This window comes from Pseudomonas sp. JQ36 (genome assembly GCF_053851495.1).
On the sequence record NZ_CM132642.1, the window covers coordinates 4,142,501 to 4,200,171 of the forward strand.

Below are 57,671 nucleotides of genomic sequence, written 5' to 3' on the forward strand. Positions count from 1 at the left end.
AGCCAACAGATCACGCGCCGCCGCCGAGTTCTTCACCAAGCCTGCCTTATTAAGGACGGCGGCAATCGGCATATCCTCAGCAGAAGCCAACTCGATCTCCGGCAGATCATCCGGCAGCTCGCCATCCTTCATACGGTTACCGGCAGCGCGATGAGCATTGGCCGCAGCCTCCTCACCATGAAAGCGCGCAACAATCTCTTCCGCCAACTTGATCTTGATGTCGCGCGGGTTAGCTCCAGCCTCAACATCTGCACGGAAGGCATTGATCTCATCCATCGAACGGAAGCTGAGCAGCTCAAAGTAACGCCACATCAGCGCATCCGGAATAGAAACCAACTTGCCGTACATGACACCCGGTGCTTCCTGGATACCAACGTAATTGCCCAACGACTTGGACATCTTCTTCACGCCATCCAGACCTTCGAGCAACGGCATGGTCAGAATGCATTGAGCTTCCTGGCCATACCCACGCTGCAGCTCACGCCCCATCAGCAGGTTGAACTTCTGATCGGTACCGCCCAACTCAACATCCGCGCGCAGAGCAACCGAGTCATATCCCTGAACCAGCGGATAGAGAAACTCGTGAATTGCGATCGGCTGGTTGGTGGTGTAACGCTTGTCGAAGTCATCACGCTCAAGCATGCGAGCGACAGTGTATTGCGAAGTCAGCCGAATGAAGTCCGCCGGCCCCATCTGATCCATCCAGGTGGAGTTGAACGCAACTTCGGTCTTCGCCGGATCAAGAATCTTGAACACTTGAGTCTTGTACGTCTCGGCGTTTTCCAGAACCTGCTCGCGAGTCAAAGGAGGACGAGTTGCACTCTTGCCGCTTGGATCACCGATCATCCCGGTGAAGTCACCAATAAGGAAGATCACCTGATGCCCCAATTCCTGGAACTGGCGCAGCTTATTAATAAGCACGGTGTGACCCAAGTGCAGATCCGGGGCAGTTGGATCGAAACCAGCCTTGATACGCAGCGGCTGGCCGCGCTTGAGCTTCTCGATCAGCTCGGACTCGACCAATAGTTCTTCCGCACCACGTTTAATCAGCGCTAGCTGCTCTTCAACCGACTTCATAACAGACCCGCAAGGCTCAGATTCAAAGGGAACCAACCATACAAGATCGTGCACCAATTACAAGTTTTGCCCGGCGCACGGACACCAATCTGCAGACAGGGTGTCTGTAGACTTGCTTCGGGGATGATTTGGTTATATTTTATACAGTTATTTCATCTTCATCATGTCATTCATCTTTTCCAATTCATCTTTTTTCAAAGTCAAAATTACTTATGACCACTGAACCGTCTAAAGCGCCACCGCTTTACCCGAAGACCCACCTGCTCGCCGCAAGTGGAATCGCCGCCCTTCTCAGCCTGGCGCTCCTGGTATTTCCTTCCAGTGATGTTGAAGCCAAAAAGACAACCCTGAGCCTTGAACTGGAAAGTCCTGCTGAACAACTGACACAAGATCAAGACGCTGCTGACGCGGTTCAAGCCACAAATGAGCCAGTAGCCTCACCTTTCGCCCAGATCGAAAACAGCACCGAAGACACTCCGAAAACCGCTGAGGCCGAACCTGCGCCAGCCCCGATCGCCGAGAAACCAAAAGCGCCAGGACACCGCGAAGTTGTCGTCTCCAAGGGCGATACGCTCTCTACACTGTTCGAGAAAGTCGGTCTGCCAGCCGCTGCCGTGCACGAAGTTCTGGCCAGCGACAAACAGGCCAAACAGTTCAGCCAGCTCAAGCACGGCCAGAAGCTGGAGTTCGAATTGAACCCGGAAGGCCAACTGACCAGCCTGCACAGCAAGGTCAGCGACGTCGAAACCATTACCCTGACCAAGAACGACAAGGGCTACGCATTCAACCGCGTAACAGCCAAGCCGACCGTTCGCACTGCTTACGTGCACGGCGTGATCAATAGCTCCCTGTCACAATCCGCTGCCCGCGCAGGACTGTCTCATAGCCTGACCATGGATATGGCCAGCGTCTTCGGCTACGACGTCGACTTCGCTCAGGACATCCGTCAGGGCGATGAATTCGACGTGATCTATGAGCAGAAAGTGGTCAACGGCAAAGCCGTCGGTACCGGCCCGATTCTGTCTGCGCGCTTCACCAACCGCGGCAAGACCTACACCGCCGTGCGTTACACCAACAAACAAGGCAACAGCAGCTATTACACCGCTGATGGCAACAGCATGCGTAAGGCGTTCATCCGCACCCCGGTGGACTTCGCCCGCATCAGCTCGAAATTCTCCATGGGCCGCAAACACCCGATCCTCAACAAGATCCGCGCCCACAAAGGTGTCGATTACGCAGCACCACGCGGCACGCCGATCAAGGCTGCCGGCGACGGTAAAGTGCTGCTGGCCGGTCGCCGCGGTGGCTACGGCAACACGGTGATCATCCAGCACGGCAACACCTACCGCACGCTGTATGGCCACATGCAAGGCTTTGCCAAAGGCGTGAAAACCGGCGGCAGCGTCAAGCAGGGCCAGGTGATCGGCTACATTGGTACCACCGGCCTGTCCACTGGACCGCACTTGCACTATGAGTTCCAGGTCAACGGTGTTCACGTCGACCCACTGGGTCAGAAGCTACCGATGGCGGATCCGATCGCCAAGTCCGAGCGCGCACGCTTCCTTGCGCAGAGCCAGCCGTTGATGGCGCGCATGGATCAAGAGAAGGCCACCATGCTGGCTTCGAGCAAGCGCTAAGCCATGGCTCTTTATATCGGCGTGATGTCCGGCACCAGTCTCGATGGGCTGGACATCGCCCTGATCGAGCAGACCTCGGCGATCAAACTGATCGCCACGCACTACATCCCCATGCCTGAATCCCTGCGCGCCGAGCTGCTTGGCTTGTGCGCCAGTGGCCCCGACGAGATCGCCCGCTCGGCGATCGCCCAGCAGCACTGGGTAAAACTAGCGGCCCAGGGCATCCATACCCTCCTCGATCAGCAGCAGCTGAAGCCTGAAGCCATTCGAGCAATCGGCAGTCATGGCCAGACCATTCGTCATGAGCCCGCTCGCGGCTTCACCGTGCAGATCGGCAATCCCGCGCTCCTGACAGAGCTGACCGGCATCACCGTGATCAGCGATTTCCGCAGCCGCGATGTGGCAGCTGGCGGCCAAGGCGCCCCACTGGTGCCAGCCTTCCATGAAGCTTTGTTCGAAGAGCGTAGCGGCAACCGTGCAGTCTTGAATGTCGGCGGTTTCAGCAATCTGAGTCTGATAGAGCCGACCCGGCCTGTAGCCGGTTTCGACTGCGGCCCTGGGAATGTGCTGATGGATGCCTGGATTCATCAGCAACGCGGCGAGAACTACGATCGCAACGGCCAGTGGGCAGCCACCGGCACGGTCGAGCCAGTCTTGCTGAAAGCTCTGCTGGGCGACCCGTTCTTCGTGACCAAAGGCCCGAAGAGCACAGGCCGGGAAGTGTTCAACCTGCCGTGGCTGGAGCGCCACATCTCAAGTTTGCCGAGCTTCGCTGCTGAAAACGTTCAGGCAACGCTGCTCGAACTGACGGCGCTGACCATCGTCGAGTCGCTGCAAAGCGCTCAATCCGATACTCGGGAAATGCTGGTCTGCGGCGGCGGCGCTCACAACGCTACGCTGATGAAACGTCTTGCCGAGCTGCTGCCAAACGCTACCGTCGCCAGCACCGCGACTCACGGTGTCGATCCGGACTGGGTCGAGGCAATGGCCTTCGCCTGGCTTGCTCATTGCTGCCTAGAAGGCATTGCCGCCAATCGCCCGAGCGTCACCGGCGCCAAAGGCCTGCGGGTACTCGGCGCCATCTATCCCAACTGAATAAAACGCCCGCAACAAAAAACGCCGCAGAACCGTAAGGCTCTGCGGCGTTTTGTTGTGTGCAGCGAGGTGCGATCAGATCGAGAACGAAGAGCCGCAACCACAGGTCGTGGTGGCGTTCGGGTTCTTGATCACGAAGCGCGAACCTTCCAGACCTTCCTGATAGTCCACTTCGGCACCCGCCAGGTACTGGAAACTCATCGGATCAACCACCAGACTCACGCCTTCGCGTTCGACGATGGTATCGTCCTCGGCCACATCCTCATCGAAGGTGAAGCCGTACTGAAACCCCGAACAACCGCCGCCCGTAACGAATACGCGCAGCTTCAAGCGATCATTCCCCTCTTCATCGACCAGGCTCTTCACCTTGTGCGCAGCACCCTGAGTGAATTGCAAAGCCGTGGGGGTGAAGGATTCGACGCTCATGCTGACTATCTCCCGGCGTTACGCCGCCATAATGCGTGATGACGCGCATTATCCGCTTGTCCTAGAAAATCGGTCAACTATTGTTACGGTATATCAATAAACCCGACCAACTGCCCAGAATGCAAAAAGGCCCGTTTGACGGGCCTTTTTGCTGTGTTGCCGAAAGTGTTACGGCAGCATGCCGGCGTGGGACAGACCGAAGCGCTCATCCAGCCCGAACAGGATATTCATGTTCTGCACCGCCTGACCCGACGCGCCTTTGACCAGGTTGTCGATCACCGACAGCACCACCACCAGATCACCATCCTGCGGACGATGCACAGCGATGCGGCAGACGTTGGCGCCACGCACGCTGCGAGTTTCCGGATGGCTGCCGGCCGGCATCACGTCGACGAACGGCTCGTTGGCATAACGCTTTTCGAACAGTGCCTGCAGATCCACCGAACGATCGACCACGGTCGCGTAGAGCGTGGAGTGAATACCACGGATCATAGGCGTCAGGTGCGGCACGAACGTCAAACCGACATCCTTACCGGCAGCGCGACGCAGACCCTGGCGAATTTCCGGCAGATGACGGTGACCTTTCACCGCGTAAGCCTTCATGCTTTCCGACGTTTCGGAGTACAGCGAGCCTACAGCCGCTCCACGACCGGCACCGCTGACGCCGGATTTGCAGTCGGCGATCAGACGCGAAGTGTCAGCCAGACCCGCTTCAAGCAGCGGCAGGAAACCCAATTGTGTGGCGGTTGGATAGCAACCCGGTACGGCTATCAGACGCGCCTTCTTGATCTGCTCGCGATTGACTTCCGGCAGACCATAGACCGCTTCGTCCAGCAACTCCGGCGCACCGTGTGGCTGGCCATACCACTTGGCCCATTCTTCAGCGTCCTGCAGACGGAAGTCCGCGGACAGGTCGATGACCTTGGTGCCCGCAGCCAGCAGTTCACCGGCCAACGCATGGGCAACGCCGTGCGGGGTGGCGAAGAACACAACGTCGCAAGCACCCAGGGTTTTGATGTCCGGCACGCTGAACGCCAGACCGTCGTAGTGACCGCGCAGGTTCGGGTACATGTCAGCCACGGCCAGACCGGCCTCGGATCGGGAAGTAATCACCACCACTTCTGCCTGCGGATGCTGTGCCAACAGACGCAGCAGTTCGACACCGGTGTAACCCGTGCCGCCGACGATACCGACCTTGACCATAAACCTGCCCTCAACGAACCCACTGGAAAGCCGTCGATAATAGGGGCCACGCGCCCCTGCGACAACCATCAAGGTGACGTGCGGACGCTCAAGCCTCTACTATCCCGGCTACCGTGAACCTGGGAATAACTAAAAATGCTCTATCTATGGATCAAAGCGTTTCACATCGTCAGCGTCGTCTGCTGGTTTGCCGGGCTGTTCTACTTGCCGCGGCTGTTCGTTTATCACGCGCAAAGTGAAGACGCGATCAGCAAAGAACGCTTCAGCCTCATGGAGCGCAAACTGTATCGCGGCATCATGGGCCCGGCGATGATCGCCACGCTGATTTTCGGCGGCTGGCTGATCTACCTCAATCCGGGCATCTTCAGCATGGGCGGCTGGATTCACGCCAAGCTGACCCTGGTGGTCTTGCTGATCGGCTACCACCACATGTGCGGTGCGCAGGTAAAACGCTTCGCCCGTGGCGAGAACACCCGCAGCCATGTCTTTTATCGCTGGTTCAATGAAGTGCCGGTTCTGATATTGCTGGCTATCGTAATTCTGGTCGTGGTCAAGCCGTTCTAATTTCATAACAGGCATCACACCTCGGGGGATTTCCAATGTCGCTGCCCGCTTTGCTCGAACAACGTCTGCGCTTGCCGGTAGTGGCGGCGCCGATGTTCCTGATCTCCAACCCGGAGCTGGTGCTCGCCTGCTGCCGTAACGGCGTGGTTGGCAGTTTTCCGGCGCTGAACCAGCGTGAAAGCAGCGGCTTCAAGGCCTGGCTGGAGCAGATTGAAGCGGGCCTGGCGACATTGGACGACCCCGCGCCGTATGCGGTGAACCTGATCGTGCATAACAGCAATCCGCGCTTGCAGGCGGATCTGAATATCTGCGTCGAGCACAAGGTGCCGATTGTCATCACCAGCCTCGGCGCAGTGAAGGAACTGGTCGATGCCGTGCACAGCTATGGCGGCCTGGTATTCCACGATGTGACCACGCGCCGGCATGCCGAGAAAGCCGCCGAAGCCGGAGTCGACGGCTTGATCGCGGTCGCGGCGGGCGCCGGGGGTCATGCCGGCACCTGGAGCCCATTTGCCCTGATCGCCGAGATCCGCGAGTTCTTCGATAAAACCCTGCTGCTTGCCGGATGTCTTAACCACGGCCATGAGATTTTGGCCGCGCAGCTGCTCGGCGCGGATCTGGCCTACTTCGGTACGCGATTTATCGGCACCACCGAAAGTCATGCGCCTGACGCCTATAAGGACATGCTGCTGACGGCCAAGGCGGCGGACATCATTCATACTCCTGCAGTCTCCGGAGTACCGGCCAGCTTCATGCGCCAAAGCCTGGAGGCGGCGGGTTTTGACATGGTCGCGCTGCAGGGCAAGGGCGAAGTCAATTTCGGTGACAAACTCAAACCGATCAACGACGAAGCCAAGGCCTGGAAGACCGTGTGGTCAGCCGGCCAGGGCGTAGGCCAGATTGGCGACCTGCCGAGTGTGGATCAGTTGATCGCCCGGCTCGATGCGGAATATCGTCAGGCGCTGGAACGCGCGGCGCAATTGCCGAAACGCTGGCCGCGCTGAGAAAAATCAGGCCAGTCATCCACCGACTGGCCTTACACTTGCTGACCTACAATTCACTCGCGACAAGGATGCCTCGGCCATGAGCGAACCTCGTTACAAGATCGTTTTCGACGGTGCTCTACAGCCCGGTGTCGATCTCACCACCGCCAAGCTCAATCTGGCGGCCCTGTTCAAAAGCGATGTTGCCGCCATTGAACGCCTGTTCAACGGCAGCACCGTCGCCCTCAAACGCGACCTGCCCCACAGCGATGCGCAGACCTATCTGCAAGCACTGAGCAAGACCGGGATCGATGCGCGGATCGAGGCGGAGACGGCAATCGAGCTGAATCTGGCGGACGTGCACGAACATCAACCCGCTCTTGCCGAACCAGTCTCGCCCTACGCACCACCGCGCGCCAACGTTGGCGAGAACCTACCAGCCTTTGCCGAGCTCAAACCCTTTAGCGTCGAGGGCCGGATCGGACGCCTGCGGTTTCTGGCCTGGACCATGGTGCTGAGCCTGGTGACCCTGCCGATCGTGGCGATATTTGCATTTATCGGTCTGGGGCTGGTCAGTGGCGACTCCACCACCGGCCTGATCATCGGCGGGCTATTCGCGTTCTTCCTGTTCCTCGGCTTCATCATTGTCAGCATTCTGTTCAGCGTGCAGCGCCTGCACGACATCGGCTGGTCTGGCTGGCTCTGGCTGCTGAACCTGGTGCCGTTCGTGGGCAGCTTCTTCCCGCTGGTGATCATGGTCGTGCCGGGCAACACCGGGGCCAATCGCTACGGCCCGCCGCCACCGCCTAACAGCACTGCGGTCAAAGTGCTGTGCTCGTTGTGGATCGTGTTCTTCGCCCTGGTATTTGCCGGCGGCATGCTCGGCGGTATCTCGGCGATTCAGCAGGAATACGAAAGCAACCTTGAGAGCAGCTACGAAAGCGGCTCGGTCACCACCGATGAAGTCGAGGTCGAGACTGAACCGGCGAATTCCGTGGACGATGCAGCCGAAGCGGCCCCGGCCCCTGTAGACTCTGCGAAAGAATGAACAACGCTCCCCGCCGTGACACCTGCGTCGCTGGCGCGGAGCTGTTGCGATGGAGAATTGCATGACCCGTTACGCTCTGATCACCGGCGCCTCCAGCGGCATCGGCCTGGCCATGGCTGAAGCTTTGGCCCGGCGCGGCCGCAGCCTGATTCTGGTGGCCCGCCAGCGTGATCAGCTGGAAAGTATCGCGATCGAACTGACCCAGCGCTTTGGCGTGGAGGTGTTGTTCCGCGCCTGCGATCTGGGCGAGCCATTGCGCTTGTCCGGCTTCCTGCTGGAACTGGAAGAAGGCGACCGGCAGATTGATCTGCTGGTCAATTGCGCCGGCATCGGCACCTGCGGCCCGTTCCTCGCCCAAGACTGGATGACCGAGCAGGATCTGATTGAAGTCAACATCCTCGCTCTCACCCGCCTGTGCCACGCCATCGGCAACAGCATGGCGCTGCAGGGCGGCGGGCAGATCCTCAACGTCGCCTCGGTGGCGGCGTTCAATCCCGGCCCGTGGATGAGCACTTACTACGCCAGCAAGGCTTACGTTCTGCACTTCTCCGAAGCGCTGAGAGTTGAACTGAAACAGAGCGCGGTCAAAGTCTCGGTACTTTGCCCCGGCCCGACCCGCACCGCTTTTTTCCGCACCGCGCAGCTCAATAGCGACAAACTCAAGGACAGCAAACTGCTGATGAGTCCCGAGGAAGTCGCGCTGTACACCGTGCGTGCGCTGGAGAAAAACCGCGCCATCATCATTCCGGGACGGCGCAACCGCTGGCTGGCCTTCCTGCCACGCCTCGGCTCGCGCTGGCTCAATCGCACCATCGTCGGCATGGTCAACAAGGCTTACTGCCCGCGCTGAACTGTCCTACGGCAAAACACTGGGCGGGGTCATTTCCCATGAGTACACTCAGGCCAGCCCCCACAACGGAGAAAACAGCAGTGGATACTCTGTTCACCAAGATCATCAACCGGGATATCCCGGCCAATATCATTTACGAGGACGACCAGGTTCTGGCGTTCCACGACATCGCACCTCAGGCACCGGTGCATTTTCTGGTGATCCCGAAGAAACCGGTACGCACCCTCAACGACCTGACCGAAGACGACAAGGCATTAGCCGGGCACATTCTGTTCACTGCCCAGCGTCTGGCGCTGGAGCTGGGCTGCGAGGAAGGCTTCCGGGTGGTGATGAACTGCAATGAAAAAGGTGGGCAGACCGTCTATCACATTCATATGCATGTACTCGGTCAGCGTCAGATGAACTGGCCGCCGGGCTGATTCACTGCATCCGTCCCTGTGGGAGCGAGCTTGCTCGCGAAAGCGGATTGTCTGGCACTGATACTCTGAAGGTGCCGACGTCTTCGCGAGCAAGCCCGCTCCCACAAAAAGCATGACCGCGTGGCAAATGACCCAGCGCAAACCTTCCCCGGCCGATTCAGTTAAACTGGCGGTCGAGATTTTTCCCGGAGGTCAGCATGACTACCCAACGTCACTACTCGCCGATTGACCGTCTTCTGCTGCAAGCCGACGCCGCGATGCGCACGCTGCTGCCTTTCAGCGGCCAGCCGTACCGTCCGTCGCCAGCCATTGTGCAGCCGGATGTGCAAATGAGCGACGAAGACACCCGCCACGTCGCCGGCCTGATGCGCATCAACCACACCGGTGAGGTCTGCGCCCAGGCGCTGTACCAGGGGCAGGCGCTGACCGCCAAGTTGCCGCAGGTGCGTGCAGCCATGGAGCACGCCGCCGAAGAGGAAATCGACCATCTGGTGTGGTGCGAACAGCGCATCCATCAACTGGGCAGCCATACCAGTGTGCTCAATCCACTGTTCTACGGCATGTCGTTCGGTATTGGTGCCGTGGCCGGCCTGATCAGTGACAAGGTCAGCCTTGGCTTCGTCGCGGCCACCGAGCATCAGGTGTGCAAGCACCTGAACGAGCACCTGGAACAATTGCCGGCCGAGGACGAGAAGTCCCGGGCGATTCTGGAGCAGATGCGCATTGATGAAGAGCATCATGCAGAGAGCGCACTGGATGCGGGCGGTTTCCGTTTTCCGGCGCCGGTGAAGTTCGGGATGAGTCTGTTGGCGAAGGTGATGACCAAGAGTACTTATCGGATCTGAGATCTGTATTGCCACAAAGGGCCTCTTCGCGAGCAAGCCCGCTCCCACAGGGTTCTGTTTTTCGGTAATAAAAAAGGCGACTACCGCACGGTAGTCGCCTTTTTTGTGTCCGGGAATCTTACGCGGGCATGTTGCGCGCGTAGAAGATTTCCAGCATTTCGTGTTTCACACGCTCGGTCACCTGAGCACGCTGCTCGGAAGACAGGTTGCTGGTGGCGTCGCCGAACAGGTAGTTATCCAGTTCGAAGTTCTTCAGCAGCATTTTGGTGTGGAACAGATTTTCCTGGTACACGTTCACGTCGGTCATCTGGTACGCGTCGCGAGTGTCTTCGGAAAGGTAGTTCTGGATCGAGTTGATCTCGTGGTCGATGAAGTGCTTGTTGCCTTCAACGTCACGGGTGAAGCCGCGCACACGGTAATCCACAGTCACGATGTCCGAATCGAACTGGTGAATGAGGAAGTTGAGCGCTTTAAGCGGTGAAATGACACCACAGGTCGACACGTCGATGTCCACACGGAACGTCGCAATACCGGCGTCCGGATGGATTTCCGGATAGGTATGCACCGTGATGTGACTCTTGTCGAGGTGGGCAAGGATGATTTCGGGCAATGGACCCGGGGACTCTTCGATCTGGCTGTCTGTCGGGGTCACCGGCTCTTCCGAGATCAGAATCGTGACGCTGGCACCCTGAGGCTCATAGTTCTGACTCGCGATGTTCAGAATGTTGGCACCAATGATTTCGACAACTTCCGTGAGGATCTGCGTCAGGCGTTCGGCGTTGTACTCTTGATTGATGTACTCGACGTAAGCCTGCTGGTCTTGCGGGGTTTCCGCGTAGCAGATGTCATAGATGTTGAAGCTCAAGGTCTTTGTCAGGTTATTGAACCCGTGGAGCTTGAGTTTGCTTTTCACCGTTAAAAACTCTCTATGTATGCGGCGCAGCCGCGTGATCAAGCATGCCCGTCAAGTGCGAACAACGCACCTGCGTAGGACGGTTAACACCTCTTCGCGATGGCGATTTTGGTTATCTGTTCAGGCGGACGATCCGTCAGTTGACCGATCACTGCCCTGAAAAAAGTGGCGCATTATGCAGACGTCAGCGAGGGATCGCCAGAGTCTGCACTGCTTTTATGATAGTTGAATGTCGGTTCAACCGAGTTCGACGATTTCATAATCGTGAGTGATCGCCACACCGGCCGCGCCGAGCATGATCGAAGCCGAGCAATACTTCTCGGCAGACAGTTCGATGGCGCGCTTGACCTGGGCTTCTTTCAGGCCCCGGCCCTTGACCACGAAATGCATGTGGATCTTGGTGAACACCTTCGGATCTTCGGTCGCCCGCTCGGCTTCGAGGAACGCTTCGCAGCTTTCAACCGCCTGACGCGACTTCTTCAGGATGCTGACCACGTCGAAGTTGCTGCAACCGCCAACGCCCAGCAGGAGCATTTCCATCGGGCGGACACCCAGATTACGACCACCAGCGTCAGGCGGACCGTCCATGACCACAACATGACCGCTACCGGATTCGCCGAGGAACATGGCTTCGCCAGCCCATTGGATGCGTGCCTTCATCGCCAAGACTCCACTGTAGAAAAAAGGGTCGCCAGCTTAGCACAGGCCTTTGTTCTGACAGCGCCCGGCGTTCCTAGGACGGATGCCTTTGCTGCGTAGGTAATTTCTCGAATTTTCGACGAAGTGTCTGGTAAGCTGGCGCCAATTCGCTGGCGCCAATTGTCAGCCTGTGTAGCGACCGCCTTCAGCGCCTCATAAAAAAATCAAACATCACCGTGCAGTCTTTTCGGGATACAACCATGGTTGCTATTACCCCCACACCCAAAATCAAGAACCTCGACAAGCTGTTGATGCACTGCCAGCGTCGTCGCCATGCGGCCAAGAGCAACATCATCTGCGCCGGCGATCGCTCGGACACGCTGTACTTCATCATCAAAGGTTCGGTCACCATCCTGATCGAAGATGACGACGGCCGCGAAATGATCATCGCCTACCTCAATGCCGGGGACTTCTTCGGCGAGCTGGGTTTGTTCGAGCAGGCAGGCCAGGAACAGCAGCGCAGCGCCTGGGTGCGGGCCAAGGTTGAATGTGAAATCGCCGAAATCAGCTACGTGAAGTTCCGCGAACTGTCGCAGCAGGATCCCGACATTCTTTACGTCCTCAGCGGACAAATCGCCCAACGTCTGCGCAATACCACGCGCAAGGTCGGCGATCTGGCGTTTTTCGACGTCACCGGTCGTGTGGCCCGCTGCCTGCTGGAGCTGTGCAAGCAGCCCGACGCTATGACTCACCCGGACGGCATGCAGATCAAGGTAACCCGTCAGGAAATCGGCCGAATTGTCGGTTGTTCGCGGGAGATGGTCGGTCGCGTGCTCAAGGATCTTGAAGAACGCAACCTGGTCGATGTGAAAGGCAAGACCATGGTGGTCTTCGGCACGCGCTAAGCGCGCAAAATCAGGTGCTGTAGACCTGCGCCAGCATCAGACGAAACAGCTCATCCAGACGCGCCAATGCCGTTGGCGCGGCGAACTTCTCATGCAGGGCGATGTGGCTTTCGGCCCGCACTCGCTGCTCCAGACCGCAAGCCTCGTTGAAGCGATTGACCGCTGCAACCATCGACTCGCGCTCGTTATCCATCAGCATCGCCCCGTGCACCAGCCCCACCGGACGCTGACCGCCCTGACTCTGGCGCCAGCGCTGAGCGGTGCCGACCATCTTGCGGCCGTCGAGATTGACGTTGAAACGACCGTCGCAGAACGCGCCGTCGATTTCGCCCAACGACGACACACCGCCCAGTTCATCCAGCAACTCACAGATCGGATCGCACAGACGCCGGTAACCGGTTTCGATGCGATTCAGATCACCTTCACTGCGGGGCGGGGCGTAGACCAACGCGATGTTGATGGTTGAAGCAGATTGCGGGACCGGTTCACCGCCGGTTTCCCGCAGCAAGACTGGCCAACCAGCGGCGGCGGAGACTTCGCAGGCGTGATCAAAACCGGGCAGACGATTGAGCCGGCGTGGCATGACCAGAGCGCGATCGCTGGGTTGCCAGAACAGCAGACCGAATTCGGCGTCGCCGGCGCAGACAGAGGCCAGCAAGTCTTGCTCGGCCATGAGGCCAGCTTCGATGGTCAGGGGGCTTGGCAGCGACATGGAGAACTCCGGCAGATCGTAAATCTTCGGGAAATTTGAAGGCCCTTTCGCGAGCAAGCCCGCTCCCACAGGGGGAAATGCATTCCAAATGTGGGAGCGGGCTTGCTCGCGAAGGGGGCGACTCGGTCTAACGGCAATCAGTCGAGGGTCGAACCGCTGACCGGAACGCCACGCTCCGGGAAGAACAGGCGCTGCAGTTCGGTGCCCGGGCTTTCCGCGCGCATGAACGCTTCGCCCACCAGGAACGCATAAACGTCGCTGATTTCCATCAGCTCGACATCGGCACGGTTGAGGATGCCGCTCTCGGTGATGACCAGACGATCGCGCGGGATGCGCGGCAGCAGGTCAAGGGTGGTTTCCAGGCTGACGTCGAAGGTGTGCAGGTTGCGGTTGTTCACCCCGACCAGTGGCGTGTCGAGAGTTTTCAGCGCGCGTTCCAGCTCATCGCCGTCATGCACTTCCACCAGCACGTCGAGACCGACGTCTTTGGCGACCGAGGCCAGCTCAGCCATTTTCACGTCGTCCAGTGCGGAAACGATCAACAGCACGCAGTCGGCGCCCAGAGCGCGGGCTTCGACGATCTGGTACGGATCGATCATGAAGTCCTTGCGGATCACCGGCAATTTGCACGCGGCGCGGGCCTGTTGCAGGTAGGCATCGGCGCCCTGGAAGTAGTCGATATCGGTCAACACGGAAAGACAGGTCGCACCGCCCTTCTCGTAGCTCTTGGCGATATCGGCAGGCACGAAATTCTCGCGAATCACACCTTTGCTCGGCGAAGCCTTCTTGATTTCAGCAATCACCGCCGGTTGTTTCTTCTTGGCCTGAGCCAGCAGTGCCTGGGCAAAACCACGGGGTGCATCGGCCGCCTTGGCCAGACTCTCCAGCTCGTTCAGGCTGACGCGAGCGCTGCGCTCGGCGACTTCCTGAACTTTGCGCGCCAGAATGTTTTCCAGAACCGTCGGTACACTCATCCCTCATTCTCCACTTTGAATACCGCGGTAAAGGCACCCAACTCCTCGAGTTTTTCCCGAGCAAGACCGGTGTGCAGAGCATCATGCGCAAGCGCCACGCCTTCTTTGAGACTGGTCGCCAGGTCGGCGGCGTAGAGCGCTGCACCGGCATTGAGCACAATCATTTCAGCGGCTTTCTGGCCGTTTTCGGTCTTGCGCTTGCCCAGTGCATCGCGGATCAGCGCCAGCGACGCTTCCGGGCCTTCGACCGAGAGACCGTGCAGGCTCTGACTCTTCATGCCCAGGTCTTCCGGCTCGACCCAATACTCAGTGATCTCGTCGTTCTTCAGCTCAGCGACGAAGGTCGGCGCGGCAAGACTGAACTCGTCCAGACCGTCCTTCGAATGCACCACCAGCACATGTTTGCTGCCCAGGCGCTGCAAGACTTCGGCCAATGGCCGGCACAGCGCAGGGGTAAACACGCCCACCACCTGATGTTTGACACCGGCCGGATTCGTAAGCGGGCCGAGCATGTTGAACAGCGTACGCAAGCCGAGATCGCGGCGCGGGCCGGCGGCGTACTTCATGGCTTTGTGGTGGGTCTGGGCAAACATGAAACCGATGCCGACGTTGTCGATGCAACGGGCCACCTGCACCGGCGTCAGGTTCAGATAGATACCGGCGGCTTCCAGCAAGTCGGCGCTGCCGCTCTTGCCCGACACCGCACGGTTGCCGTGCTTGGCCACGGTGCAACCGGCTGCCGCGACGACAAACGCGGATGCCGTCGACACGTTGAAAATGTTCGCACCGTCACCGCCGGTACCGACCACGTCGACCACGCCGTCGAGGGTCTTGAGTTCGACCTGATCGGCCAGCTCACGCATCACCGAAACGGCACCGACGATTTCGTCGATGCTCTCGCTCTTCATGCGCATGGCCATCATGAACGCGCCGATCTGCGCTTCGGTGCATTGACCGGTCATGATTTCGCGCATCACGTCGCGCATTTCTTCGGTGCTGAGGTCGAGGTGTTCGACGATACGGCTCAGGGCTGTCTTGATATTCATGGGAGTCCTTAGCGCGTGCCGCCGGTTTGTTTGAGGAAGTTGGCAAACAGTTCATGGCCCTGTTCGGTCAGGATCGACTCAGGGTGGAACTGTACGCCCTCAATGTTCAGGGTCTTGTGCCGCAGGCCCATGATTTCGTCGACCGAGCCGTCGTCGTGCTGGGTCCATGCGGTCAGCTCCAGGCACTCGGGCAAAGTATCGTGCTTGACGATCAGCGAGTGGTAGCGGGTAACCGTCAGCGGATGATTCAGACCGGCGAAAACGCCCTTGTCCTCATGGAATACCGGGCTAGTCTTACCGTGCATCACCTGACGGGCACGCACTACATCGCCGCCAAAGGCCTGACCGATGGACTGATGGCCCAGGCACACGCCGAGGATCGGCAGTTTGCCGGCGAAGTGTTTGATGGCTTCGATGGAGATGCCGGCTTCAGTCGGCGTACACGGGCCTGGGGAAACCACGATGCGTTCCGGGTTGAGCGCTTCGATTTCGGCGATGGTCAGTTCGTCGTTGCGCACGACTTTGACCTCGGCACCCAGCTCGCCGAGGTACTGCACAACGTTGTAAGTAAAGGAGTCGTAGTTGTCGATCATCAGCAACATGGCGTTTCGAACCTCTTGAATTCTGACTTGAAGACAGCCTTCAGATGACTTGCCCGCAGGGCGCTGCACGATGTCGGACGCGCAGAGGGCGTCGGCACAGCGGCATTTCAAACGGGCAAGGAAGGCAAAGCGATACAGATCCGGCGGGGCCGGCAGAAAAGATTCAGGCGCGCCAACGCCAACGGGCGTGTGCCTTGATGACTTGATCCAGAAGTTTGCTGACGATCAACACGGGGAAGGTCTCGTTCATACGTTCCGGCACAGTAACTTAGCTGGGCAGAGCGTGCAATATGGTGGGGCTGAAGGGGGACAAAACTAAGGGAGGCTTCGCGACCGATGGCAAAACGCCGGGAGTTTTTGGTACTGTCGTTTCGTTCACCTACAACAATAAATAAACGGACTTGCTCATGATCAAACAGACGTTGTTTGTACCGCTTGCCGGTTGCCTGCTCGCCATGGCTTGCGCCCAGGCGTACGCAGCACCCGCGCCCTATTCCAAATTCATCGTCTTCGGTGACAGCCTGAACGATGCCGGGACCTTCAGGGACAGCGGCGGTCCGGCCGGCGCCACGCAGCGCTACACCAACCGCACCGGCCCGCTGTACAAAGATGGCACCGGGGAAAACCGCGACCTCAACGCCACCCAGATCATCGGCGGCAAACTGGGCTTCAGCCCGGATCAGACCGCCTCCTCGTCATCGGCCGTGCGTGCCGGTGAAGGTCTGGCCGATGGCAACAACTGGGCGGTGGGCGGCTACCGGACCGACCAGATTCTCGACTCGATCACCACGCAGTCCGCCACCGGTGAACGCACCCGCAGCGGTTATCTGCCGTCGAATGGCTTCCGTGCCGACCCGAACGCGCTGTATTACCTGTCCGGGGGCGGCAACGATTTCCTTCAAGGCCGCGTGCTCAGTCTCGATCAGGCCAGCGCCGCAGCCGATCGCCTGGCCGACAGCGCCCGCACGCTGCAAGGCGCCGGCGCCAAATACATCATGGTCTGGCTGCTGCCGGACATCGGCCTGACCCCGGCCATCAACGGCTCGCCGCTGCAGGGTTTCACCTCGCAGCTCAGCGCCCAGTTCAACACCGAACTGGTCAGCCAACTGCAGGGCATCAACGCCGAAATCATCCCGCTGAACATTCCGGTGCTGCTCAAAGAAGCCTTCGCCAACCCGGCGCAGTTCGGCCTCGCGACCGACCAGAACCTGACGGCCACCTGTTTCAGCGGCAACAGCTGTACCGAGAACGCCCGATATGGCATCAACAGCGCCACACCGGATCCGACCAAGTTGATCTACAACGACTCGGTGCACCCCACCGAGGCCGGCCAGCGCTTGATTGCCGACTACGCCTATTCGCTGCTGGCCGCTCCTTGGGAACTGACCCTGCTGCCGGAAATGGCCCAAGGTTCGCTGCGCGCGCATCAGGATGAACTGCGTAACCAATGGCTGGCCGATTGGGAAAACTGGCAAGCCGTGGGCCAATGGCGCGCCATCGTTGCCGGTGGCGGGCAACATCAGGACTTCGACGGCCAGCACAGCGCCGCCAGTGCCGATGGCAACGGCTACAACCTGAACATCGGCGGCAGCTATCGCGTCAACGAAGCCTGGCGCGTCGGTCTGGCCGCAGGTTTCTATAACCAGAAACTCGAAGCCGGCGACGCCGATTCGGAATACAAACTCAACTCCTACATGGGCACCGCATTCGCCCAGTATCAGCAAAACCGCTGGTGGGGCGATCTGGCGATGACCGCGGGCAAACTCGACTACGACAGCCTCAAGCGTAAATTCCAGCTCGGGGTCAACGAGCGAGGAGAGAAAGGCGATACCGACGGTTACGTGCTGGCGATCAGTGGCCGTATCGGTTACGACATCGCGCAACAGGCCAGCAGCCCGTGGCACCTGTCGCCGTTCGTCAGCGCCGATTTTGGCAAGGTCGAGGTCGACGGTTACTCGGAAAAAGGCGCGGACTCCACAGCGCTGACCTTCGATGACCAGTCGCGCAACTCGCGGCGTCTGGGCGTGGGGATCCAGGGCAAGTACCAGATCACCGCACAAACCGAAGTGTTCGGCGAATTCGCCCACGAGCGTGAGTACAACGACGACCGCCAGGATCTGACCATCAACCTCAATAGCCTGCCGGGCAACCGATTCACCCTCGAAGGCTACGAGCCGCAGACCAACCTCAATCGCCTGAACCTGGGTGTGAGCCACAAGCTCACGCAGGATTTGGCGTTGCGCGCCAGCTACAACGTGCGCAAGGATGATGACTTTACCCAGCAGGGGGTGAACGTCGGGGTCAGTCTCGATTTCTGATCTGTAGGCATAAAAACGCGGCGCCCTCACAGGCGCCGCGTTTTTTTATGCCAGACCACAATCCAATGTGGGAGCGGCCTTGCTCGCGAAAGCGGTGTATCAGCCGACATCAATTTTGAATGCCAGTCCGTATTCGCGAGCAAGCCCGCTCCCACTGGGAGACTGTGTGGACTCAGCTTTCCGGGGTTTGCTCAGCCAGGGCCACGGCACGGAACATCGCCCGACGCTTGTTCAGGGTTTCTTCCCATTCCAGCGCCGGCACCGAATCGGCAACGATGCCGCCACCGGCCTGCACGTGCAGTTCGCCGTTCTTGATCACCGCGGTACGAATCGCAATCGCGGTGTCCATGTTGCCGTTCCAGGCGAAGTAACCGACCGCGCCGCCATACACGCCACGCTTGACCGGTTCCAGTTCGTCGATGATTTCCATCGCGCGGATCTTCGGTGCGCCAGACAAGGTGCCCGCCGGCAGAATCGCCCGCAGCGCGTCCATCGCGGTCAGCCCGGCCTTCAATTGGCCGGTGACGTTGGAGACGATGTGCATCACGTTGGAATAACGCTCGATGACCATTTTCTCGGTGAGCTTCACCGAACCGATTTCCGAAACCCGGCCAGTGTCGTTACGACCCAGATCGATCAGCATCAAGTGCTCGGCGATCTCCTTGTCGTCCGACAGCAGGTCTTCTTCCAGCGCCAGATCCGCTTCTTCGGTGGCGCCACGTGGACGCGTACCGGCAATCGGGCGCACGGTGATCAGGTTGTCTTCGACCCGCACCAGCACTTCCGGCGAACTGCCGACGACGTGGAAATCGCCAAAGTTGAAGAAGTACATGTACGGCGTCGGGTTGAAGCAACGCAGGGCACGATACAGATCGATCGGCGCAGCCTTGAAGTCGATCGACATGCGCTGCGACGGCACGACCTGCATGCAATCGCCCGCGAGGATGTATTCCTTGATGGTGTCGACGGCTTTTTCGTAATCGTCCTGAGTAAAACTGGAGCGGAATACCGGGTCAGCCGCTTGCTGCTTGCTGAAATCCAGGCCACGGCGCGGGGTGATCGGCTGGCGCAGTTTCTCCAGCAGTCCCAGCAATTGCGCCTGGCCCTGTTCGTAAGCATCGGCTTGCGCCGGGTCGGCCAACACGATTGCATGCATCTTGCCGGCGAGGTTGTCGAACACCACTACCGCATCGGAGACCATCAGCAGAATGTCCGGCACGCCCAGCGGATCCGGGTTCGGGCATTTGCCCAGACGCTTCTCCACGTAGCGCACGCAGTCGTAACCGAAGTAACCGACCAGGCCACCGTTGAAACGCGGCAGACCGGCGATGGTCGGCACGTTGTAACGGGCCTTGAAGGTTTCGACGAAAGCCAGCGGGTCTTCGACGTCATGGCTTTCGGTCTCGACGCCATCGACGGTGATGCTCACGTGATGGTCATGCACCCGCAGCACGGTGCGGCACGGCAGGCCGATGATCGAGTAACGGCCCCATTTTTCGCCGCCCTGCACCGATTCGAGCAGGTAGGAGTTGGGCTGGTCAGCCAGTTTCAGATAGATCGACAGCGGCGTATCGAAGTCGGCCAGGGTTTCGCAGGCCAACGGAATGCGGTTGTAGCCGTCAGCGGCCAAGCGCAGGAATTCTTCGCGGATCATGAGGTGCCTCGTGGTGTGAGGTGCTAACAGTCAGGTGTGCAAACGCGCCGGCAAGCCGGCCAGGAACCAGTCAGGCGCGCCAACGCCAGCGGGCCAGGGCCTTGATGACTTTCATCCAGAGTTTGCGGGTGACCACCACGATGGCGTTTCCAGAATGGGATTGAGAAGTGTCGGGCAACGTTATCTCAGCGGCAGTACCGAGGCAACCGGGAATTAGCTTGCGCAGATCGTCGATCACCAGTGCCGGGGATTCTTCGGCAATCGGGCGACCGTGGTTGTAGCCGTAGCTCAGCGCCACGCACTTGACCCCCGCTGCTTTCGCCGCCAGCACGTCGCTGCGCGAATCGCCGACGAACAACGATTGCGAGGCCGGGATATTGGCCATCTTCATCACGAAGAACAGTGCCGCCGGGTCGGGTTTCTTCTGCGGCAGAGTGTCGCCACCGATGATCCACTTGAAGTAGCGGCCGATCTTCATCTGATCCAGCAGCGGCGCGACGAAACGCTCGGGCTTGTTGGTGATCAGCGCCATCGCCACGCCCTGCTTGTGCAGCCACTTGAGGGTGTCGCGCACGCCGGGATAGACCACGGTCAGCTCATGGCTGGCGCCGTAGGCCTCCATGAACACTTCCAGTGCGTGCTCGGCTTCGACGTCATCCACCGCCGAATGATCGATGCCACCGGCCAGCGCCCGGCGCACCAGCACCGGTGCGCCATTGCCGACCCACTCGCGCACCGCCTCGATGCCGGCGGGCTTGCGACCGAGGGAGAGCAGCATGGTGTCCACCGCTGCCGCCAGGTCGGGAACCGAGTCGATCAGCGTGCCATCCAGATCGAACATCACCAACCGTGGCAGTTGCCCGGGGAACAGCTGCTCAAAACCGCTCATGGGCGCGCCAGCGCCAGTTCGGAACGCATCTTGTCGATGACTTCCTGATAGTTCGGCGCATTGAAGATCGCCGAGCCGGCGACGAAGGTGTCAGCACCGGCCGCGGCGATTTCACGGATATTGTTGACGTTGACGCCACCGTCGATTTCCAGACGGATGTCACGCCCCGAAGCATCGATGATCGCCCGCGCTTCGCGCAGTTTGTCGAGGGTGCCGGGGATGAACTTCTGCCCGCCGAAGCCCGGGTTGACGCTCATCAGCAAGACCATGTCGACCTTGTCGATCACGTACTTGAGCACGTCCAGCGGGGTCGCCGGGTTGAACACCAGACCGGATTTGCAGCCGCCTTCACGGATCAGTTGCAGCGAACGATCGACGTGCAGCGTGGCTTCCGGGTGGAAGGTGATGTAGGTCGCGCCAGCCTCGATGAAGTCGCCGACGATGCGATCCACCGGGCTGACCATCAGGTGCGCGTCGATCGGCGCGGTGATGCCGTACTTGCGCAGTGCCGCGCAAACCATCGGGCCAATGGTCAGGTTCGGCACGTAGTGGTTGTCCATGACATCGAAGTGGACGAAGTCGGCACCGGCGGCCAGAACGTTGTCCACTTCTTCGCCGAGGCGGGCGAAGTCGGCGGAGAGAATCGACGGAGCAATTACGAAGGGCTGCATGACGCACCTTTTCTGAGCTAAATCACGATGGCGCGCATTGTATACCTCAAGTTTCCGTGCGCGCACCGTGACCGCGATGATCAGTACGCCGCTCGGTAGATCTTCTCGATATCCGCAGCGCTGAGCTTGCGCGGGTTGTTGCGCATCAGACGCTCGATTCCCGCGGCCTCCACGGCCATGGCCGGGATCGCCTCCTCGGGCACACCGAAACTGCGCAGCCCGGCCGGAATTTCCACCGCCACGCACAGCTCGGCCATCGCCTGCACGGCTTTGTCCGCCGCCTCAGTGGCGCTCAGATGCGCGGTCTTCACCCCCATGGCTTCGGCGATATCCTGCATGCGCTCGACGCAGGCCATCTTGTTCCAGGTCATGACATACGGCAGCAGCAAGGCATTACTGACGCCGTGGGCAATGTTGAAGCGCCCGCCCAGTGGATAGGCCAACGCATGCACCGCGCCGACCCCGGCGTTGCCGAACGCCATGCCGGCCATCAGGCTGGCGGTGGCCATGTCTTCACGAGCCTGCAGATTGGCGCCATTGGCATAGGCCTTGGGCAGCGACCTGGCGATCAACTTGATTGCACCGAGCGCCAGCGAGTCGGTGATCGGCGAAGCATTGACCGACAGATAGGATTCGATGGCATGCACCAGCGCATCGACGCCGCTGGCGGCGGTGACGCTGCGCGGGCAGGTCAGGGTCATCTGCGGGCTGACCAGCGCCACGTCCGGCAACAGAAAATCGCTGACGATGCCTTTCTTCAGTTGCGCGACCTTGTCGGAAAGAATCGCCACGTTGGTCACTTCCGAACCGGTGCCAGCAGTGGTCGGGATAGCGATCAGTGGCGGACCTTTGCGTGGCACCTGGTCGACGCCGAACAGATCTTCCAGCTCGCCGTGGTATCCGGCATACGCGGCGACACTCTTGGCGATGTCGATGGCACTGCCGCCGCCGAGACCGATCAAGCCGTCATGCCCGCCCTCGCGATACACGCGCATGCAATCTTCGACGATGGCGATTTCCGGATCCGGCAGCACCCGGTCAAAAATCTCGTACTCGCGCCCGCCCAATTGACACAGCGCCAGCTCCACGGTGCCGGACTTGACCAGCGCGGCGTCGGTGACAATCAGCGGGTTGTCGATGTCGAGGCGGGTGAGTTCGGCGGCCAGTTGCTCGATGGCCCCGGCGCCGGTGATCAGTTTGTGAGCGATTTTGAACTGGGACAGACTCATTGTGCGCAGCCTCTTATAGATGTGGGAGCTGAGCACAAGCGTAGCTGAGGGTTTGGGGTTGTCTGGTATTCAGTTGGTGAATAATCAGGAGCAAAAGCCCCTCACCCTAACCCTCTCCCGTAGGGAGAGGGGACTGACCGAGCTGCACTCTCGAAGTCCATCGACGTGCAATACCGAGTCGAACTCAGATTCTGAACAGCATGAAGATCTGCCCCCTTTCCCCCTCGCCCCCTTGGGGGAGAGGGCTGGGGTGAGGGGTGGCTTTTGATCTGGGCGTCAGACCTGCGCGGTACGCAGTTTTTCGCTGCGGCCACGCAGCCATTCCAGGGTCAGCAGCAGGATCACCGAGAAGGCGATCAGCAAGGTGGCCGCCGCCGCAATCGTCGGGCTGAGGTTCTCGCGGATCCCGCTGAACATCTGCCGTGGCAGAGTCGCTTGCTCGGGGCCGGCGAGGAACAGCGTCACTACCACCTCATCGAACGACGTCGCGAAGGCAAACAGCGCCCCGGAAATCACCCCCGGTGCAATCAGCGGCAAGGTTACCCGGCGGAACGCCGTCAGTGGCGATGCACCAAGACTCGCCGCAGCGCGTACCAGATTGTGGTTGAACCCCTGCAACGTCGCCGACACGGTGATGATCACGAACGGCACACCGAGCACCGCGTGCACCACGATCAACGAGAAGAAGCTGTTGCCCAGCCCCAGCGGCGCGAAGAACAGATAACTCGCCACACCAATGATCACCACCGGCACCACCATCGGCGAAATCACCAGCGCCATCACCAGGGATTTGCCGGGGAAGTCGCCACGGGTCAGGCCAATCGCCGCCAGCGTGCCGAAGACCATCGCCAGCACCGTGGCCGCCGGGGCGACGATGATGCTGTTCTTCAGCGCGCGCATCCACTCCGCCGAAGCGAAGAAGTCGTGATACCACTGCAGCGAAAAGCCCTGCAGCGGATACACCAGGAAACTGCCGGAGTTGAACGACAGTGGCACGATCACCAGCACCGGCAGAATCAGGAACAGCAGAATCAGGCCGCAGAGGATCCGCAAGCTGTAGAACCACACCCGTTCGATGGGTGACATGTAAGGACTCAGCATTTCAAACTCCCCTTAGCTCAGGCGCAGGCGACTGGCGCCCACCAGCCAGCTGTAGATCAGATAAAGCACCACGGTCGCCAGCAGCAACAAGCCGCCCAGCGCAGTGGCCATGCCCCAGTTGATGCTGGTGTTGGTGTAGAACGCGACGAAGTAGCTGACCATTTGATCGTTCGGGCTGCCGAGCAGCGCCGGGGTGATGTAGTAGCCGATGGCGAGGATGAACACCAACAGGCAACCGGCGCCGACACCGGCGTAGGTCTGCGGGAAATACACCCGCCAGAAACTGGCGAACGGGTGGCAGCCCAGCGAGATGGCGGCGCGCATGTAGGTCGGCGAGATGCCTTTCATCACGCTGTAGATCGGCAGGATCATGAACGGCAGCAGGATGTGCACCATCGAGATGTAGACGCCGGTGCGGTTGAACACCAGCTCCAGCGGCTTATCGATAATGCCCATGGCCAGCAGCGCGCTGTTGATCAATCCGCCCGATTGCAGCAACACGATCCACGCCGCGACCCGCACCAGAATCGAGGTCCAGAACGGCAACAGCACCAGAATCATCAGCAGGTTGCTCTGCCGCGATGGCAGGTTGGCCAGCAGGTAGGCCAATGGATAAGCGAGAACCAGACAGATCACGGTGATGACCAGGCCCATCCAGAACGTGCGGGCGAAGATATCGAGGTAGATCGCCTGGTCCGGGGTGGCCGGGGCCAGTTCGCCGAGATCATCGATACGGTGATCGACCGCCGCCAGCAAGTAGTAAGGCGTGATACTGCTGGTGTTGCGTTTGACCGCTTGCCAGTACGCCGGATCGCCCCAACGCTCGTCGAGCGCTTCGAGGGCCTCTTTATAGGACGCCGGTTCGCTGGCGAAGGGCAGCGCCCGGGCCGTTTTGGTCAGCAGGCTGCGATAGCCGGCCAACTCCATGTTCAAGCGCTTGGACAGATCGCCCAGCGTCTGGTTTTTGCGGGCTTCGGCGAGGTCTTCGCCGGCCGCTTTGTATACCGGTTCAGCCGGCAGGCCGCGGCCGTCCCAACTGGCGATGGCCGCCACGGTGCGCGGCATGCCGCCGACCACTTCCGGGTTGCCGACGCTTTTGTAGAGCAGCGCCACGATCGGCACCAGGAACACCAGCAACAGAAACAGCACCAGCGGCGCAATCAACGCCTGGGCCTTCCAGCGGTTGACCCGCTCGGCGCGCTTGAGCTTCTGCTTCAAGGTGGGGCTGGCGCCCTCGTTCAGGGGAACGGCGATGGCCATGACGTACTCCGCAAATCTTTGATCGTTACAGAGGTGGCGAACCACCTCGATCGATTGGTGCACACAAATCCAAATGTGGGAGCGGGCTTGCTCGCGAAGGCGGCGCATCAGTCGACATCAATGTTGAATGTGCTGATGCTTTCGCGAGCAAGCCCGCTCCCACAGGAGAGCAAGCTCTCGGGCTATTTCGCAGCCCAGGAATTGAAGCGCTGTTCCAGCTGCTCACCGTTGTCAGCCCAGAAGCTGACATCGATCTGCACCTGGTTGGCGATGTTTTCCGGGGTGGTCGGCATGTCTTTCAAGACTTCCTTGGCCAGCAGCGGTACGGCTTGAGTGTTGGCCGGGCCGTAAGCGATGTTTTCCGAATAGGTCCTCTGCTGCTGCGGCTGCACCGAGTAGGCGATGAATTTCTTCGCCGCTTCGGCGCGCTTGGCGTCCAGACCTTTCGGGATAGCCCACGCGTCGAAGTCGTAGATGCCGCCATTCCACACCACTTTCAGGTTGGATTCTTTCTGCACGGCGGCGATGCGACCGTTGTAGGCCGAACTCATGACCACGTCACCGGAAGCGAGGTATTGCGGCGGCTGGGCACCAGCCTCCCACCACTGGATGCTTGGCTTGAGCTCATCGAGCTTCTTGAACGCGCGATCCTGCCCTCCCTTGCTCGCCAGCTCTTTGTAGACGTCTTTCGGTGCAACACCGTCGGCCATCAGCGCGAATTCCAGGGTGTACTTGGCGCCTTTGCGCAGGCCCCGCTTGCCCGGGAATTTCTTGGTATCCCAGAAATCGGCCCAACTGGTTGGCGCGGTTTTCAGCTTGTCGGCGTTGTAGGCGAGCACGGTCGACCAGACGAAGAAGCCCACGCCGCACGGCTGAATCGCACCTTTGACGTAGTCTTCGGTCTTGCCGAACAGTGCCGGGTCGAGCTGTTCGAACATGTCTTCATCACAACCACGGGACAGCTCTGGCGATTCAACTTCCACCAGATCCCACGACACGCTCTTGGTGTCGACCATGGCTTTGACCTTGGCCATTTCGCCGTTGTACTCGCCGGCAACGATCTTGCCGTTACCCGCCGCTTCCCACGGTGCATAAAAGGCTTTGACTTGCGCCGCCTTGTTCGCCCCGCCAAACGACACCACGGTCAAGTCCGGGCCGGCGGCCATTGCGCCGGTCGCACCCATCAGGCCCAGAGTCAGGGCGGTGAACTTCAGGGATCTCAACATTTATTGTTCTCTCCACGTGCAGGGTTGGTGTTGGTATTGCCGGGGCGCTTAGTGCGCCTCTAGAAGAGGATCGAGTGCGCGAACGTGCTCGACCTGCCAGCCAAGCGGAACCACGTCGCCGACCGCGAGCGCTGGATCGAGCTCGGCAATCGGCTGTTTCACGAAGAAGTCGGTCTTGCCGCAGACTTCCAGGCGCACCCGGACGTGGTCGCCCAGATAGATGAATTCCGCCACCCTCCCTGAGAAGCGGTTGACGCATTGGTCGCTAGAGCCGTTGAGGCTGACGCGCTCCGGACGAATCGACAGGGTCACCGGTTCGCCGGCCTGGCCCACGTTGACCGCCAGCGCCTCGACCTTCTCGCCCCGACCCAGCTCGACCACGCACCGCTCGCCGCTCTGGCTGAGCAGACGGCCATTGAGGCGGTTGTTCTCGCCGATGAAGTTGGCGACGAAGGTGTTTTTTGGTTCTTCGTAGAGGGTACGCGGCGGGGCAATCTGCTGGATTTCGCCCTGATGGAACACGGCGACGCGGTCGGACATGGTCAGGGCTTCACCCTGGTCGTGAGTCACGTAGACCACGGTCACGCCGAGGCGCTGGTGCAGGTGCTTGATCTCCATCTGCATGTGTTCGCGCAATTGCTTGTCGAGGGCGCCCAGCGGTTCGTCCATCAGCACCAGTTGCGGCTCGAACACCAGTGCGCGGGCCAGTGCCACACGCTGTTGCTGACCGCCGGAGAGTTGCGCCGGATAACGCGAAGCGAAGGCGTCGAGCTGGACCATGCTCAGGACTTTCTTGACCTTGTCGCTGACGTCGCTCTTGTTCAGGCCACGTACGGTCAGCGGAAAGGCGAGGTTCTCGGCCACGGTCATGTGCGGGAACAGCGCGTAATTCTGGAACACCATGCCGATGTCACGCTTGTGCGGCGGCACGTTGTTGATTGCACGGCCGGCGAGGAGGATTTCACCGGCGGTCGGGGTTTCGAACCCGGCGAGCATCATCAGGCTGGTGGTCTTGCCCGAGCCGGACGGCCCGAGCAGGGTCAGGAACTCGCCTTTGCGAATGTCCAGGTTGAGGTCTTTGACGATCAGGTTCTCGCCGTCGTAGCTCTTCTGCACTCCACGAAAGCTGACCAGCACGTCACTGGCCCCTGCGTTTGAATCGACCTGGCTCATACCCACACCTTTGTTATTGGTAACTGCTGTGGATTAAGCCTAGTGGCTGGCGCCAGTCACGCAAATCGGGGCGCAGGAGAGAATCGCCTCAGCCGGATGGAAGGTTGGGGGTAGGGATTGCCCTACAAGGATGGCGCGTTTTGGCAAACGCAGCGGCAAGCGATGGGCTGCGAGCTGCAAGAACAAGCAAAAGCGCCTGTCGCTAATGGATATGCCCGCAATGGCAGGCCAGATGGAGATTCCCTGTGGGAGCGGGCTTGCTCGCGAATGCGGTGTGTCAGTCAATGAATGATTGGATGACCCACCGCATTCGCGAGCAAGCCCGCTCCCACATTAGAAATACGGCGTTCTCAGAGAAGTTTGTGCTCCATCGCGTATTTCACCAGCTCGGCCAGCGAGGTGATGTTGAGCTTCTGCATCAGCCGCGCCTTGTGCGTGCTGATGGTCTTGCTGCTCAGGGCCAGTTGCTGGGCGATATCGTTGACGTTGGCGCCCTGGGCCAGGCGTTCGAACACCGAGAACTCGCGCTCGGACAGCAGCGAATGCAATGGACGCGTGTCGGTCAGGCCGACCTCGAAGACCATGCGGTCTGCCAGTTCCGGGTCGATGTAGCGCCCGCCGGCCGCCACTTTGCGAATCGCCGTCAGCAATAGCGCCGGATCGCTGTCCTTGGTCGCGTAGCCCGCGGCGCCGACCTTGAGCGCACGGGCGGCCATTTGCGCCTCGTCGTGCATCGACAGCACCAGAATTGCCGGCGGATTGTTCAGCGCGCGAATCCGCGGGATCGCCTCCAGCCCGTTGACCCCAGGCATCGAGATGTCCAGCAACACCACTTCACACGGCACGCTGCGCAGGGTTTCAAGGAGCTGCTCGCCATTGCTCGCCTCCCCCACCACTTGCAGGTCCTTGGCCAGGCCGATCAGTTGCTTGATGCCTTCACGGACGATGGTGTGGTCTTCGGCTACCAGTACGCGGATCACTTGCCTCTCCTCGATATTTGCATTGACGCTAAAAGATCGCAGCCTTCGGCAGCTCCTACAGGGATATGCGACCAATGTAGGAGCTGCCGCAGGCTGCGATCTTTAGCGATCCAAAGGCACCCACACATTCAGACTGGTGCCCTCCCCCGGCTCACTCTCAAGCATTAAGCGCCCGCCCATGATCAGCACCCGCTCGCGCATACCAACCAGGCCAAAGGACGTCGGCCGATCCGCCGCAGCGACAAAGCCTACGCCATCGTCGCTGACCGTCAGACACAACTCGTCGCCTTGCAGCGCCAGTGTCAGCTCCACAGTATGCGCCTGAGCATGGCGCATGACGTTGGTCAGCGCCTCCTGCAGGATGCGGAACAGGCCAATCGCCTTGGCGTCGCTGAGCACCGGCAGATTGTCCGGCACCTGCACCAGACACGGAATCTGCGTGCGCGCCTCGAACCGCCGTGCCTGCCATTCAATCGCCGAGGCAATCCCGGCATCGAGAATCGGCGGGCGCAACGCCGTCGCCACATCACGCACCAGCTGGAACAACTGGGCGATCAGGCGTTTCATGCTGTTCAAGCGCTCATGCAGTCCCGGGTCAAGCTGCGCATAAGCCAGCTCGCACATCGAGGTTTCCAGCTTCAGCACCGTGAGCATCTGCCCCAGCTCATCGTGCACCTCCCGGGCGATGCGCGCCTTCTCTTCTTCGCGCACGCTTTCCAGGTGCGCCGACAATTCGCGCAGTTGTTCGCGGGAGGCGGCAAGCTCCAACTCGATACGTTTGCTTTCGCTGATGTCCCAGACGATGCCGTCCCAGACATAGGCGCCATCCTCCAGCTGTCGGGTGATTGCCTTGATCTCGGCCCAGCGCTGCTCACCCTGACGAGTAAGAATCCGCCCTTGCCACGACCAGTCACTGTCAGTGTCCAGCGCCTGATCCTGGGTCTGGTGATAACTGGCCTTGTCGTCCGGATGCACCAGACTGCGCAAGCCCATGTCGCGGTGGGCGATGGCGGCCGGCGCGTAGCCGACCAGACTTTCGCTGCCCTCGCTGATGTAGGCGAAATCGATCTGCCCGGTCACCGGCGCCCGCTCCAGGCGAAACACCAGCCCCGGTACGTTGGCGGCGATGCCTTGCAGGCGCGCTTCACTTTCCTGCAACGCGGCCAGGGCGCGGCGACGCTCCGTGACGTCAGTCAGGTAAACCACCAGATACTCGCTGTCGCGAAAACGCAGAAAACTCAGCGAGACGTCCGCCGGCAGGATGCTGCCATCGGCGCGTACGCAACTGGTTTCAAAACTCAGCGGCCCTTCTTCACTGGCCCGCGCGCGTTTCCACAGGTTGAGCCAACGGTCCATGTGCAGGCCAGGTTCGAAGTCGATCAGCGGCCGTTCGATCAGCGCGCCCTGTGGATAACCGAGCATGCTTTCCGCCGCGCGGTTGGCGTAGCGCACATGGCTGTCCCAGTTGACCCAGAGAATGCCGACGGTGCTTTGATCGATGGAAAACTGGGTCAGGCGCAAGGCTTCTTCGCTGGCCGCGCGCAGGGCGATGTCTTCCCGGGCGGCCAGCAGGCGCTGTTCGAGGCTGTGTTGCTGGCGTCGTTGCCAGACCACGATGGCCACACAACTGAGCAGTAACACCGCAAACAACAGGCTGAGGTTCTGCCAGAACCCCGGCGATTCCGTGAGCCGTGGGTACTTGGGTTGCAGCCATTGGTTGTGCAGGCGCTCCAGATCCTTGGCCGGGATTGCTCGCAAGGCGCTTTCGATGATCCCGGCCAATTGCGGCCAGTCGCGCCGCGTGGCGACCCGCAACAGCTGTGGCAAGCCGATATCGCCGACCACCACCAACCCGGCGAACTCGGGTTCGGCGGACAACCGCCCGAGCTGCGCCTCATCCACCACGGCGTAGGACGCCTGCTGGGTCAGCAACAGTTGCAGTGCCTGACGCTCCAGCGGCACGCCTTGCAGATTCAGATGGGGATAGGTGCTGCGCAAATAGTCCGCCGTCACGCTGGGCATGCGCACGGCGACGCGAGACAGGCTGTCGAGTTTTTCCAGCTCGACCACGCCGCCGCTCTTCTGGTCGCTGACCACCAGTTGCGGCACACGCATGTAGGGATCGGAAAACAGCCACAGGCGCAGCGCACCCGGGGTCTGGGTCAGGCCCGGGGCGATGTCGATTTCGCCTTCACGGGCGGCCTCCTCCAGTTGCGCCAGATCCTGAAAGTTGCGCCAGCTCAGCTCGACGTTCAGGGTCTTGGCCAGCGCCTTCATCAATTCGACGTTGGCCCCGGACAAGCGCTGCAAGCGCCGGTCGTATTGCGCGTACGGCGCCTGCAATACCAGACCGACGCGCAGCTCGCGGTGTTGCGCCAGCCATTCCTGCTGGCCGGGCGTCAACAGCGCTGCATGTGCCGCCGGCGCAGACGCCGCCCAGCCCATCAAGGGAAAACACAACCAGCCGATAACCCACAGGCAGCAAAAACGCATCATTGAAGTCTCGTACACTGACAAATTCTGACCAACCCATTAGGCTGCCGGGATACTTTTCTGGCCTGGAATAACCGATGCCCTCTGTCTACCGCCTGGCAATGCCAGCATTGTGCCTGTCGCTGATCCTGCCTTGTGCGTTTTCCGTCGAAGCCGCCGATCCGGCGCCCGCCTCCACCGCCGAGCAACCGGCCACCGAAAAACCCGCCGAACGCCAGCCATTGCTTGAGCGTAGTCAGGAAGAAGCCGCGGCACTCGAACGCAAAGTCCCGGCACAAGAACAGCAGCAACTGCAGGCCGGCGCCGACACTTTCCTCGCCCTGTGGAAACCGGCCAACACCGCCGAGCCCAAAGGTGCGGTGATTATCGTCCCCGGCGCCGGCGAAACCGCTGACTGGCCGCAAGTGATCGGCCCGCTGCGCAGCAAATTGCCCGACGTCGAGTGGAGCAGCCTGAGTATCACCCTGCCGGATCTGCAAAGCGATGCCATCGCACCGCGGGTGATTGCGCCCGCCGCCGCGCCGAAAGCCCCGGAAAGTGGCAGCAAGGATTCCACCACCGCGCAACCGATCGAACAGGCGGCGGGCGGTGAAGCGGAAGTGGCGGATCAGGTGGTCGCCGAAACCACTGAAGAACAATCCAAGGCTGATGCCGAGCGAATTTTTGCGCGGATCGACGCGGCGATTGCCTACGCCGAGCAACAAAGCGCACGTCGGGTCGTGGTGCTCGGTCACGGCACGGGCGCCTACTGGGCGGCGCGTTTCCTCAGCGAGCGGCAGAGTTCGCAGGTGGAGAAACTGGTGATGGTCGATGCGCAAACGCCGAGCAAAGCCAAGCCGCAACTGGCCGAGCTGACGCCGACCCTGAAGTTGCCGACCGCCGACATTTTCTACATGGACAAGGCGCTGGATCGCAACGCGGCGCTCGAGCGCATGCAGGCCAGCAAGCGCCTGAAGACGTCGACCTTCAGCCAAGTGGCGCTCAAGGCGTTACCGGATAAAAAGGCTGAGCAGGAACAGCTGTTCCGGCGGGTGCGTGGCTGGCTGAATCCGCAGAAAACCGACTGACAGACCGAGTTGCCCCATTCGCGAGCAAGCCCGCTCCCACCCTGAGCGCGTTCCTTCAGTTGGAATGCGATCAGGGTGGGAGCGGGCTTGCTCGCGAAGAGGCCCTCACAACAACTCACCTGTAACGATCAGCGAAAATCCCGTCGCGCCCGAATCAGCGTAAACGCGTTGTGCAGCTCGCGGGTTTTCTCGGTTGCGTCACGCACCTGCTCCGGCGTTGCGCCGCTGCCGGCGATCTTGTCCGGGTGATGACGGCTGAGCAGCCGTCGATAGGCGCGCTTGATCTGCGCCGGTTCGCTGGTCGCCGACACCCCGAGCAGGCGCATCGCTTCCTGATAACTCACCGCCGCACTGACAATCGGCCGTTTGTTCGGCTCGTAATCACTGGCCAGCGCCTGGATCTGGTGGGTTGTCCAACCCAGCCACTTGCCCCACTGCGCCAACAATTCACGCTCACTGACGCCCGCGCGACCGTCGGCCCAGACCATCCGCCAGCAGGCGCGCAACACGCCTTCAGCGGCATGCGGCTGAGCACTCAGGCGCCGCAGGTAACCGCGCAAGTGATCACCACCGGCCTTGCCGCGATTGAACGCAGCAATCGCACGCCGCCGTGCCGGTTCGCTCATTTCCAGGGCGTTCATTTCATTGCGCGCCTGCTGGATGTGACCGTCCGTCACTCGCCCGTCACTTTTCGCCAGACGCCCGAGCAACACGAACAGCAATTCGTCGTTACGCAACATCGGCCGGCCGCCGAGCTTTTCCCCCAAGTGTCCCCAGCTTTGCAAGTGCAGGCGCCGATCCAGCGCCTGTCCCAACAATGCCCCAAGCATGGCCCCCGGAATGCTGGCGATCGCAAAACCCGCTCCGGCTCCAATCAGAGTCCCTGGCCACAACATATCAACGACTCGCTTCTATCAATGCTTCAGCTTCGGCCAGACGCTCATGCGTTCCGACATCCACCCAATGGCCTTTCAGACGCTCACCGCTGACCTGCCCATCGGCCATGGCTTTGCGCAACAACGGTGCGAGCTTGAATGCGCCCTCCGCGCAACCATCGAACAACTGCGGATGCAGGACTGCAATGCCGCTGTAGGTCAGGGTTTGCCCACCGGGTTGACCATCAAGCACCTGACCGTCAGTCAGGGTGAAATCGCCTGCCGGATGATGGGCCGGATTGTCAGCCAGTACGAGATGCGCCAGACCATTGATCGGTTGATGCAGCACGCTGAAGTCGTAATCGGTCCAGATGTCACCGTTGACTACCAGGAACGCATCGTCACCGAGCAACGGCAAGGCGCGGAAAATCCCGCCGCCGGTTTCCAGCGGCTCGCCTTCCGGCGAATACCGGATGCTCACGCCGAACTGCGAACCATCGCCCAGGTAATCCTCGATCTGCTGACCGAGCCAGGCGTGATTGATCACGATTTCACTGAAACCGGCCGCCGCCAGCGCGCGCAGGTGATACTCGATCAACGGCACGCCGCCGGCGCGCACTAGCGGTTTGGGGGTGGTCAGGGTCAGCGGGCGCATGCGCTCGCCCTTGCCTGCCGCCAGAATCATCGCCTTCATGCAGTCACTCCGCCACGCAGACTGGCGAGCAACGCCTGCAGATCCGCCAGTTCAGGACGACGCGCAATCACCGCTTCTATATAGGCGAAGAACCGCGGCACATCGGCCAGGTAGCGCGGTTTGCCATCGCGATGGCAGATGCGGGCGAAGATGCCGATGACTTTCAGGTGGCGTTGTACGCCCATCAAGTCGCTGGCACGCAGGAAGTCTTCGAAATCGGCCTGCACCGGGATGTCCAGCGCCGAGGCTTGCTGCCAGTAACTTTCCAGCCAGCCACGCACGCGTTCTTCAGGCCAACTGAGGAAGGCGTCCTTGAACAGGCAGGTGACGTCGTAGGTGACCGGGCCGTAGACCGCATCCTGAAAGTCGAGCACGCCGGGATTCGGCTCGCTGAGCATCAGGTTGCGCGGCATGTAGTCGCGGTGCACCAGCACTTTCGGCTGAGCCAGGGCGCTGTCGATCAGCAGATCGCTGACGGCTTGCCATTGCTGCTGCTGTGCCGCGTCGAACTCGATGCCGAGTTCGCGTTTCACGTACCACTCGGGGAACAGTTCCAGCTCGCGGCGCAGCAGTGCCACGTCGTAACTCGGCAGCGGTGCAACCATCGGCAATTGCTGAAAAGCCAATAGCGCCTTCAGGGCATCGCTGAACAAAACGTCGGCATTTTCGCCGTCGATTACGTCGAGATAGGTCTCGTTGCCCAGGTCATTGAGCAAAAGAAATCCGCGTTCGAGGTCTTCTGCATAAACTTTCGGCACGTTAATTCCGGATTTCGCCAGCAAAAAGGCGATATCCACGAACGGTTTGCAGTTTTCCTGGGGTGGCGGCGCGTCCATCACGACGAAGCTGCGCCCCTCTCCTTCCCAACGGAAATATCGCCGGAAACTCGCGTCGCTGCTGGCCGCGGTCAACGTGGCCGGGGGCACGGCGCCCCAGCCCTGATCTGTAAACAGGATTGCCAACTGCTCATCGAGCCAAACTTTCAGGTGTTGCAAGCGTACATCTTGGTCAGGCATTGCAAGGGTCTCCGACGGCGCTAGCCGTCAAGCGGGTCATGCTTTATTATCCAGCATCTTTTTCAGACCATCGAGAGGCGTGCGGCCCACACCGCGGGCAGATGGCACGCAGGAAGCCCGGACTAATAAGATGGCATTGAAATCCCCCGCGTTTCGTAAAAAATTTCCGTTGTTGGTAACCGGCAGTCTGCTGGCTATGCAACCTCTGGCCAGTCAATTCGTTGTTGCCGCCGAGCAGTATGACTGCGCCGTCTCGGCAACGGGTGGCTGGGCGTGTGCGCCCAAGACGCCGGCAGCTGCATTGCCGCCGCGTCCGGTGCATGACGGCAGTGCCGTCAGCGCCGCCGGCGAAGCCCCGAGCCAGAACGGTTCCACATCCGACACCGGCGCCAAGCCTGTGCTGGTCACAGAAGCCAAAGGCCGCGGCCTGAAATCCCGTAGCGAAGACTACAGTCACCTCGACTGGGTTCCGCGCGAGAAGCTCACCGCCGCTCAATTGGCCGAGACCGGTCCTTACTGCTCTGGTTCCTATATCGAACCGATTCGTCCTGGCATGAATGACAAGACGAATAAAAGTGACGCACCGACCTTTATCGGCGCCAAGGCCTCGCGCTACAATACCGAAGATCAGGTGGGTACGCTGGCCGGCGACGTGATCCTGCGTCAGGGCAGCATGCAGGTCGAGTCCGACGAGGCCAGCCTGTATCAGGCCGAGAGCCGCGCCGAACTCAATGGCGACGTGCGCATTCGCGACAACGGCGCACTGATCGTCGGCGACCATGCCGATGTGCAGCTCGACACCGGTGAAGCCAAGGTCGACAACGCCGAATACGTGATGCACAAATCGCGCATCCGCGGTAACGCGCTGTACGCCAAGCGTGCCGAGAACGCGATCATCCGTCTCAAGGACGGCACGTACACCACGTGCGAACCGAACAGCAACGCCTGGCAGCTCAAGGGCAACAACATCACCCTGAACCCTGCCACCGGCTTCGGTACCGCGACCAACGTGACACTGCGGGTCAAGGACATTCCGATCCTGTACACGCCGTACATCTACTTCCCGATCGACGATCGTCGCCAATCGGGCTTCCTGCCGCCGACCATCGGCACCGGCAGCGATACCGGCTTCATGCTGGTGACCCCGTACTACTTCAACCTGGCGCCGAACTACGATGCCACGTTGTACCCGCGCTACATGGAAAAGCATGGCTTGCTGATGGAAGGCGAATTCCGCTACCTGACCAAGTCCAGCGAAGGCCAATTCGGTGCGGCGTACCTGAACGACGAGAGCGACGAACGCGACAAGCAGACCGACTCCAAGAAAACCCGTTACATGTACAACTGGCAACACACGGGTGGCCTGGATTCCCGCGTGCTTACGCAGGTCGACTACACCAAGATCAGCGATCCGTACTACTTCCAGGATCTGCAGACCGACCAGATCGGGGTGAAATCCGCCGACTACGTGAACCAGCAGGGCTCGATCTCTTATCGCGGCGATAGCTACATCGCTCGACTGAACGCCCAGGCGTATCAACTGGCTTCCGTGTCGAACATTACGCCGTATGACCGCCTGCCACAGCTCACCTTCAATGGCCGGCTGCCGTACCACCCGCAAGGTCTGAACTTCGACTATGAAACCGAATTGGTTCGTTTCGATCGAGACCTGAAAACCGGCAACTATACCGATGAGGATGGCGGGCCATTCAACGCCGACGGCTCGGTCGGCACGCCGCGCCTGGACACCAACGTCTTCGGCCTGGCGCGCGCCACCGGTGATCGCCTGAATCTTGCGCCGACTGTCAGCCTGCCGCTGAACTGGACCTATGGCTTCATCAAGCCATCGCTCAAGTATCAATACACCCAGTACCAACTGGATCTGGATAACAGAGGCAAGAGCCAGATCGCGACGCAGGGTCCTGACGCCGACAAGCTGCTGGGTACCTTTGGCACCAACCAGAGCCGTGCCATCCCGATCGCCAGCATCGACAGCGGCCTGTACTTCGACCGCAAGACATCCTGGTTCGGCAAAGGCTATACCCAGACCCTGGAACCGCGCCTGTTCTACCTCTATGTACCGGAGAAGGACCAGTCGGACATTCCAGTGTTCGATACCAGTGAAACCACGTTCAACTACTCCTCGCTGTTCCGTGACAACCGCTTCACCGGCTCCGACCGTGTCGGCGACGAGAACAAACTGTCGCTGGGCGTGACCAACCGCTGGATCGAGGACGACGGTTTCGAACGTCAGCGCATCAGTGTCGGCCAGGCGCTGTACTTCAAGGATCGTGAAGTACAACTGCCAGGTATCGATGCCAAAACCCGTGACGATGCACATGCCAATGTGTCGCCTTACGCGCTGGAATACGAATACCGCTGGAACCGCGACTGGCGCACCACTGCCGATTACAACTGGGACCCGGACAGCCGCAGCCCGCGTTCCGGCAGTGCGATGTTCCACTACCAGCCTGAAGACAACCCGAACAAAGTCATCAACGCCGGCTATCGCTATCGCAACGACCAGGTTCGTTACGACCAGAACACCGGTAAATGGACTGTCGGCGGTGGCGACTACGGCACCCCGGGCCAGCCTGGCTACGTGAAGGACTACTACAAGATCCAGCAGCATGATTTCTCGATCATCTGGCCGATCGTTCCACAATGGAGCGCAATCAGCCGCTGGCAGTACGACTACAACCGCAATCGCACGCTGGAAGCCTTCGGTGGTTTCGAGTACGACAACTGCTGCTGGAAAATGCGCCTGATCAACCGTTACTGGGTTTCCTACGACGAATTCAGTCAGGAAGCTCCGCAAAACGAAAAAGGCGACCACGGCGTCTTCCTCCAAATTGTTCTGAAGGGACTCGGCGGCCTCACCGGCGCCAAAACCGAGAGCTTCCTCGACAAAGGCATCCAAGGTTATCGTCAACGTGAAGACCAAGCTTTCTGATTGTCTGCGCCCGCTGATGCTGGGCGCGCTGTTCCTGGGTACTGCGGCCAACGCCGCAGTTCAGTCCATCGATAAAGTGGTGGCGATCGTTGATAACGATGTGGTCATGCAGAGCCAACTGGACCAGCGCGTCCACGAAGTTCAGCAGACCATCGCCAAGCGTGGCGGCGGCTTGCCGCCGCCCGGCGTGCTGGATCAGCAGGTGCTTGAGCGCCTGATCGTCGAAAACCTGCAACTGCAGATCGGCGAGCGCTCCGGCATCCGCATCACCGACGAAGAACTGAACCAGGCGGTTGGCACCATTGCCCAGCGCAACAACATGACCGTGGATCAATTCCGCGCCGCCCTGGCTCGCGACGGTCTGAACTATGACGACGCCCGTGACCAGATCAAGCGCGAGATGATCATCAGCCGTGTGCGTCAGCGTCGCGTGGCAGAGCGCATCCAGGTCTCCGAGCAGGAAGTGAAGAACTTCCTCGCCTCCGACCTGGGCAAGATGCAGCTGTCCGAAGAACTGCACCTGGCCAACATCCTGATCCCTACGCCGGAAAGCGCCAGCTCTGATGCGATTCAGAGCGCTTACCGTCAGGCGATGGACGTTTACCAGAAGCTCAAGCAAGGCGCCGACTTCGGTCAAATGGCCGTTGCCAAATCCGGCAGCGACAATGCCCTGGAAGGCGGCGACATGGGCTGGCGCAAAGCAGCGCAACTGCCACCGCCGTTCGACCGAGAGCTGAGCAGCATGGCCGTCGGCGACATCACTCAACCTGCACGCACGCCGGGTGGTTTCATCATCCTCAAACTGCTGGCAAAACGTGGTGGCGAAACCCAGATGCGCGATGAGGTGCATGTACGCCACATCCTGGTCAAGCCAAGCCCGATTCGTGACGAAGCCAAGACCGAAGCCCTGGTGCAATCGCTGTATGACCGCATCGTGGCCGGTGAAGACTTCGCTGAACTGGCGAAAAACTACTCCGAGGATCCGGGTTCGGCGCTCAACGGTGGCGATCTGAACTGGATCGACCCGAACGCACTGGTACCGGAATTCCGCGAAGTGATGGCCAAGACCCCACAAGGTCAGCTGTCCAAGCCATTCCAGACCCAGTACGGCTGGCACGTGCTGGAAGTCCTGGGCCGCCGCGCCACCGACAGCACCGAGTCGGCACGCGAGCAACAGGCAATGACTGTTCTGCGTAACAAGAAATACGATGAAGAGCTGCAAAACTGGCTGCGTCAGATTCGTGAAGAAGCCTACGTAGAAATCAAACTCCCTGGTGCAGACCAGGCAGCGCAGTGAAACCCAAGCGTTTCGCGCTGACACCCGGCGAACCAGCCGGCATCGGTCCCGACCTGTGCCTGCTGCTCGCCTCGCAAGCCCAGCCACACCCCCTGATTGCCATCACCAGCCGCGACCTGCTCACCGAGCGGGCCGCGCAGCTGGGGCTGGCCGTCACTTTGCTGGAAGTGGCGCCCGGTCAATGGCCGGACGCGCCGGCAGCAGCCGGCAGCCTGTACGTCTGGGACACCCCGCTCAGCGCCCCCGTGGTTGCCGGGCAACTGGACAAGGCCAACGCCGCGTTTGTCCTCGAAACCCTGACCCGCGCCGGCAACGGCTGCCTGAACGGCGACTTCGCCGGGATGATCACCGCCCCTGTACATAAAGGCGTGATCAACGAATCCGGCATCCCGTTCTCCGGGCATACGGAGTTCCTCGCAGACCTGACCCATAGCGCCCAAGTGGTGATGATGCTCGCCACTCGCGGCTTGCGCGTCGCACTGGTCACCACCCACCTGCCCTTGCGCGAGATCGCCGATGCGATCACGCCGGAACGGCTGGAGCGGGTCACGCGGATTCTGCACGCCGACCTGCAAGACAAATTCGGCATCGCCCGGCCACGCATCCTGGTCTGCGGGCTTAACCCGCACGCTGGTGAAGGCGGACACCTGGGCCATGAAGAAATCGACATCATCGAACCGACATTAGAGCGCCTGCGCGGCGAGGGCATGGACCTTCGTGGCCCGCTGCCTGCCGACACTCTGTTTACCCCCAAATATCTGGAGCACTGCGACGCAGTGCTGGCGATGTACCACGACCAGGGCCTGCCCGTGCTGAAGTACAAAGGCTTCGGCGCGGCGGTCAACGTGACCCTCGGCCTGCCGATCATCCGCACCTCGGTTGACCACGGCACCGCCCTGGATCTGGCCGGCAGCGGCAAGATCGACACCGGCAGCCTGCAGGTCGCCCTGGAAACCGCCTACCAGATGGCCGAGACCCGTTTATGACCGAGCAATACCAACACAAGGCGCGCAAACGCTTTGGCCAGAACTTCCTGCACGACGCCGGCGTCATCGACCGCATCCTGCGTTCCATCAGCGCCAAACCTGACGACCGCATGCTGGAAATCGGTCCGGGCCAGGGCGCACTGACCGCAGGCCTGCTCAGCTCCGGTGCGCAACTCGACGTGGTGGAACTGGACAAGGACCTGATCCCGATCCTCAATCAGCAGTTCGCCGGCAAGAGCAACTTCAACCTGCATCAGGGCGATGCGCTGAAGTTCGACTTCAACACCCTCAACGCTGCGCCGAACAGCCTGCGCGTGGTCGGCAACCTGCCGTACAACATCTCGACGCCGCTGATTTTCCACCTGCTGAACAACGCCGGCATTATTCGCGACATGCACTTCATGCTGCAGAAGGAAGTGGTCGAGCGGCTGGCCGCAGGCCCGGGTGGCGGCGACTGGGGTCGTCTGTCGATCATGGTTCAGTATCACTGCCGTGTGGAACACCTGTTCAACGTCGGCCCGGGCGCGTTCAACCCGCCGCCGAAGGTCGACTCGGCCATCGTCCGCCTGGTGCCGCATGCGGTACTGCCGCACCCGGCCAAGGATCATCGCCTGCTCGAGCGTGTCGTTCGCGAAGCCTTCAACCAGCGTCGCAAGACCCTGCGCAACACCCTCAAGCAATTGATGACCGCCGCCGAGATCGAAGCCGCCGGCGTCGATGGCAGCCTGCGCCCCGAGCAACTGGACCTGGCCGCATTCGTACGCCTGGCCGACAAGCTTAGCGAGCAAGCCCCCGCCCCCACCGCCCACTGACTGGCGATGAACGCTATCGGGCAGGCCGCCACTCTGGTTTACTGCCCGATACTTGCCTAGACTGATTCCCCATCAGCTACGCCTCGCGTTCCGCTTTGCTTAAGGCCCTTTTGCATGTCCGATTCTCGTTATCAGGTCGACGTCAGTGTCGTTACCCGCTACCTGGCAGAACAATCGCAACCCGAGCACAACCGCTTCGCCTTCGCCTACACCATCACCGTGCAGAACAATGGCGAACAGCCTGCCCGTCTGTTGTCGCGGCACTGGGTGATCACCGACGGCGACGGGCATGTCGAAGAGGTTCGCGGCGCAGGCGTTGTCGGCGAGCAACCGCTGATCGACGCAGGCAAAAGCCACACCTATAGCAGCGGCACGGTGATGACCACCAAAGTCGGCACCATGCAGGGCACTTACGAAATGGTCGCTACCGACGGCAAGCATTTCGACGCGATCATCAAACCTTTCCGCCTCGCCGTCCCCGGAGCCCTGCACTGATGACGACGTACGCCGTCGGCGACCTGCAAGGCTGCCTCGATCCGCTCAAATGTCTGCTCAAGCAAGTGGCTTTCGATCCGAAGCTTGATCGGCTGTGGCTGGTCGGCGATCTGGTCAACCGTGGCCCTCAGTCGCTCGAGACCCTGCGCTTTCTCTACGGCATGCGCGATTCGCTGGTTTGCGTACTGGGTAACCATGACCTGCACCTGCTCGCTGCGGCCAACAACATTGAGCGCCTGAAGAAGTCCGATACCCTGCGCGAGATCGTTGAAGCCCCCGACGCAGCCGATCTGCTCGAGTGGCTGCGCCAACAAAAGCTCATGCACTACGACGAACAACGCGAAGTGGCCATGGTGCACGCAGGCATCCCACCGCAGTGGTCCTTGCGCAAGGCCTTGAAGTACGCCGCCGAAGCCGAAGCCGCGCTGCGTGACGACAACCTGTTTCCGCTGTACCTCGATGGCATGTACGGCAACGAGCCGGCAAAGTGGGACAGCGATCTCACCGGCGTGACCCGCCTGCGCGTCATCACCAACTATTTCACCCGCATGCGCTTCTGCACCGCCGACGGCAAGCTCGATCTCAAAAGCAAGGAAGGCCTGGATACGGCCCCGCCGGGCTACAAGCCATGGTTCCAGCACAAAGAACGCAAGACCCGCGGTCTGCGCATCATTTTCGGCCACTGGGCCGCGCTGGAAGGCGATGTCCGTGAACCGGGCATCTCGGCGCTGGACACCGGTTGTGTCTGGGGCGGCAGCCTGACTTTGATGAACGTCGATAGCGGCGAGCGTGTGTCGTGCAAATGCGATGAACACGGCGGGCTTGCACCGACCGTCGCACCACTTATCCCCGAAACTTCGCCAGTCAGCGCGCCGCGTTAGACTGCGCATTCTGCCGAGCTACAGGAACCCGCTATGAGCGAATTCAAACGAATCCCCCCGGAACAGGCCCAGGCCCTGCGCGAGCAAGGCGCCGTGGTGGTCGATGTACGTGATCCTGCCACTTTCGCTGCCCTGCATATCAGCGGTTCGAAGCATCTGGACAATCACTCCCTGCACGCCTTCATTCAAGGCGCCGACCTCGATGCACCGACCGTTGTCGTCTGCTATCACGGCAATTCCAGTCAGGGCGCTGCTGCCTATCTGGTCAGCCAAGGCTTCTCCGACGTCTACAGCATGGACGGCGGCTTCGAGCTGTGGCGTGCGACTTATCCGTCGGAAACCGCGCAAGGCACCGCCGAATAATTTTTTTGTCACGTGCAGGCCCCGGCTGCCGTGGGCCTGCGCGCGGCAGACGAACGGTCTGCCACAACTAATTACGTATCTCGCCTTTACCTCTCGAATTCCCAACTATCCTTAAGCCCAGGCCATCCAAAACAGGGGAGAGCCGGTACACCGGCGCACGGGTCATCGGGAGTGACTTTCAAGGTTGTCGACCGCGAAAGTGTTCTGGGGGGTAAACAAGCGGCCACCGCGGCTGCTTGCCAGCATCGACTGAGTGACCCGGCGTCGGCTCCACGTATCGAGCGAGGTGACGTCATGAGTATCTTTAGCCACTTCCAACAACGCTTCGAGTCCACACGCCAGGAAGAACTCTCGCTGCAGGAGTACCTGGAGCTGTGCAAAAAGGACCGCAGCGCTTACGTTTCCGCCGCCGAGCGTCTATTGATGGCCATCGGCGAACCCGAGCTGCTCGACACGTCGACCAACTCGCGGCTGTCGCGGATCTTCTCCAACAAGGTGATTCGCCGCTATCCGGCCTTTGAAGACTTCCACGGGATGGAAGAATGCATCGACCAGATCGTCTCGTATTTCCGCCATGCCGCCCAAGGCCTGGAAGAGAAGAAACAGATCCTCTACCTGCTCGGCCCCGTCGGTGGCGGTAAATCGTCGCTGGCCGAGAAGCTGAAACAACTGATGGAAAAAGTGCCCTTCTACGCGATCAAGGGCTCGCCGGTATTCGAATCGCCTCTGGGTCTGTTCAACGCCACCGAAGATGGCGCGATCCTCGAGGAAGACTTCGGCATCCCGCGGCGCTACCTGAACACCATCATGTCGCCGTGGGCGACCAAACGCCTGGCCGAATTCGGCGGCGACATCAGTCAGTTCCGCGTGGTCAAACTGTACCCGTCGATCCTCAACCAGATCGCGGTGGCCAAAACGGAACCGGGTGACGAGAACAACCAGGACATCTCCGCGCTGGTGGGCAAGGTCGACATCCGCAAGCTCGAGGAATACCCACAGAACGACGCCGACGCCTACAGCTACTCCGGTGCGCTGTGCCGGGCCAACCAGGGCCTGATGGAGTTCGTCGAGATGTTCAAGGCACCGATCAAGGTGCTGCACCCATTGCTGACCGCCACCCAGGAAGGCAACTACAACAGTACCGAAGGCCTCGGCGCGATTCCGTTCACCGGGATCCTGCTCGCGCACTCCAACGAATCGGAGTGGCACACCTTCCGCAACAACAAGAACAACGAAGCGTTCATCGACCGGATCTACATCGTCAAAGTGCCGTACTGCCTGCGGGTCAGCGACGAAGTGAAGATCTACGACAAGTTGCTGTTCAACAGCTCTCTGGCGAAGGCCCACTGCGCACCCGACACCCTGAAGATGCTCGCGCAGTTCACCGTGCTGTCGCGCCTCAAGGAGCCGGAAAACTCCAACATCTATTCGAAGATGCGCGTCTACGATGGGGAAAACCTCAAGGACACCGATCCGAAGGCCAAGTCGATTCAGGAATACCGCGATTCGGCGGGCGTCGACGAAGGCATGAACGGTCTCTCGACCCGCTTCGCCTTCAAGATCCTATCCAAGGTGTTCAACTTCGATCCACATGAAATCGCCGCCAACCCGGTGCACCTGTTGTATGTGCTGGAGCAGCAGATCGAGCAGGAACAGTTCCAGGCCGAGACTCGCGAACGCTACCTGCGCTACCTCAAGGAGTATTTGGCGCCGCGTTATATCGAGTTCATCGGCAAGGAGATCCAGACCGCTTATCTGGAGTCTTACAGCGAGTACGGGCAAAACATCTTCGACCGATACGTGCTGTATGCGGACTTCTGGATTCAGGATCAGGAGTACCGCGATCCGGAAACCGGCGAGATTCTCAACCGTGTCGCTCTGAACGAAGAGCTGGAGAAAATCGAGAAACCGGCGGGCATCAGCAATCCGAAGGATTTCCGCAACGAAATCGTCAACTTCGTGTTGCGCGCCCGGGCCAACAACAACGGCAAGAACCCGACCTGGCTCAGCTACGAAAAACTGCGGGTGGTCATCGAGAAGAAAATGTTCTCGAACACCGAAGACCTGCTGCCAGTCATCAGTTTCAATGCCAAGGCGAGCAAAGAGGATCAACAGAAACACAACGACTTCGTTACTCGAATGGTCGAACGCGGCTACACCGACAAACAGGTACGGCTACTTTCCGAATGGTACCTACGGGTCCGCAAATCGCAGTAAAGCAGCTGCAAGCTTCTGGCGACGGGCTGCAAGAGAACAGCGAAGACCGGTCTCGCGAACGGCGTGTGCTTTCTCTTGCAGCTTGAAGCTTATGACTTGAAGCTCCCCGGAGGGGTCTATGAGCTATGTGATCGACCGACGTCTCAATGGCAAGAACAAGAGCACGGTGAACCGCCAGCGCTTCCTGCGGCGTTACCGTGATCACATCAAGAAGGCTGTCGAAGAGGCGGTCAGCCGCCGTTCCATTACCGACATGGAACACGGCGAACAGATCAGCATTCCCGGTCGCGACATCGACGAACCGGTGCTTCACCACGGTCGCGGCGGCAAGCAGACCGTGGTTCATCCCGGCAACAAGGAATTCACTGCCGGCGAACACATCGCCAGGCCTCCGGGGGGCGGCGGTGGACGCGGTCCCGGCAAGGCTGGCAATTCCGGCGAGGGCATGGACGAATTCGTCTTCCAGATCACCCAGGAAGAATTCCTCGAATTCATGTTCGAAGACCTCGAACTGCCGAACTTGGTGAAACGCAACCTCAGTGGTACCGACACGTTCAAAACCGTGCGCGCCGGGATCAGCAACGAGGGCAACCCTTCGCGGATCAACATCATCCGCACCCTGCGCTCAGCCCACGCCCGGCGCATTGCGCTGTCCGGCAGCAGCCGCGCCAAGCTACGCGAGGCCAAAGAGGAACTGGCGCGACTGAAGCGCGAAGAGCCAGACAACTTCGGCGATATTCAGGAACTGGAGGCAGAAATCGAGAAACTCAGCGCGCGCATTCACCGCGTGCCGTTCCTCGATACTTTCGACTTGAAATACAACCTGTTGGTCAAGCAACCCAACCCCAGCTCCAAAGCGGTGATGTTCTGCCTGATGGACGTTTCCGGTTCGATGACCCAGGCCACCAAGGACATCGCCAAACGCTTTTTCATCCTGCTGTACCTGTTCCTCAAGCGGAACTACGACAAGATCGACGTGGTATTCATCCGCCATCACACCAGTGCCCGGGAAGTGGACGAGGAAGAGTTCTTCTACTCGCGGGAAACTGGCGGCACCATCGTCTCCAGCGCCCTGAAGCTGATGCAGGAGATCATGGCCGAGCGTTATCCAAGCAACGAGTGGAATATCTACGCCGCGCAAGCCTCCGACGGCGACAACTGGAACGATGACTCGCCGATCTGCCGTGACATCCTGATCAACCAGATCATGCCGTTTGTGCAGTACTACACTTATGTGGAGATCACCCCGCGCGAACACCAGGCCCTCTGGTACGAATACGAACGCATCGCCGAAGCCTTTTCCGACACGTTTGCCCAGCAGCAACTGGTCTCGGCCGGGGATATCTATCCGGTCTTCCGTGAACTCTTCCAGCGCAGGTTAGTGACATGACCGCCAAAGAGCAGAAACGCCAACCTATTTCCACCGGCTCCGAATGGACGTTCGAGCTGATTCAGGCCTACGACCGCGAAATCGCCCGGATTGCGGCCGGCTATGCCCTGGATACTTATCCCAACCAGATCGAAGTGATCACCGCCGAGCAGATGATGGACGCCTATGCCTCGGTCGGCATGCCACTGGGCTATCACCACTGGTCCTACGGCAAGCACTTCCTCAGCACCGAGAAATCCTACAGCCGCGGGCAGATGGGGCTGGCCTACGAGATCGTGATCAACTCGGATCCGTGCATCGCCTACCTGATGGAAGAAAACACCATCTGCATGCAGGCGCTAGTGGTGGCGCACGCGTGCTATGGCCACAACAGTTTCTTCAAGGGCAACTACCTGTTCCGCACTTGGACTGACGCCAGCTCGATCATCGATTACCTGGTGTTCGCCAAGCAGTACATCATGCAATGCGAAGAGCGCCACGGTATCGACGCGGTGGAGGACTTGCTCGACTCCTGCCATGCGCTGATGAACTACGGGGTCGACCGCTACAAACGTCCGTATCCGATTTCCGCCGAGGAAGAACGCCGCCGGCAGAAGGATCGCGAAGAGCACCTGCAGAAACAGATCAACGATCTGTGGCGCACCATCCCCAAAGGCGCGGACAAGTACAGCGACAAGGACAACGCCCGTTTCCCGGCCGAGCCGCAGGAAAACATCCTGTATTTCATCGAGAAGCACGCGCCGTTGCTGGAGCCGTGGCAACGGGAGATCGTGCGGATCGTGCGCAAGATCGCCCAGTATTTTTATCCACAGCGTCAGACTCAGGTGATGAACGAAGGCTGGGCCACGTTCTGGCACTACACCCTGATGAACGACCTGTACGACGAGGGCCTGGTGACCGACGGGTTCATGATGGAATTCCTCACCTCGCACACCAGCGTGGTTTTCCAGCCGGGCTTCGACAGTCCTTACTACAACGGGATCAACCCCTACGCATTGGGTTTTGCGATGTATCGCGACATCCGCCGCATGTGCGAAAACCCCACCGAGGAAGACCGGCGCTGGTTCCCGGACATCGCCGGCTCCGACTGGCTGTCGAGCATCAAGTTCGCCATGAGCAGCTTCAAGGACGAGAGTTTCATCCTGCAGTATCTGTCACCGAAGGTGATCCGTGACCTGAAGCTGTTCAGCATCCTTGATGACGATCAGAAGGACGATTTGCTGGTACCGGCGATCCACGACGAAACCGGTTACCGGATCATCCGCGAAACCCTGGCCGCGCAGTACAACCTCGGCAACCGCGAGCCGAACGTGCAGATCTACAGCATTGACCGGCGCGGCGACCGCTCGCTGACCCTGCGTCATCAGCAACATGACCGCAAACCCTTGGGCGACTCCACCGACGAGGTGCTGAAACATCTGCACCGGTTATGGGGCTTCGACATTCATCTGGAAACCCTGCAGGGTGACCAGATCATGAAAACTCACCACGTACCGCCGCGCAGTGAACACAGCGAAGGCGATTACGGTCGGCTCGACCTGGCCGTGATTCATCTCTAGATGCGGATCTGACCTCCGAAAGTCCGATGCAAGGGTTATCCTGTCGGGCTAACGGAGGTTTTTTATGCAGATTTTCAAGGTTGGCGGTGCGGTACGCGATCGCTTGCTGGGTATACCGGTCACCGACGTTGATCGGGTGGTGGTGGGCGCGACCACTGAGCAAATGCTCGCCCAGGGCTTTCGCCCCGTGGGTGCGGATTTTCCGGTATTCCTTCACCCGAAAACCGGCGAGGAATACGCTCTTGCCCGTACCGAACGCAAAAGCGGTCGTGGTTATGGTGGGTTCACTTTTCACGCAAGCCCCGAAGTCACTCTGGAAGAAGACCTGATCCGCCGCGACCTGACCATCAATGCGATGGCCGAGGACGACCAGCAGAACCTCACCGATCCGTATCATGGCCAGCGTGATCTCGAAGCACGCGTGCTGCGTCACGTTTCCCCGGCGTTTGCCGAAGATCCGCTTCGGGTGCTGCGCGTTGCGCGCTTCGCCGCCCGCTATGCCGGTCTAGGCTTTACCGTCGCCCCGGAGACCCTTGAGCTGATGCGCCAGCTCAGCGAGTCCGGCGAGCTGCAAGCCCTGACCGCCGAACGCAGCTGGAAGGAAATCTCCCGCGCATTGATGGAAGATCAGCCACAGATGTTCATCCAGGTGCTGCGCGATTGCGGCGCACTGAAAGTGTTGATGCCGGAAGTCGACGCGCTTTTTGGCGTGCCACAACCGGAAGCGCATCACCCGGAAATCGACACCGGCCTGCACACGCTCAGCGTTCTGGAGCAATCAGCGCTGCACAAACAACCGCTGACGGTACGCTGGGCTTGTCTGCTGCATGACCTCGGCAAAGGCCTGACCCCGGAAGAAGAGTGGCCACGACATATCGCCCATGAACACACCGGGTTGAAGCTGATCAAAGCGGTCAACGAACGCTTCAAGGCGCCGAAGGACTGTCAGGAGTTGGCCTTGCTTGTCGGCAAGTACCACACCCACAGTCACCGGGCGCTGGAGCTGAAGGCCTCGACGTTGCTGGAGTTGTTGCAGAACTTTGATGTGTATCGACGACCGCAACGGTTTGAAGAGTTTATCGCCGCCTGCGAAATGGACGCCCGAGGCCGCAAAGGGCTGGAGCAAAGAAGTTATCCACAGGCGGAATATTTACGTGGCGCTGCCAAGGCTGCACGAGAAGTCGCGGTGCAGCCGTTGCTGGAGAAGGGATTCAAGGGGCCGGAGCTGGGCGAGGCGCTGAAGCGAGAACGACTGAAGGCGCTAAAAGCCTACAAAGACCAGGCTTCAGCCTGAAAAGCTTCGCGAGCAAGCCTGCTCCCCCAAGGAGAATGCATTCCAAATGTGGGAGCGGGCTTGCTCGCGAAAGCGGCAGCTAATTCAACGCAAATCCGAAGACGTGAGCTGCTGTCCACGCCACTCAAACCCGACCGGCGCCAACACCTGATCAATCTGCGCCTCGGCCCACAACGTCGCGAAGCTTTTTCCCACACCCGGATGCACCCGATCCGGCGCAATCAGCGACAGCGGCCACAACACAAAGGCATTTTTCAGGATTTCGGCACGCGGCAGGATCAAACCGTCGAAATTACCCGTCAGATCGCCGTACAACAGCACGTCGATATCCAGCGGCAACCCCTTGCGATCAGGGGCGTAACGCCCGTTATCTGCCTCGATGAACTTCAGACGACGGTCCAGTTCCGTCAACGGCAGATCGGTCAGTGCCGAGACCACGAAGTTGTAGAACGGCCCGCTCTTGATCCCCACCGGCTGACTCTCAAACACCGCCGAACAGCGGATATCCACCAGGAATGTCGCCAAAGCGTCGAGTCCGGCGCGCAAATGGGTTTCGCGCTCGATATTGCTACCGAGCCCGAGGTACACCTGAGTCAGCGACATCCGCGCTCGATCTCCACACCCACGCCACCCTTGGCGGCCGGCACGGCGCCCGGCTTGGTCAGCTTGAGGCGAACCCAGGTGATCTTGAATTCGGCCATCAGCACTTCGACCAGACGCTCGGCAAAGGTCTCGACCAGTTGATATTGCGCTTGCTCGGCAAACGCCTGGATGCGCGTGGAAACACTGGCGTAATCGAGCGCCTTGGTCAGGTCGTCACCGGCCGCAGCCGGGCGATTGTCCCAGGCGAAGCTCAGATCAAGACGCAGGCACTGGCGAATGCCGCGCTCCCAATCGTAGGCACCGATCACGGTGTCGACTTCCAGGCCCTCGATAAACACTCTGTCCAAGCACTTTTCTCCGCTGCACGACAAGGGCGCAATGCGCCGTTAGAATCAGGGCGTCCTCGCCCGGAATGGTTAGCATGTTTTGGTTACTGGCGACCTTCGCCTACCTGCTCGGCTCTCTGTCCTTCGCCATTTTGCTCAGCCGCCTGACCGGAAATCCGGATCCGCGAATGAGTGGCTCGGGTAATGCCGGCGCCACCAACATGCTGCGCCTGGCCGGTCGCAAACTGGCGATCCTGACCCTGCTCGGTGATCTGTGCAAAGGCCTGCTGCCGGTGCTGATCGCAGCGGCCGCTGGCCTTTCGCTGCAGGATCAGGCCTGGATCGGCGTGTGCGCCGTGATCGGTCACCTGTTCCCGCTGTACTTCCGTTTTCGCGGCGGCAAAGGTGTCGCCACCGCTGCCGGCATGCTGCTGGGCCTGTATCCACCCGCCGCGCTGCTGGCGGTGTGCGCCTGGCTGCTGACGTTCTACCTGACCCGTACCAGCTCGCTGGCGGCGCTGATCGCCACGCCCCTGACCCTGCCCTTACTTGCGTGGCAAGAACCGGAGGCGCTGCTGCCGATGAGCGCATTGACATTGCTGATCGTCTGGCGCCACCGCGGCAATCTACGCGACCTGTTTGCCGGGCGCGAACGGCATTTTTAAATACCGCTCAGCCACACCGCCAATCGCACCGCCAATCACAGTGCCGACAACTGCTCCATCGGCCAGCGCGCCTGCACGCTGATGGCCAGACTTTCCTGCTGGCCGGCCTGCAAACGCTGGCAACCGGCAAACGCGATCATCGCTCCATTGTCGGTGCAGAACTCGGGACGGGCGTAGAACACATCGCCCTGCATGTCACCGAGCATTTTCTCAAGAGAAACACGCAACGCCTTGTTGGCACTGACGCCGCCAGCGATCACCAGACGCTTCATGCCCGCCTGTTTCAGGGCACGTTTGCACTTGATGGTCAAAGTCTCCACCACGGCCTGCTGGAACGCCAGCGCGATGTCGCAACGGGCTTGCTCGCTGTCGTCCCCGGCGCTGACGCATTGCTGCCAGGTGTTGAGAGCAAAGGTCTTCAAGCCGCTGAAGCTGAAATCCAGACCCGGGCGATCACACATCGGACGCGGGAAGGTGAAACGTCCTGCAACGCCCTTCTCGGCCAGTTTGGCGATTTCCGGCCCCCCCGGATAATTGAGGCCCATCATTTTCGCGGTTTTGTCGAACGCTTCGCCGGCGGCATCGTCGAGGGTCTCGCCAAGCAGGCTGTATTGGCCAATGCCATCGACCTGAACCAGCTGCGTATGCCCACCGGAGACCAACAAAGCGACGAACGGGAATTCCGGCGGTTTTGGCTCCAGCATCGGCGCCAGCAAGTGGCCCTCCATGTGGTGCACACCGAGTGCCGGAATGCCCCAGGCAAACGCCAGCGCCTGAGCGCACGAAGCACCGACCAGCAGCGCCCCGACCAGACCTGGGCCTGCGGTGTAGGCGATCGCATCGATCTCGGTCGGCACGCAGTCAGCCTCGGCCAACACCTGACGAATCAAGGGCAGCATGCGTTTGACATGGTCACGCGAGGCCAGCTCCGGCACCACGCCACCATAGACGCGGTGCAGGTCGATCTGACTGAACAGCGCGTCGGCCAGCAGGCCGCGCTCACTGTCGTATAATGCGACGCCGGTTTCGTCGCAGGAGGTTTCTAATCCCAGTACTAGCATGGGTTTGCGCCTTGTTTAGGCTGAATTCGAAGGCGCGCATAATAGTCGCCATGCGATGCCCCGACTAGCGGTTTTCGATCAGAGGCTTTGCATTCCGAGCGATGAGGGGTTAACATCCGCAACCCTTAAAAACCGACGTCTTCAAGTGCTCTTTTGCCGCGAGGATGTTGACCCCGGTAATGAATGAAGGTAGCTCTGGATGCCAGCCGTCAAAGTTAAAGAGAACGAACCCTTCGACGTAGCTCTGCGTCGTTTCAAGCGCTCCTGCGAAAAAGCCGGTGTACTGGCTGAAGTTCGTAGCCGCGAATTTTACGAGAAGCCAACTTCTGAGCGTAAGCGCAAAGCAGCAGCCGCTGTTAAGCGTCACGCCAAGAAAGTTCAGCGCGAACAGCGCCGCGCCGTTCGTCTGTACTAATACACAGACGATCGTAGCAAGCTTCTTGCCTAAGCCCGGCCCTCAGCCGGGCTAATGGCATTTGCGTAAAACGCTTGATGCTTCACCGTCGAAGCCGCACATGCGACCGAGACAAACCTGCTTCACGCGTCAGACCTGGCTCTTTTGCCAGCGGTGCACGTCTTTTCTGACGAGCCTTTCAAGGCTACTGACGAGCACACCCACTGATTCCTCTTACGACGATCAGCCCAAGGCACCTGAATGCGTGCCCGCTTTATTGAGCTATCCGAGGCCATTTATCGGCCGCCAGCGGATTCAGCGCAACACTTTCAAATAGTCGAAAACTGATGAGTACTAACGTCAGTGGTTTTTCGGCAGATACACTTCCCGACAGCGATCACGCAACCGAACCCGGTCGAGCCGTACATTTTGTGCGCTTCACTCAAGACCTGTGTCCGGCCGCCCTTCGCATCGGACTCATTACAGCGCAGACGAGAACGCCATGGCCGGGCTGATTCCCCAGAGCTTTATTGACGACCTCCTGAACCGCACCGACATCGTCGACGTGGTCAGCTCGCGCGTGCAACTGAAAAAGGCCGGCAAGAACTACACCGCCTGCTGCCCGTTCCATAAAGAGAAAACCCCGTCGTTCAGCGTCAGCCCGGACAAGCAGTTCTATTACTGCTTCGGCTGCGGCGCCGGCGGCAACGCCCTCGGCTTTCTCATGGACCACGACAACCTGGACTTCCCCCAGGCCGTCGAGGATCTGGCCAAAGCCGCCGGGATGGAAATCCCCCGCGAAGAAAGTGGCCGCCCGCACAAACCGCGACAGCCAACCGATTCGCCGCTGTACCCGCTGCTCACCGCCGCCGCCGACTTCTACCGCCAGGCACTCAAGAGCCATCCGGCGCGCAAAGCCGCCGTGGATTACCTCAAGGGCCGCGGACTGACCGGCGAGATCGCCCGGGACTTCGGTCTCGGTTTCGCGCCGCCGGGCTGGGACAATCTGTTTAAGCACTTGAGCAGCGACACTTTGCAGCAGAAGGCCATGATCGACGCCGGCCTGCTGATCGAGAACGCCGAAACCGGTAAACGCTATGACCGCTTCCGCGATCGCGTGATGTTCCCGATTCGTGATACCCGCGGCCGCATCATCGCTTTCGGTGGCCGGGTACTCGGCGACGACAAGCCGAAATACCTGAACTCACCGGAAACCCCGGTCTTCCATAAAGGCCAGGAACTCTACGGCCTCTATGAAGCACGCAAGAACAACCGCAACCTCGACGAAATCATCGTCGTCGAGGGTTACATGGACGTCATCGCCCTCGCCCAGCAAGGTTTGCGCAATGCCGTCGCCACCCTGGGCACCGCGACCAGCGAAGAACACCTCAAGCGTCTGTTTCGGGTAGTGCCGAACGTTTTGTTCTGCTTCGACGGTGACCAGGCCGGCCGCAACGCCGCCTGGCGCGCACTGGAAGCAACATTGCCGTGCCTGCAGGACGGGCGCCGCGCGCGCTTTCTGTTTCTGCCCGAAGGCGAGGACCCGGACACCCTGGTTCGCGCCGAAGGCACTGACGCCTTCAAGGCGCGGATCAATCAGCATGCGCAGCCGCTGGCGGACTATTTCTTCCAGCAACTGACCGAGGAAGCCGATCCACGCTCGCTCGAAGGCAAGGCCCATATGGCCACCCTCGCCGCACCGTTGATCGATAAAGTGCCGGGCGCCAACCTGCGCATTCTGATGCGTCAGCGCCTGACCGAAATTACCGGCCTGAGCAGCGAAACCGTCAGTCAGCTGGCGCAAAGCGCGCCGCAGGAAGCGCCGCCCGCCTACGATCCGGGCATCGATTACGACGCAATGCCGGATTACAGCGACTACCATCAGCCGCAGGCACAAGACATGTATGTGCCGCAGCAGGAGTGGACGCCGAAGAAATCCGGCGCCGGCGGCAAAAAATGGGACAAGAAACCCTGGGACAAGAACGGCAAACGTGGCGGCGATCGCGATCAACAACGCCCGCGCACGCCGATTGGCGTCGAATCGCCAACCCTGACCGCCTTGCGTACCTTGCTGCATCACCCGCAACTGGCCAAGCGCGTCGAAGACGCCGGGCACATTGCGGACGAAAATCAGACCAACGCCCAGTTGCTTGTGGCGCTGCTAGAGGCCGTACAGAAGAATCCCAAGCTAAACTCATTTCAGTTGATCGCGCGATGGCACGGCACTGAACAGGGTCGCCTGCTCAAGGCACTGGCGGAAAAGGAGTGGCTGATTGACGGAGAAAACCTTGAACAACAGTTTTTCGACACCATTACTAGCTTGTCAGCCCGCCAACGCGAGCGAAATCTGGAACAGTTGCTCAGGAAAGCGCGTCAAAGCGAACTGAGCGCCGAAGAGAAAAATCAACTGCGCGACCTTCTAAGTCGCAATGTTTCCGCATCAAACCCGACCTCAACTGGCGCGTGAGGTCATAGCTCAGGTATAATCCTCGGCTTGTTTTTTGCCCGCCAAGACCTTCAGTGGATAGGGTGTTATGTCCGGAAAAGCGCAACAGCAGTCTCGTATTATTGAGTTGATCAAACTGGGTCGTGAGCAGAAGTATCTGACTTACGCCGAGGTCAACGACCACCTGCCCGAGGATATTTCAGATCCGGAGCAGGTGGAAGACATCATCCGCATGATTAACGACATGGGGATCCCCGTACACGAGAGTGCTCCGGATGCGGACGCCCTTATGTTGGCCGACGCCGATACCGACGAGGCCGCTGCGGAAGAAGCAGCCGCTGCGTTGGCAGCGGTGGAGACCGATATCGGTCGCACCACTGACCCGGTGCGCATGTACATGCGTGAAATGGGTACGGTCGAGCTTCTGACTCGTGAAGGCGAAATCGAAATCGCCAAACGTATCGAAGAAGGCATCCGTGAAGTGATGAGCGCGATCGCGCACTTCCCTGGCACGGTTGACCACATTCTCTCCGAGTACACTCGCGTCACCACCGAGGGTGGTCGCCTGTCCGACGTTCTGAGCGGTTACATCGACCCGGACGACGGCATTGCGCCGCCGGCCGCCGAAGTTCCGCCGCCGATCGACGCGAAAGCCGCCAAGGCTGACGACGACACCGACGACGATGAAGCTGAATCTTCGGATGACGAAGAAGAAGCCGAAAGCGGTCCGGATCCGGTCATCGCTGCCCAGCGTTTTGGCGCTGTGTCCGATCAGATGGAAATCACCCGCAAGGCCCTGAAAAAGCACGGCCGTCACAACAAGGCAGCGATTGCCGAGTTGCTGGCCCTGGCCGAGCTGTTCATGCCGATCAAACTGGTGCCGAAGCAATTCGAAGCCCTGGTCGAGCGTGTTCGCAGTGCCCTGGATCGTCTGCGTCAGCAAGAGCGCGCGATCATGCAACTGTGCGTACGTGATGCACGTATGCCACGCGCCGATTTCCTGCGTCAGTTCCCGGGCAATGAAGTCGACGAAAGCTGGTCCGACGCCCTGGCCAAAGGCAAGAGCAAATACGCCGAAGCCATTGGTCGCGTACAGCCGGACATCATCCGTTGCCAGCAGAAACTGATTGCGCTGGAAACCGAGACCGGCCTGACCATCGCTGAAATCAAGGACATCAACCGTCGCATGTCGATCGGTGAGGCCAAGGCCCGCCGCGCGAAGAAAGAGATGGTTGAAGCCAACTTGCGTCTGGTGATCTCGATCGCCAAGAAGTACACCAACCGCGGTCTGCAATTCCTCGATCTGATCCAGGAAGGCAACATCGGTCTGATGAAAGCGGTGGACAAGTTCGAATACCGTCGTGGTTACAAGTTCTCGACTTATGCCACCTGGTGGATCCGTCAGGCGATCACTCGCTCGATCGCCGACCAGGCTCGCACCATCCGTATTCCGGTGCACATGATCGAGACGATCAACAAGCTCAACCGCATTTCCCGCCAGATGCTGCAGGAAATGGGTCGCGAACCGACCCCGGAAGAGCTGGGCGAACGCATGGAAATGCCTGAGGACAAGATCCGCAAGGTATTGAAGATCGCTAAAGAGCCGATCTCCATGGAAACCCCGATCGGTGATGACGAAGACTCTCATCTGGGTGACTTCATCGAAGACTCGACCATGCAGTCGCCAATCGATGTCGCAACCGTTGAAAGCCTGAAAGAAGCGACTCGCGAAGTGCTGTCCGGCCTCACTGCCCGTGAAGCCAAGGTACTGCGCATGCGCTTCGGTATCGACATGAACACCGACCACACACTCGAAGAAGTGGGCAAACAGTTTGACGTAACGCGTGAGCGGATCCGTCAGATCGAAGCCAAGGCGCTGCGCAAGCTGCGCCACCCGACGCGAAGCGAGCATCTGCGCTCCTTCCTCGACGAGTGATACCAGAACCCCCGGCCCAGGCCGGGGGTTTTGTTTATGCAGCAGATTAAATCCCTCGCACCGCCCCTCCCCGGCATACCCCGTCTACACTCGAAACAATGAATCCCGTGCCATAACGAGACGGTTATGCCCAGACTGGCGCCCGTGCTTTTCTTGCTGTCACTGATGATCTGGACCGCAACGGCTGACGCGCTGACTCTGACCGATGAAGAACGTAGCTGGCTGGCGGCTCACCCGGACTTGCGCCTGGGTGTCGATGCGTCGTGGCCGCCGTTCGAATTCCGCGATGAACAGAATCGCTATCAGGGCCTGGCCGCCGACTATATCGACGTGATCCGCCAGCGCCTGTCGATCAAACTCAATCCGGTCGAGCCCTCGAGCTGGACCGAAGTGCTGGCGCAGGTGAAGACCGGCAAGATCGACCTGCTGCCGGGTATCATGTCCACCCCGGAACGCCAGAATTACCTGTCGTTTACCCGGCCCTATCTCGACTTCCCGATCGTCATCCTCGCGCACATCGGCGGTGCGCAACCGCGCAAACTGGAAGACCTGTATGGCCTGAAGATCGCCGTGGTCGAGAACTACGCCCCTCACGAATTACTGCGCACCCAGCATCCGGATCTGAATCTGGTAGCCATGCCCAATGTCAGCTCGGCCTTGCAGGCTCTGGCTACCGATGAGGTAGACGCCGTGGTCGGCGATCTTGCCTCCAGCGTATGGAGTCTGCGCCAGCTCAAGCTCGACGGTTTGTACGTCAGCGGCGAAACCCCGTATCGCTACCAGTTGGCGATGGGCGTACCTCGTGACAACAAAATGCTGGTGGGCATTCTGGACAAAGTCCTGGCGGACATGAGCCCCGAGGAAATCAGCAGCATTCAGGAACATTGGGTCGGTAATGTTCTGGACCATCGGACATTCTGGTCGGATCTTCTGATCTATGGCCTTCCGGGCCTGTTGCTACTGGTCAGCATTCTGGCGGTGGTGATTCGCATCAATCGCCGCTTGAGCTCGGAAATCGCCCGACGTGTCGACCTCGAACAGGAGTTGCGCAGCAGCGAATATCACTACCGCGGACTGGTGGAAAGTCTGTCGGCCATCGCCTGGGAAGCGCGCATGAGCGACTTCACCTACAGTTATGTGTCGCCGCATGCCGAAGATCTGCTCGGTTATCCACAGGCGCATTGGCTGATTCCGGGCTTCTGGCGCAACATCATCCACCCTGCCGACCTGACCCGTGCCCAGGCCATTTGCGATGATGCGGTACGCGAAGGGCGTGATCATACTCTCGACTATCGGGTGATTACTGCTGACGGGCGCTGCCTGTGGGTGCGTGACATTGTCAGTCTGATTGAACATGGCCATGAGCCGGTGATGCGTGGGCTGATGATCGACATCAGCGAAACCAAGCG

General features: G+C 60.1%; 52 protein-coding genes (2 of these 52 running past the window's edge). 27 read left to right on the top strand and 25 right to left on the bottom strand.

Annotated features, from left to right (window positions below):
- On the bottom strand, positions 1-1,077 hold the 5' portion of the coding sequence (gene tyrS / locus ACS4NR_RS18735; protein ID WP_095140147.1) for a tyrosine--tRNA ligase. 123 nt of this gene lie to the left of the window's left edge; the window shows 1,077 of its 1,200 coding nt (coding positions 1-1,077); its start codon is at positions 1,075-1,077; its stop codon lies off the left edge, out of view.
- A gap of 212 nt (positions 1,078-1,289) precedes the next feature.
- On the opposite strand from tyrS, the gene ACS4NR_RS18740 reads away from it, so the two are divergent.
- Both ACS4NR_RS18740 and ACS4NR_RS18745 read left to right on the top strand, forming a co-directional pair.
- Complete coding sequence (locus ACS4NR_RS18740) at positions 1,290-2,714, top strand: peptidoglycan DD-metalloendopeptidase family protein (protein ID WP_115986074.1); 1,425 nt, start codon at positions 1,290-1,292, stop codon at positions 2,712-2,714.
- Positions 2,715-2,717: 3 nt separating this feature from the next.
- Positions 2,718-3,809, top strand: a complete 1,092-nt coding sequence (locus tag ACS4NR_RS18745) for an anhydro-N-acetylmuramic acid kinase (protein ID WP_456018037.1) — start codon at positions 2,718-2,720, stop codon at positions 3,807-3,809.
- Between the two features lie 75 nt (positions 3,810-3,884).
- Here ACS4NR_RS18745 and erpA read toward each other — a convergent pair whose 3' ends face one another.
- Both erpA and argC read right to left on the bottom strand, forming a co-directional pair.
- Positions 3,885-4,235: an iron-sulfur cluster insertion protein ErpA gene (erpA, locus tag ACS4NR_RS18750; RefSeq protein WP_003228776.1), complete on the bottom strand. Its 351-nt coding sequence runs from the start codon at positions 4,233-4,235 to the stop codon at positions 3,885-3,887.
- A 168-nt stretch (positions 4,236-4,403) separates the two neighbouring features.
- Positions 4,404-5,438 carry an N-acetyl-gamma-glutamyl-phosphate reductase gene (gene argC / locus ACS4NR_RS18755; RefSeq protein WP_034155112.1) on the bottom strand — a complete coding sequence of 345 codons (1,035 nt, stop codon included), beginning with the start codon at positions 5,436-5,438 and terminating at the stop codon, positions 4,404-4,406.
- A gap of 135 nt (positions 5,439-5,573) precedes the next feature.
- Here argC and hemJ point away from each other — a divergent pair, with 135 nt between their 5' ends.
- The 6 genes from hemJ to coq7 all read left to right on the top strand — a co-directional run bounded on the left by hemJ (position 5,574) and on the right by coq7 (position 10,147).
- Positions 5,574-6,002, top strand: a complete 429-nt coding sequence (hemJ, locus tag ACS4NR_RS18760; RefSeq protein ID WP_027610742.1) for a protoporphyrinogen oxidase HemJ — start codon at positions 5,574-5,576, stop codon at positions 6,000-6,002.
- A gap of 35 nt (positions 6,003-6,037) precedes the next feature.
- Positions 6,038-7,006 carry an NAD(P)H-dependent flavin oxidoreductase gene (locus ACS4NR_RS18765; protein ID WP_456018038.1) on the top strand — a complete coding sequence of 323 codons (969 nt, stop codon included), beginning with the start codon at positions 6,038-6,040 and terminating at the stop codon, positions 7,004-7,006.
- A 79-nt stretch (positions 7,007-7,085) separates the two neighbouring features.
- Positions 7,086-8,033, top strand: coding sequence for a DUF805 domain-containing protein (locus ACS4NR_RS18770; protein WP_456018039.1), 948 nt, complete (start codon positions 7,086-7,088; stop codon positions 8,031-8,033).
- 61 nt (positions 8,034-8,094) lie between these two features.
- The gene (locus ACS4NR_RS18775; protein ID WP_027610739.1) at positions 8,095-8,883 is read left to right on the top strand and encodes an SDR family NAD(P)-dependent oxidoreductase; all 789 of its coding nucleotides are present in this window, start codon (positions 8,095-8,097) and stop codon (positions 8,881-8,883) included.
- Between the two features lie 80 nt (positions 8,884-8,963).
- Positions 8,964-9,302 (top strand): histidine triad nucleotide-binding protein, encoded by a 339-nt coding sequence (locus tag ACS4NR_RS18780; protein WP_456018040.1) that lies wholly within the window; start codon positions 8,964-8,966, stop codon positions 9,300-9,302.
- Positions 9,303-9,499: 197 nt separating this feature from the next.
- On the top strand, positions 9,500-10,147 hold the full coding sequence (gene coq7 / locus ACS4NR_RS18785; RefSeq protein WP_027610738.1) for a 2-polyprenyl-3-methyl-6-methoxy-1,4-benzoquinone monooxygenase: 648 nt from the start codon (positions 9,500-9,502) through the stop codon (positions 10,145-10,147).
- Between the two features lie 118 nt (positions 10,148-10,265).
- On the opposite strand, the gene speD is transcribed toward coq7, so the two are convergent.
- Complete coding sequence (speD, locus tag ACS4NR_RS18790) at positions 10,266-11,060, bottom strand: adenosylmethionine decarboxylase (RefSeq protein ID WP_027610737.1); 795 nt, start codon at positions 11,058-11,060, stop codon at positions 10,266-10,268.
- A 237-nt stretch (positions 11,061-11,297) separates the two neighbouring features.
- Entirely contained in the window at positions 11,298-11,720 is a 423-nt protein-coding gene (locus tag ACS4NR_RS18795; protein ID WP_003228794.1) for an OsmC family protein, read from the bottom strand.
- Between the two features lie 239 nt (positions 11,721-11,959).
- Between ACS4NR_RS18795 and crp the strand changes: the two genes are divergently transcribed.
- Positions 11,960-12,604 (top strand): cAMP-activated global transcriptional regulator CRP, encoded by a 645-nt coding sequence (gene crp, locus ACS4NR_RS18800; RefSeq protein ID WP_007966430.1) that lies wholly within the window; start codon positions 11,960-11,962, stop codon positions 12,602-12,604.
- 10 nt (positions 12,605-12,614) lie between these two features.
- Here the strand turns inward: crp and ACS4NR_RS18805 are convergent, their stop codons facing one another.
- The 4 genes from ACS4NR_RS18805 to ACS4NR_RS18820 form a co-directional block, all read right to left on the bottom strand.
- On the bottom strand, positions 12,615-13,316 hold the full coding sequence (locus ACS4NR_RS18805) for a lipoate--protein ligase family protein (RefSeq protein WP_456018041.1): 702 nt from the start codon (positions 13,314-13,316) through the stop codon (positions 12,615-12,617).
- Between the two features lie 137 nt (positions 13,317-13,453).
- On the bottom strand, positions 13,454-14,290 hold the full coding sequence (gene trpC, locus ACS4NR_RS18810; protein ID WP_204894190.1) for an indole-3-glycerol phosphate synthase TrpC: 837 nt from the start codon (positions 14,288-14,290) through the stop codon (positions 13,454-13,456).
- Complete coding sequence (gene trpD / locus ACS4NR_RS18815) at positions 14,287-15,336, bottom strand: anthranilate phosphoribosyltransferase (RefSeq protein ID WP_443532045.1); 1,050 nt, start codon at positions 15,334-15,336, stop codon at positions 14,287-14,289. The genes trpC and trpD overlap by 4 nt, the downstream gene beginning before the upstream one ends.
- Positions 15,337-15,344: 8 nt before the next feature.
- A complete protein-coding gene (locus ACS4NR_RS18820; RefSeq protein WP_003228801.1) occupies positions 15,345-15,938 on the bottom strand; it encodes an aminodeoxychorismate/anthranilate synthase component II in 594 nt (197 codons plus the stop codon).
- A 407-nt stretch (positions 15,939-16,345) separates the two neighbouring features.
- On the opposite strand from ACS4NR_RS18820, the gene estP reads away from it, so the two are divergent.
- On the top strand, positions 16,346-18,256 hold the full coding sequence (estP, locus tag ACS4NR_RS18825; protein ID WP_456018042.1) for an esterase EstP: 1,911 nt from the start codon (positions 16,346-16,348) through the stop codon (positions 18,254-18,256).
- 172 nt (positions 18,257-18,428) lie between these two features.
- On the opposite strand, the gene trpE is transcribed toward estP, so the two are convergent.
- The 10 genes from trpE to ACS4NR_RS18875 all read right to left on the bottom strand — a co-directional run bounded on the left by trpE (position 18,429) and on the right by ACS4NR_RS18875 (position 30,935).
- Positions 18,429-19,910: an anthranilate synthase component I gene (gene trpE / locus ACS4NR_RS18830; protein ID WP_456018043.1), complete on the bottom strand. Its 1,482-nt coding sequence runs from the start codon at positions 19,908-19,910 to the stop codon at positions 18,429-18,431.
- 70 nt (positions 19,911-19,980) lie between these two features.
- Complete coding sequence (locus ACS4NR_RS18835) at positions 19,981-20,799, bottom strand: phosphoglycolate phosphatase (RefSeq protein WP_456018044.1); 819 nt, start codon at positions 20,797-20,799, stop codon at positions 19,981-19,983.
- Complete coding sequence (gene rpe, locus ACS4NR_RS18840; protein ID WP_003228808.1) at positions 20,796-21,470, bottom strand: ribulose-phosphate 3-epimerase; 675 nt, start codon at positions 21,468-21,470, stop codon at positions 20,796-20,798. The genes ACS4NR_RS18835 and rpe overlap by 4 nt, the downstream gene beginning before the upstream one ends.
- An 80-nt stretch (positions 21,471-21,550) precedes the next feature.
- A complete protein-coding gene (locus ACS4NR_RS18845; protein WP_456018045.1) occupies positions 21,551-22,699 on the bottom strand; it encodes an iron-containing alcohol dehydrogenase in 1,149 nt (382 codons plus the stop codon).
- A 276-nt stretch (positions 22,700-22,975) separates the two neighbouring features.
- Entirely contained in the window at positions 22,976-23,800 is an 825-nt protein-coding gene (locus ACS4NR_RS18850) for an ABC transporter permease (protein ID WP_095137404.1), read from the bottom strand.
- A 12-nt stretch (positions 23,801-23,812) separates the two neighbouring features.
- Positions 23,813-25,060: an ABC transporter permease gene (locus ACS4NR_RS18855; RefSeq protein ID WP_115986063.1), complete on the bottom strand. Its 1,248-nt coding sequence runs from the start codon at positions 25,058-25,060 to the stop codon at positions 23,813-23,815.
- 182 nt (positions 25,061-25,242) lie between these two features.
- On the bottom strand, positions 25,243-26,286 hold the full coding sequence (locus ACS4NR_RS18860; RefSeq protein ID WP_456018046.1) for an ABC transporter substrate-binding protein: 1,044 nt from the start codon (positions 26,284-26,286) through the stop codon (positions 25,243-25,245).
- A gap of 48 nt (positions 26,287-26,334) precedes the next feature.
- Positions 26,335-27,459, bottom strand: coding sequence for an ABC transporter ATP-binding protein (locus tag ACS4NR_RS18865; protein ID WP_095137407.1), 1,125 nt, complete (start codon positions 27,457-27,459; stop codon positions 26,335-26,337).
- A 350-nt stretch (positions 27,460-27,809) separates the two neighbouring features.
- Positions 27,810-28,439 (bottom strand): response regulator, encoded by a 630-nt coding sequence (locus ACS4NR_RS18870; protein ID WP_003228820.1) that lies wholly within the window; start codon positions 28,437-28,439, stop codon positions 27,810-27,812.
- A 102-nt stretch (positions 28,440-28,541) separates the two neighbouring features.
- Positions 28,542-30,935 carry a PAS domain-containing sensor histidine kinase gene (locus tag ACS4NR_RS18875; protein ID WP_456018047.1) on the bottom strand — a complete coding sequence of 798 codons (2,394 nt, stop codon included), beginning with the start codon at positions 30,933-30,935 and terminating at the stop codon, positions 28,542-28,544.
- A 74-nt stretch (positions 30,936-31,009) separates the two neighbouring features.
- On the opposite strand from ACS4NR_RS18875, the gene ACS4NR_RS18880 reads away from it, so the two are divergent.
- The gene (locus ACS4NR_RS18880; RefSeq protein WP_456018048.1) at positions 31,010-31,999 is read left to right on the top strand and encodes an alpha/beta hydrolase family protein; all 990 of its coding nucleotides are present in this window, start codon (positions 31,010-31,012) and stop codon (positions 31,997-31,999) included.
- Between the two features lie 128 nt (positions 32,000-32,127).
- Here ACS4NR_RS18880 and ACS4NR_RS18885 read toward each other — a convergent pair whose 3' ends face one another.
- Genes ACS4NR_RS18885 through ACS4NR_RS18895 form a run of 3 tightly spaced genes read right to left on the bottom strand, consistent with a single transcriptional unit; the run spans position 32,128 to position 34,584 of the window.
- A complete protein-coding gene (locus ACS4NR_RS18885) occupies positions 32,128-32,895 on the bottom strand; it encodes a TerB family tellurite resistance protein (protein ID WP_456018049.1) in 768 nt (255 codons plus the stop codon).
- Position 32,896: 1 nt separating this feature from the next.
- Positions 32,897-33,568, bottom strand: coding sequence for an N-acetylmuramate alpha-1-phosphate uridylyltransferase MurU (murU, locus tag ACS4NR_RS18890; RefSeq protein WP_456018050.1), 672 nt, complete (start codon positions 33,566-33,568; stop codon positions 32,897-32,899).
- The gene (locus ACS4NR_RS18895) at positions 33,565-34,584 is read right to left on the bottom strand and encodes an aminoglycoside phosphotransferase family protein (RefSeq protein ID WP_456018051.1); all 1,020 of its coding nucleotides are present in this window, start codon (positions 34,582-34,584) and stop codon (positions 33,565-33,567) included. Before ACS4NR_RS18895 ends, murU begins: the two co-directional genes overlap by 4 nt.
- 130 nt (positions 34,585-34,714) lie before the next feature.
- On the opposite strand from ACS4NR_RS18895, the gene ACS4NR_RS18900 reads away from it, so the two are divergent.
- The 11 genes from ACS4NR_RS18900 (at position 34,715) to ACS4NR_RS18950 (ending at position 48,831) form a co-directional block, all read left to right on the top strand.
- A complete protein-coding gene (locus tag ACS4NR_RS18900; protein ID WP_456018052.1) occupies positions 34,715-37,537 on the top strand; it encodes an LPS-assembly protein LptD in 2,823 nt (940 codons plus the stop codon).
- The gene (gene surA, locus ACS4NR_RS18905) at positions 37,518-38,834 is read left to right on the top strand and encodes a peptidylprolyl isomerase SurA (RefSeq protein ID WP_456018053.1); all 1,317 of its coding nucleotides are present in this window, start codon (positions 37,518-37,520) and stop codon (positions 38,832-38,834) included. Before ACS4NR_RS18900 ends, surA begins: the two co-directional genes overlap by 20 nt.
- Positions 38,831-39,820: a 4-hydroxythreonine-4-phosphate dehydrogenase PdxA gene (pdxA, locus tag ACS4NR_RS18910; protein WP_456018054.1), complete on the top strand. Its 990-nt coding sequence runs from the start codon at positions 38,831-38,833 to the stop codon at positions 39,818-39,820. The genes surA and pdxA overlap by 4 nt, the downstream gene beginning before the upstream one ends.
- Positions 39,817-40,632: a 16S rRNA (adenine(1518)-N(6)/adenine(1519)-N(6))-dimethyltransferase RsmA gene (rsmA, locus tag ACS4NR_RS18915; protein WP_456018055.1), complete on the top strand. Its 816-nt coding sequence runs from the start codon at positions 39,817-39,819 to the stop codon at positions 40,630-40,632. The genes pdxA and rsmA overlap by 4 nt, the downstream gene beginning before the upstream one ends.
- Before the next feature lie 114 nt (positions 40,633-40,746).
- Complete coding sequence (gene apaG, locus ACS4NR_RS18920; RefSeq protein ID WP_456018056.1) at positions 40,747-41,127, top strand: Co2+/Mg2+ efflux protein ApaG; 381 nt, start codon at positions 40,747-40,749, stop codon at positions 41,125-41,127.
- A complete protein-coding gene (locus ACS4NR_RS18925; RefSeq protein ID WP_456018057.1) occupies positions 41,127-42,008 on the top strand; it encodes a symmetrical bis(5'-nucleosyl)-tetraphosphatase in 882 nt (293 codons plus the stop codon). The genes apaG and ACS4NR_RS18925 overlap by 1 nt, the downstream gene beginning before the upstream one ends.
- 33 nt (positions 42,009-42,041) lie before the next feature.
- Entirely contained in the window at positions 42,042-42,371 is a 330-nt protein-coding gene (gene glpE / locus ACS4NR_RS18930) for a thiosulfate sulfurtransferase GlpE (RefSeq protein WP_095137419.1), read from the top strand.
- A gap of 294 nt (positions 42,372-42,665) precedes the next feature.
- On the top strand, positions 42,666-44,588 hold the full coding sequence (locus ACS4NR_RS18935; RefSeq protein WP_003228848.1) for a PrkA family serine protein kinase: 1,923 nt from the start codon (positions 42,666-42,668) through the stop codon (positions 44,586-44,588).
- Positions 44,589-44,706: 118 nt separating this feature from the next.
- The gene (locus tag ACS4NR_RS18940) at positions 44,707-45,978 is read left to right on the top strand and encodes a YeaH/YhbH family protein (RefSeq protein ID WP_041070055.1); all 1,272 of its coding nucleotides are present in this window, start codon (positions 44,707-44,709) and stop codon (positions 45,976-45,978) included.
- Entirely contained in the window at positions 45,975-47,537 is a 1,563-nt protein-coding gene (locus tag ACS4NR_RS18945; RefSeq protein WP_027610714.1) for a SpoVR family protein, read from the top strand. Before ACS4NR_RS18940 ends, ACS4NR_RS18945 begins: the two co-directional genes overlap by 4 nt.
- A gap of 64 nt (positions 47,538-47,601) precedes the next feature.
- Complete coding sequence (locus tag ACS4NR_RS18950) at positions 47,602-48,831, top strand: multifunctional CCA addition/repair protein (protein WP_456018058.1); 1,230 nt, start codon at positions 47,602-47,604, stop codon at positions 48,829-48,831.
- 84 nt (positions 48,832-48,915) lie between these two features.
- On the opposite strand, the gene folK is transcribed toward ACS4NR_RS18950, so the two are convergent.
- Both folK and folB read right to left on the bottom strand, forming a co-directional pair.
- A complete protein-coding gene (gene folK / locus ACS4NR_RS18955) occupies positions 48,916-49,434 on the bottom strand; it encodes a 2-amino-4-hydroxy-6-hydroxymethyldihydropteridine diphosphokinase (protein WP_166495415.1) in 519 nt (172 codons plus the stop codon).
- Entirely contained in the window at positions 49,425-49,781 is a 357-nt protein-coding gene (gene folB, locus ACS4NR_RS18960; RefSeq protein ID WP_166495414.1) for a dihydroneopterin aldolase, read from the bottom strand. The genes folK and folB overlap by 10 nt, the downstream gene beginning before the upstream one ends.
- A gap of 74 nt (positions 49,782-49,855) precedes the next feature.
- Here folB and plsY point away from each other — a divergent pair, with 74 nt between their 5' ends.
- Positions 49,856-50,425 (top strand): glycerol-3-phosphate 1-O-acyltransferase PlsY, encoded by a 570-nt coding sequence (gene plsY, locus ACS4NR_RS18965; protein ID WP_166495413.1) that lies wholly within the window; start codon positions 49,856-49,858, stop codon positions 50,423-50,425.
- A 35-nt stretch (positions 50,426-50,460) separates the two neighbouring features.
- On the opposite strand, the gene tsaD is transcribed toward plsY, so the two are convergent.
- Positions 50,461-51,486: a tRNA (adenosine(37)-N6)-threonylcarbamoyltransferase complex transferase subunit TsaD gene (gene tsaD / locus ACS4NR_RS18970; RefSeq protein ID WP_115986048.1), complete on the bottom strand. Its 1,026-nt coding sequence runs from the start codon at positions 51,484-51,486 to the stop codon at positions 50,461-50,463.
- A gap of 199 nt (positions 51,487-51,685) precedes the next feature.
- Between tsaD and rpsU the strand changes: the two genes are divergently transcribed.
- The 4 genes from rpsU to ACS4NR_RS18990 all read left to right on the top strand — a co-directional run.
- Entirely contained in the window at positions 51,686-51,901 is a 216-nt protein-coding gene (rpsU, locus tag ACS4NR_RS18975; protein WP_002551877.1) for a 30S ribosomal protein S21, read from the top strand.
- Between the two features lie 481 nt (positions 51,902-52,382).
- Entirely contained in the window at positions 52,383-54,347 is a 1,965-nt protein-coding gene (gene dnaG, locus ACS4NR_RS18980; RefSeq protein WP_115986047.1) for a DNA primase, read from the top strand.
- A gap of 67 nt (positions 54,348-54,414) precedes the next feature.
- The gene (gene rpoD, locus ACS4NR_RS18985) at positions 54,415-56,262 is read left to right on the top strand and encodes an RNA polymerase sigma factor RpoD (protein WP_047596442.1); all 1,848 of its coding nucleotides are present in this window, start codon (positions 54,415-54,417) and stop codon (positions 56,260-56,262) included.
- A gap of 126 nt (positions 56,263-56,388) precedes the next feature.
- Positions 56,389-57,671 carry the start of a bifunctional diguanylate cyclase/phosphodiesterase gene (locus tag ACS4NR_RS18990; RefSeq protein ID WP_095137426.1) on the top strand. 2,464 nt of this gene lie beyond the right edge of the window, so the window shows 1,283 of its 3,747 coding nt (coding positions 1-1,283); it begins with the start codon at positions 56,389-56,391; its stop codon lies beyond the right edge, outside the window.

What these genes read in the sequence shown, in the direction of transcription:
- ACS4NR_RS18740 (WP_115986074.1), top strand. Translation starts at nt 1,290, where the DNA reads ATGACCACTGAACCGTCTAAAGCGCCACCGCTTTACCCGAAGACCCAC.
- ACS4NR_RS18745 (WP_456018037.1), top strand. Translation starts at nt 2,718, where the DNA reads ATGGCTCTTTATATCGGCGTGATGTCCGGCACCAGTCTCGATGGGCTG.
- erpA (WP_003228776.1), bottom strand. Translation starts at nt 4,235, where the DNA reads ATGAGCGTCGAATCCTTCACCCCCACGGCTTTGCAATTCACTCAGGGT.
- argC (WP_034155112.1), bottom strand. Translation starts at nt 5,438, where the DNA reads ATGGTCAAGGTCGGTATCGTCGGCGGCACGGGTTACACCGGTGTCGAA.
- hemJ (WP_027610742.1), top strand. Translation starts at nt 5,574, where the DNA reads ATGCTCTATCTATGGATCAAAGCGTTTCACATCGTCAGCGTCGTCTGC.
- ACS4NR_RS18765 (WP_456018038.1), top strand. Translation starts at nt 6,038, where the DNA reads ATGTCGCTGCCCGCTTTGCTCGAACAACGTCTGCGCTTGCCGGTAGTG.
- ACS4NR_RS18770 (WP_456018039.1), top strand. Translation starts at nt 7,086, where the DNA reads ATGAGCGAACCTCGTTACAAGATCGTTTTCGACGGTGCTCTACAGCCC.
- ACS4NR_RS18775 (WP_027610739.1), top strand. Translation starts at nt 8,095, where the DNA reads ATGACCCGTTACGCTCTGATCACCGGCGCCTCCAGCGGCATCGGCCTG.
- coq7 (WP_027610738.1), top strand. Translation starts at nt 9,500, where the DNA reads ATGACTACCCAACGTCACTACTCGCCGATTGACCGTCTTCTGCTGCAA.
- ACS4NR_RS18795 (WP_003228794.1), bottom strand. Translation starts at nt 11,720, where the DNA reads ATGAAGGCACGCATCCAATGGGCTGGCGAAGCCATGTTCCTCGGCGAA.
- crp (WP_007966430.1), top strand. Translation starts at nt 11,960, where the DNA reads ATGGTTGCTATTACCCCCACACCCAAAATCAAGAACCTCGACAAGCTG.
- ACS4NR_RS18805 (WP_456018041.1), bottom strand. Translation starts at nt 13,316, where the DNA reads ATGTCGCTGCCAAGCCCCCTGACCATCGAAGCTGGCCTCATGGCCGAG.
- trpC (WP_204894190.1), bottom strand. Translation starts at nt 14,290, where the DNA reads ATGAGTGTACCGACGGTTCTGGAAAACATTCTGGCGCGCAAAGTTCAG.
- trpD (WP_443532045.1), bottom strand. Translation starts at nt 15,336, where the DNA reads ATGAATATCAAGACAGCCCTGAGCCGTATCGTCGAACACCTCGACCTC.
- ACS4NR_RS18820 (WP_003228801.1), bottom strand. Translation starts at nt 15,938, where the DNA reads ATGTTGCTGATGATCGACAACTACGACTCCTTTACTTACAACGTTGTG.
- estP (WP_456018042.1), top strand. Translation starts at nt 16,346, where the DNA reads ATGATCAAACAGACGTTGTTTGTACCGCTTGCCGGTTGCCTGCTCGCC.
- trpE (WP_456018043.1), bottom strand. Translation starts at nt 19,910, where the DNA reads ATGATCCGCGAAGAATTCCTGCGCTTGGCCGCTGACGGCTACAACCGC.
- ACS4NR_RS18835 (WP_456018044.1), bottom strand. Translation starts at nt 20,799, where the DNA reads ATGAGCGGTTTTGAGCAGCTGTTCCCCGGGCAACTGCCACGGTTGGTG.
- rpe (WP_003228808.1), bottom strand. Translation starts at nt 21,470, where the DNA reads ATGCAGCCCTTCGTAATTGCTCCGTCGATTCTCTCCGCCGACTTCGCC.
- ACS4NR_RS18845 (WP_456018045.1), bottom strand. Translation starts at nt 22,699, where the DNA reads ATGAGTCTGTCCCAGTTCAAAATCGCTCACAAACTGATCACCGGCGCC.
- ACS4NR_RS18850 (WP_095137404.1), bottom strand. Translation starts at nt 23,800, where the DNA reads ATGCTGAGTCCTTACATGTCACCCATCGAACGGGTGTGGTTCTACAGC.
- ACS4NR_RS18855 (WP_115986063.1), bottom strand. Translation starts at nt 25,060, where the DNA reads ATGGCCATCGCCGTTCCCCTGAACGAGGGCGCCAGCCCCACCTTGAAG.
- ACS4NR_RS18860 (WP_456018046.1), bottom strand. Translation starts at nt 26,286, where the DNA reads ATGTTGAGATCCCTGAAGTTCACCGCCCTGACTCTGGGCCTGATGGGT.
- ACS4NR_RS18865 (WP_095137407.1), bottom strand. Translation starts at nt 27,459, where the DNA reads ATGAGCCAGGTCGATTCAAACGCAGGGGCCAGTGACGTGCTGGTCAGC.
- ACS4NR_RS18875 (WP_456018047.1), bottom strand. Translation starts at nt 30,935, where the DNA reads ATGATGCGTTTTTGCTGCCTGTGGGTTATCGGCTGGTTGTGTTTTCCC.
- ACS4NR_RS18880 (WP_456018048.1), top strand. Translation starts at nt 31,010, where the DNA reads ATGCCCTCTGTCTACCGCCTGGCAATGCCAGCATTGTGCCTGTCGCTG.
- ACS4NR_RS18885 (WP_456018049.1), bottom strand. Translation starts at nt 32,895, where the DNA reads ATGTTGTGGCCAGGGACTCTGATTGGAGCCGGAGCGGGTTTTGCGATC.
- murU (WP_456018050.1), bottom strand. Translation starts at nt 33,568, where the DNA reads ATGAAGGCGATGATTCTGGCGGCAGGCAAGGGCGAGCGCATGCGCCCG.
- ACS4NR_RS18895 (WP_456018051.1), bottom strand. Translation starts at nt 34,584, where the DNA reads ATGCCTGACCAAGATGTACGCTTGCAACACCTGAAAGTTTGGCTCGAT.
- ACS4NR_RS18900 (WP_456018052.1), top strand. Translation starts at nt 34,715, where the DNA reads ATGGCATTGAAATCCCCCGCGTTTCGTAAAAAATTTCCGTTGTTGGTA.
- rsmA (WP_456018055.1), top strand. Translation starts at nt 39,817, where the DNA reads ATGACCGAGCAATACCAACACAAGGCGCGCAAACGCTTTGGCCAGAAC.
- apaG (WP_456018056.1), top strand. Translation starts at nt 40,747, where the DNA reads ATGTCCGATTCTCGTTATCAGGTCGACGTCAGTGTCGTTACCCGCTAC.
- ACS4NR_RS18925 (WP_456018057.1), top strand. Translation starts at nt 41,127, where the DNA reads ATGACGACGTACGCCGTCGGCGACCTGCAAGGCTGCCTCGATCCGCTC.
- glpE (WP_095137419.1), top strand. Translation starts at nt 42,042, where the DNA reads ATGAGCGAATTCAAACGAATCCCCCCGGAACAGGCCCAGGCCCTGCGC.
- ACS4NR_RS18935 (WP_003228848.1), top strand. Translation starts at nt 42,666, where the DNA reads ATGAGTATCTTTAGCCACTTCCAACAACGCTTCGAGTCCACACGCCAG.
- ACS4NR_RS18940 (WP_041070055.1), top strand. Translation starts at nt 44,707, where the DNA reads ATGAGCTATGTGATCGACCGACGTCTCAATGGCAAGAACAAGAGCACG.
- ACS4NR_RS18945 (WP_027610714.1), top strand. Translation starts at nt 45,975, where the DNA reads ATGACCGCCAAAGAGCAGAAACGCCAACCTATTTCCACCGGCTCCGAA.
- ACS4NR_RS18950 (WP_456018058.1), top strand. Translation starts at nt 47,602, where the DNA reads ATGCAGATTTTCAAGGTTGGCGGTGCGGTACGCGATCGCTTGCTGGGT.
- folK (WP_166495415.1), bottom strand. Translation starts at nt 49,434, where the DNA reads ATGTCGCTGACTCAGGTGTACCTCGGGCTCGGTAGCAATATCGAGCGC.
- plsY (WP_166495413.1), top strand. Translation starts at nt 49,856, where the DNA reads ATGTTTTGGTTACTGGCGACCTTCGCCTACCTGCTCGGCTCTCTGTCC.
- tsaD (WP_115986048.1), bottom strand. Translation starts at nt 51,486, where the DNA reads ATGCTAGTACTGGGATTAGAAACCTCCTGCGACGAAACCGGCGTCGCA.
- rpsU (WP_002551877.1), top strand. Translation starts at nt 51,686, where the DNA reads ATGCCAGCCGTCAAAGTTAAAGAGAACGAACCCTTCGACGTAGCTCTG.
- dnaG (WP_115986047.1), top strand. Translation starts at nt 52,383, where the DNA reads ATGGCCGGGCTGATTCCCCAGAGCTTTATTGACGACCTCCTGAACCGC.
- rpoD (WP_047596442.1), top strand. Translation starts at nt 54,415, where the DNA reads ATGTCCGGAAAAGCGCAACAGCAGTCTCGTATTATTGAGTTGATCAAA.